Annotated in this window: 53 protein-coding genes and 1 riboswitch; of the genes, 25 read left to right on the top strand and 28 right to left on the bottom strand. The window is 72.0% G+C overall.

Going from position 1 to position 54,261, the window contains the following annotated elements; genetic code table 11:
• Positions 1-202 precede the first annotated feature (202 nt).
• The 3 genes from LHJ74_RS22995 (at position 203) to LHJ74_RS23005 (ending at position 2,716) form a co-directional block, all read left to right on the top strand.
• Complete coding sequence (locus LHJ74_RS22995) at positions 203-862, top strand: DUF2771 domain-containing protein (RefSeq protein ID WP_260220061.1); 660 nt, start codon at positions 203-205, stop codon at positions 860-862.
• A 92-nt stretch (positions 863-954) separates the two neighbouring features.
• Positions 955-1,761 (top strand): futalosine hydrolase, encoded by an 807-nt coding sequence (locus LHJ74_RS23000; protein ID WP_260220269.1) that lies wholly within the window; start codon positions 955-957, stop codon positions 1,759-1,761.
• 7 nt (positions 1,762-1,768) lie between these two features.
• Positions 1,769-2,716: a 1,4-dihydroxy-6-naphtoate synthase gene (locus LHJ74_RS23005; protein WP_260220062.1), complete on the top strand. Its 948-nt coding sequence runs from the start codon at positions 1,769-1,771 to the stop codon at positions 2,714-2,716.
• Between the two features lie 37 nt (positions 2,717-2,753).
• Here LHJ74_RS23005 and LHJ74_RS34250 read toward each other — a convergent pair whose 3' ends face one another.
• Entirely contained in the window at positions 2,754-3,137 is a 384-nt protein-coding gene (locus LHJ74_RS34250; protein ID WP_311203337.1) for a cold-shock protein, read from the bottom strand.
• 211 nt (positions 3,138-3,348) lie between these two features.
• Between LHJ74_RS34250 and LHJ74_RS23015 the strand changes: the two genes are divergently transcribed.
• Entirely contained in the window at positions 3,349-3,603 is a 255-nt protein-coding gene (locus LHJ74_RS23015) for a hypothetical protein (RefSeq protein ID WP_260220063.1), read from the top strand.
• A gap of 184 nt (positions 3,604-3,787) precedes the next feature.
• On the opposite strand, the gene LHJ74_RS23020 is transcribed toward LHJ74_RS23015, so the two are convergent.
• The 3 genes from LHJ74_RS23020 to LHJ74_RS23030 all read right to left on the bottom strand — a co-directional run bounded on the left by LHJ74_RS23020 (position 3,788) and on the right by LHJ74_RS23030 (position 6,159).
• Positions 3,788-4,432: an HAD family hydrolase gene (locus LHJ74_RS23020; protein WP_375546822.1), complete on the bottom strand. Its 645-nt coding sequence runs from the start codon at positions 4,430-4,432 to the stop codon at positions 3,788-3,790.
• A 209-nt stretch (positions 4,433-4,641) separates the two neighbouring features.
• On the bottom strand, positions 4,642-5,847 hold the full coding sequence (locus tag LHJ74_RS23025; protein ID WP_260220065.1) for a hypothetical protein: 1,206 nt from the start codon (positions 5,845-5,847) through the stop codon (positions 4,642-4,644).
• A 78-nt stretch (positions 5,848-5,925) separates the two neighbouring features.
• A complete protein-coding gene (locus LHJ74_RS23030) occupies positions 5,926-6,159 on the bottom strand; it encodes a YunG family protein (RefSeq protein WP_511262223.1) in 234 nt (77 codons plus the stop codon).
• 65 nt (positions 6,160-6,224) lie between these two features.
• Here LHJ74_RS23030 and LHJ74_RS23035 point away from each other — a divergent pair, with 65 nt between their 5' ends.
• Positions 6,225-8,912, top strand: coding sequence for a helicase-associated domain-containing protein (locus LHJ74_RS23035; protein ID WP_260220067.1), 2,688 nt, complete (start codon positions 6,225-6,227; stop codon positions 8,910-8,912).
• A gap of 34 nt (positions 8,913-8,946) precedes the next feature.
• Here the strand turns inward: LHJ74_RS23035 and LHJ74_RS23040 are convergent, their stop codons facing one another.
• From LHJ74_RS23040 to LHJ74_RS23050, 3 genes are read right to left on the bottom strand one after another with little or no spacing between them, the layout of a single operon-like run.
• Positions 8,947-11,337, bottom strand: coding sequence for an ABC transporter permease (locus tag LHJ74_RS23040; protein ID WP_260220068.1), 2,391 nt, complete (start codon positions 11,335-11,337; stop codon positions 8,947-8,949).
• Between the two features lie 4 nt (positions 11,338-11,341).
• The gene (locus LHJ74_RS23045) at positions 11,342-12,112 is read right to left on the bottom strand and encodes an ABC transporter ATP-binding protein (protein ID WP_260220069.1); all 771 of its coding nucleotides are present in this window, start codon (positions 12,110-12,112) and stop codon (positions 11,342-11,344) included.
• 59 nt (positions 12,113-12,171) lie between these two features.
• Positions 12,172-12,747 (bottom strand): TetR/AcrR family transcriptional regulator, encoded by a 576-nt coding sequence (locus tag LHJ74_RS23050; protein WP_260220070.1) that lies wholly within the window; start codon positions 12,745-12,747, stop codon positions 12,172-12,174.
• Positions 12,748-13,064: 317 nt separating this feature from the next.
• Here LHJ74_RS23050 and LHJ74_RS23055 point away from each other — a divergent pair, with 317 nt between their 5' ends.
• Positions 13,065-14,711: a DNA repair helicase XPB gene (locus LHJ74_RS23055; protein ID WP_260220071.1), complete on the top strand. Its 1,647-nt coding sequence runs from the start codon at positions 13,065-13,067 to the stop codon at positions 14,709-14,711.
• Between the two features lie 61 nt (positions 14,712-14,772).
• Here LHJ74_RS23055 and LHJ74_RS34255 read toward each other — a convergent pair whose 3' ends face one another.
• Positions 14,773-15,075 carry a hypothetical protein gene (locus tag LHJ74_RS34255; protein ID WP_311203338.1) on the bottom strand — a complete coding sequence of 101 codons (303 nt, stop codon included), beginning with the start codon at positions 15,073-15,075 and terminating at the stop codon, positions 14,773-14,775.
• Between the two features lie 410 nt (positions 15,076-15,485).
• Between LHJ74_RS34255 and LHJ74_RS23065 the strand changes: the two genes are divergently transcribed.
• From LHJ74_RS23065 to LHJ74_RS23080, 4 genes are all read left to right on the top strand, one after another.
• Positions 15,486-17,579: a HelD family protein gene (locus LHJ74_RS23065; RefSeq protein ID WP_260220072.1), complete on the top strand. Its 2,094-nt coding sequence runs from the start codon at positions 15,486-15,488 to the stop codon at positions 17,577-17,579.
• Between the two features lie 191 nt (positions 17,580-17,770).
• Positions 17,771-18,487 carry a DUF4097 family beta strand repeat-containing protein gene (locus tag LHJ74_RS23070; RefSeq protein WP_260220073.1) on the top strand — a complete coding sequence of 239 codons (717 nt, stop codon included), beginning with the start codon at positions 17,771-17,773 and terminating at the stop codon, positions 18,485-18,487.
• Positions 18,488-18,556: 69 nt separating this feature from the next.
• Positions 18,557-18,883 carry a hypothetical protein gene (locus LHJ74_RS23075; RefSeq protein ID WP_260220074.1) on the top strand — a complete coding sequence of 109 codons (327 nt, stop codon included), beginning with the start codon at positions 18,557-18,559 and terminating at the stop codon, positions 18,881-18,883.
• A 168-nt stretch (positions 18,884-19,051) separates the two neighbouring features.
• A complete protein-coding gene (locus tag LHJ74_RS23080) occupies positions 19,052-20,317 on the top strand; it encodes a WD40 repeat domain-containing protein (RefSeq protein ID WP_260220075.1) in 1,266 nt (421 codons plus the stop codon).
• 25 nt (positions 20,318-20,342) lie between these two features.
• Here LHJ74_RS23080 and LHJ74_RS23085 read toward each other — a convergent pair whose 3' ends face one another.
• Entirely contained in the window at positions 20,343-21,839 is a 1,497-nt protein-coding gene (locus LHJ74_RS23085; RefSeq protein WP_260220076.1) for an FGGY-family carbohydrate kinase, read from the bottom strand.
• A 291-nt stretch (positions 21,840-22,130) separates the two neighbouring features.
• Here LHJ74_RS23085 and LHJ74_RS23090 point away from each other — a divergent pair, with 291 nt between their 5' ends.
• Both LHJ74_RS23090 and LHJ74_RS23095 read left to right on the top strand, forming a co-directional pair.
• Positions 22,131-22,337, top strand: coding sequence for a type II toxin-antitoxin system VapB family antitoxin (locus LHJ74_RS23090; RefSeq protein WP_260220077.1), 207 nt, complete (start codon positions 22,131-22,133; stop codon positions 22,335-22,337).
• A complete protein-coding gene (locus LHJ74_RS23095) occupies positions 22,328-22,747 on the top strand; it encodes a PIN domain nuclease (RefSeq protein WP_260220270.1) in 420 nt (139 codons plus the stop codon). Before LHJ74_RS23090 ends, LHJ74_RS23095 begins: the two co-directional genes overlap by 10 nt.
• Before the next feature lie 104 nt (positions 22,748-22,851).
• Here the strand turns inward: LHJ74_RS23095 and LHJ74_RS23100 are convergent, their stop codons facing one another.
• Entirely contained in the window at positions 22,852-23,553 is a 702-nt protein-coding gene (locus tag LHJ74_RS23100) for a copper homeostasis protein CutC (protein WP_260220078.1), read from the bottom strand.
• Positions 23,554-23,612: 59 nt separating this feature from the next.
• On the opposite strand from LHJ74_RS23100, the gene LHJ74_RS23105 reads away from it, so the two are divergent.
• Positions 23,613-24,296, top strand: coding sequence for an HD domain-containing protein (locus LHJ74_RS23105; RefSeq protein WP_260220079.1), 684 nt, complete (start codon positions 23,613-23,615; stop codon positions 24,294-24,296).
• 75 nt (positions 24,297-24,371) lie between these two features.
• Here LHJ74_RS23105 and LHJ74_RS23110 read toward each other — a convergent pair whose 3' ends face one another.
• The gene (locus LHJ74_RS23110; RefSeq protein ID WP_260220080.1) at positions 24,372-25,217 is read right to left on the bottom strand and encodes a pentapeptide repeat-containing protein; all 846 of its coding nucleotides are present in this window, start codon (positions 25,215-25,217) and stop codon (positions 24,372-24,374) included.
• A 450-nt stretch (positions 25,218-25,667) separates the two neighbouring features.
• On the opposite strand from LHJ74_RS23110, the gene LHJ74_RS23115 reads away from it, so the two are divergent.
• The 3 genes from LHJ74_RS23115 (at position 25,668) to LHJ74_RS23125 (ending at position 29,221) form a co-directional block, all read left to right on the top strand.
• A complete protein-coding gene (locus LHJ74_RS23115; protein ID WP_260220271.1) occupies positions 25,668-26,906 on the top strand; it encodes a Cmx/CmrA family chloramphenicol efflux MFS transporter in 1,239 nt (412 codons plus the stop codon).
• 121 nt (positions 26,907-27,027) lie between these two features.
• Entirely contained in the window at positions 27,028-28,263 is a 1,236-nt protein-coding gene (locus tag LHJ74_RS23120) for an MFS transporter (protein ID WP_260220081.1), read from the top strand.
• 127 nt (positions 28,264-28,390) lie between these two features.
• Positions 28,391-29,221, top strand: coding sequence for a DUF2182 domain-containing protein (locus LHJ74_RS23125; RefSeq protein WP_260220082.1), 831 nt, complete (start codon positions 28,391-28,393; stop codon positions 29,219-29,221).
• Positions 29,222-29,239: 18 nt separating this feature from the next.
• On the opposite strand, the gene LHJ74_RS23130 is transcribed toward LHJ74_RS23125, so the two are convergent.
• The 3 genes from LHJ74_RS23130 to LHJ74_RS23140 all read right to left on the bottom strand — a co-directional run bounded on the left by LHJ74_RS23130 (position 29,240) and on the right by LHJ74_RS23140 (position 30,671).
• Entirely contained in the window at positions 29,240-29,896 is a 657-nt protein-coding gene (locus tag LHJ74_RS23130; protein WP_260220083.1) for a DUF1326 domain-containing protein, read from the bottom strand.
• Positions 29,897-30,015: 119 nt separating this feature from the next.
• The gene (locus LHJ74_RS23135; RefSeq protein ID WP_260220084.1) at positions 30,016-30,300 is read right to left on the bottom strand and encodes a DUF4031 domain-containing protein; all 285 of its coding nucleotides are present in this window, start codon (positions 30,298-30,300) and stop codon (positions 30,016-30,018) included.
• Entirely contained in the window at positions 30,297-30,671 is a 375-nt protein-coding gene (locus LHJ74_RS23140) for a DUF8819 family protein (RefSeq protein WP_260220085.1), read from the bottom strand. Before LHJ74_RS23140 ends, LHJ74_RS23135 begins: the two co-directional genes overlap by 4 nt.
• Positions 30,672-30,782: 111 nt before the next feature.
• Between LHJ74_RS23140 and LHJ74_RS23145 the strand changes: the two genes are divergently transcribed.
• Positions 30,783-31,739 (top strand): MurR/RpiR family transcriptional regulator, encoded by a 957-nt coding sequence (locus LHJ74_RS23145; protein WP_375546814.1) that lies wholly within the window; start codon positions 30,783-30,785, stop codon positions 31,737-31,739.
• Between the two features lie 111 nt (positions 31,740-31,850).
• Positions 31,851-32,792 (top strand): N-acetylmuramic acid 6-phosphate etherase, encoded by a 942-nt coding sequence (murQ, locus tag LHJ74_RS23150; protein WP_260220086.1) that lies wholly within the window; start codon positions 31,851-31,853, stop codon positions 32,790-32,792.
• A 137-nt stretch (positions 32,793-32,929) separates the two neighbouring features.
• On the opposite strand, the gene LHJ74_RS23155 is transcribed toward murQ, so the two are convergent.
• The 5 genes from LHJ74_RS23155 to thrC form a co-directional block, all read right to left on the bottom strand.
• Complete coding sequence (locus LHJ74_RS23155) at positions 32,930-33,373, bottom strand: hypothetical protein (RefSeq protein ID WP_260220087.1); 444 nt, start codon at positions 33,371-33,373, stop codon at positions 32,930-32,932.
• Between the two features lie 225 nt (positions 33,374-33,598).
• Positions 33,599-35,227 (bottom strand): chaperonin GroEL, encoded by a 1,629-nt coding sequence (groL, locus tag LHJ74_RS23160; RefSeq protein ID WP_260220088.1) that lies wholly within the window; start codon positions 35,225-35,227, stop codon positions 33,599-33,601.
• A 338-nt stretch (positions 35,228-35,565) separates the two neighbouring features.
• Positions 35,566-35,769 (bottom strand): cold-shock protein, encoded by a 204-nt coding sequence (locus LHJ74_RS23165; RefSeq protein ID WP_260220089.1) that lies wholly within the window; start codon positions 35,767-35,769, stop codon positions 35,566-35,568.
• Between the two features lie 403 nt (positions 35,770-36,172).
• A complete protein-coding gene (locus tag LHJ74_RS23170; protein WP_260220090.1) occupies positions 36,173-36,451 on the bottom strand; it encodes a MoaD/ThiS family protein in 279 nt (92 codons plus the stop codon).
• A 187-nt stretch (positions 36,452-36,638) separates the two neighbouring features.
• Positions 36,639-37,925, bottom strand: coding sequence for a threonine synthase (gene thrC / locus LHJ74_RS23175; protein WP_260220091.1), 1,287 nt, complete (start codon positions 37,923-37,925; stop codon positions 36,639-36,641).
• 17 nt (positions 37,926-37,942) lie between these two features.
• Positions 37,943-38,090: riboswitch (SAM riboswitch) on the bottom strand.
• A gap of 162 nt (positions 38,091-38,252) precedes the next feature.
• Here thrC and LHJ74_RS23180 point away from each other — a divergent pair.
• The gene (locus LHJ74_RS23180; RefSeq protein ID WP_260220092.1) at positions 38,253-39,230 is read left to right on the top strand and encodes a glucosyl-3-phosphoglycerate synthase; all 978 of its coding nucleotides are present in this window, start codon (positions 38,253-38,255) and stop codon (positions 39,228-39,230) included.
• A 24-nt stretch (positions 39,231-39,254) separates the two neighbouring features.
• On the opposite strand, the gene LHJ74_RS23185 is transcribed toward LHJ74_RS23180, so the two are convergent.
• Positions 39,255-39,662: a RidA family protein gene (locus LHJ74_RS23185; RefSeq protein ID WP_260220093.1), complete on the bottom strand. Its 408-nt coding sequence runs from the start codon at positions 39,660-39,662 to the stop codon at positions 39,255-39,257.
• A 136-nt stretch (positions 39,663-39,798) separates the two neighbouring features.
• On the opposite strand from LHJ74_RS23185, the gene LHJ74_RS23190 reads away from it, so the two are divergent.
• The gene (locus tag LHJ74_RS23190; protein WP_260220094.1) at positions 39,799-41,271 is read left to right on the top strand and encodes an alpha,alpha-trehalose-phosphate synthase (UDP-forming); all 1,473 of its coding nucleotides are present in this window, start codon (positions 39,799-39,801) and stop codon (positions 41,269-41,271) included.
• 231 nt (positions 41,272-41,502) lie between these two features.
• Here LHJ74_RS23190 and otsB read toward each other — a convergent pair whose 3' ends face one another.
• From otsB to LHJ74_RS23205, 3 genes are read right to left on the bottom strand one after another with little or no spacing between them, the layout of a single operon-like run.
• The gene (otsB, locus tag LHJ74_RS23195) at positions 41,503-42,375 is read right to left on the bottom strand and encodes a trehalose-phosphatase (protein WP_260220095.1); all 873 of its coding nucleotides are present in this window, start codon (positions 42,373-42,375) and stop codon (positions 41,503-41,505) included.
• 26 nt (positions 42,376-42,401) lie between these two features.
• The gene (locus LHJ74_RS23200) at positions 42,402-42,713 is read right to left on the bottom strand and encodes a DUF3263 domain-containing protein (RefSeq protein ID WP_375546815.1); all 312 of its coding nucleotides are present in this window, start codon (positions 42,711-42,713) and stop codon (positions 42,402-42,404) included.
• Between the two features lie 27 nt (positions 42,714-42,740).
• On the bottom strand, positions 42,741-43,982 hold the full coding sequence (locus LHJ74_RS23205; RefSeq protein WP_260220274.1) for an extracellular solute-binding protein: 1,242 nt from the start codon (positions 43,980-43,982) through the stop codon (positions 42,741-42,743).
• A 355-nt stretch (positions 43,983-44,337) separates the two neighbouring features.
• On the opposite strand from LHJ74_RS23205, the gene LHJ74_RS23210 reads away from it, so the two are divergent.
• From LHJ74_RS23210 to LHJ74_RS23220, 3 genes are all read left to right on the top strand, one after another.
• Positions 44,338-45,285: an ROK family protein gene (locus tag LHJ74_RS23210; protein WP_260220097.1), complete on the top strand. Its 948-nt coding sequence runs from the start codon at positions 44,338-44,340 to the stop codon at positions 45,283-45,285.
• Positions 45,282-46,463 (top strand): N-acetylglucosamine-6-phosphate deacetylase, encoded by a 1,182-nt coding sequence (gene nagA, locus LHJ74_RS23215; RefSeq protein WP_260220098.1) that lies wholly within the window; start codon positions 45,282-45,284, stop codon positions 46,461-46,463. Before LHJ74_RS23210 ends, nagA begins: the two co-directional genes overlap by 4 nt.
• Before the next feature lie 123 nt (positions 46,464-46,586).
• On the top strand, positions 46,587-47,546 hold the full coding sequence (locus tag LHJ74_RS23220; RefSeq protein ID WP_260220099.1) for a 1-phosphofructokinase family hexose kinase: 960 nt from the start codon (positions 46,587-46,589) through the stop codon (positions 47,544-47,546).
• 24 nt (positions 47,547-47,570) lie between these two features.
• On the opposite strand, the gene LHJ74_RS23225 is transcribed toward LHJ74_RS23220, so the two are convergent.
• Together LHJ74_RS23225 and cdgB are read right to left on the bottom strand one after the other, a co-directional pair.
• Positions 47,571-48,575, bottom strand: a complete 1,005-nt coding sequence (locus LHJ74_RS23225; protein WP_260220100.1) for a carbohydrate-binding protein — start codon at positions 48,573-48,575, stop codon at positions 47,571-47,573.
• Positions 48,576-48,762: 187 nt separating this feature from the next.
• Positions 48,763-50,445 (bottom strand): diguanylate cyclase CdgB, encoded by a 1,683-nt coding sequence (gene cdgB / locus LHJ74_RS23230; RefSeq protein ID WP_260220101.1) that lies wholly within the window; start codon positions 50,443-50,445, stop codon positions 48,763-48,765.
• Positions 50,446-50,759: 314 nt separating this feature from the next.
• On the opposite strand from cdgB, the gene LHJ74_RS23235 reads away from it, so the two are divergent.
• The gene (locus tag LHJ74_RS23235) at positions 50,760-51,323 is read left to right on the top strand and encodes a flavin reductase family protein (RefSeq protein WP_260220102.1); all 564 of its coding nucleotides are present in this window, start codon (positions 50,760-50,762) and stop codon (positions 51,321-51,323) included.
• Between the two features lie 6 nt (positions 51,324-51,329).
• On the opposite strand, the gene LHJ74_RS23240 is transcribed toward LHJ74_RS23235, so the two are convergent.
• Together LHJ74_RS23240 and LHJ74_RS23245 are read right to left on the bottom strand one after the other, a co-directional pair.
• Positions 51,330-51,629, bottom strand: a complete 300-nt coding sequence (locus tag LHJ74_RS23240; protein ID WP_260220103.1) for a YrhK family protein — start codon at positions 51,627-51,629, stop codon at positions 51,330-51,332.
• 105 nt (positions 51,630-51,734) lie between these two features.
• Positions 51,735-52,769, bottom strand: a complete 1,035-nt coding sequence (locus LHJ74_RS23245) for an alcohol dehydrogenase catalytic domain-containing protein (protein ID WP_260220104.1) — start codon at positions 52,767-52,769, stop codon at positions 51,735-51,737.
• Between the two features lie 111 nt (positions 52,770-52,880).
• Between LHJ74_RS23245 and LHJ74_RS23250 the strand changes: the two genes are divergently transcribed.
• On the top strand, positions 52,881-53,654 hold the full coding sequence (locus tag LHJ74_RS23250) for a pentapeptide repeat-containing protein (protein WP_260220105.1): 774 nt from the start codon (positions 52,881-52,883) through the stop codon (positions 53,652-53,654).
• A 77-nt stretch (positions 53,655-53,731) separates the two neighbouring features.
• Here LHJ74_RS23250 and LHJ74_RS23255 read toward each other — a convergent pair whose 3' ends face one another.
• Positions 53,732-54,229 (bottom strand): hypothetical protein, encoded by a 498-nt coding sequence (locus LHJ74_RS23255; protein ID WP_260220106.1) that lies wholly within the window; start codon positions 54,227-54,229, stop codon positions 53,732-53,734.
• Positions 54,230-54,261: the final 32 nt, after the last annotated feature.

Genomic DNA, 54,261 nt, shown 5'->3' on the forward strand with positions numbered 1-54,261 from the left:
CCGGATATGCCGCCTCATCGGCACAGCCACCCGATGCTCCGCCGGAAAGTGGTCCGCAGGACGGCTGCGGCCCGTACGCGCGGTGGAGATCCCCCGCATATCCGAGCGCGCCGGGGCGGTACGGGCTCCGTCGCCGGGCGGCGCGGCGGCGGCACGCTGAGCTGCGCGCGGCGGCAGAAAACCCGCAAGGTAGCCTGCCCGCATGACTAAGAAGCTGTTGCCTTACCCCGGTCGGGATCAGGGCGAAGGGTCTGGTGCCGTCGGGTCCGAAGCGGAGGAGGGAGTCGACGCGGCGCGTCGGCGACCGACGACAACGCGGGAGGCGGCGGTGCCCGGGCACTCGGCCCCCGACCGGAGCAAGGCAGCAGCTTCTCACGCGATCTCGCGGCGGGGCCTCCGCACCGCCACCGCCATCGGTGCCGTGACCCTGGGCCTCACCGCCCTCACCGCCTGCGAAAAGCCGACACCGCTGGCGACCGTGACGGTCGGCACCACCACGGTGACGACCGAGGCCGATTGCTACGAGGACGGCAAGGCACTCAAGGAGGCCGAAGCCAAGGAGTGCACGGACGAGGAGCCGGAAAAGTCGATCAATCTCGGCGAGGGCGACACGCTGCGCGTCGGCGTCGAGCCGGACATGGCCGAGACGGGCTGGATGGTCTTCAGCGACCGCGAGGCGCTCGTGCCGGAGTCGACGAAGAAGACCTACCACTCCTTCCCCGGTGACGCCCTCTTCCAGCAGCAGGACCCGAACACCGGCCAGCCGACGGCCCCGAAGAAGAGCGCCAAGATCAGCATCATCCTGACCGAGGACGGCGAGTTCAAGGGCGTCTGGTCCGTCACGGTCAAGCGCGACAGGTGAGCCCCACGGGCCCGAGCGCGGCCTCAGGGCCGACACCGGGCCCGCCGCAGCACCCACCGACGGACGCACCGGCGCACGCACCGGCGCGCGTACTGATCGTCACCGCCGTCGCGGCGGAACGCGACGCGGTGACGAGGGTCGCTCCGGCCGGGGCGCCCGGAGACGTGGTGCCCCTCCCGCTGCCCGGCAGCCAGGTGCTGCACCGCGTGCGCTACGCGAGCGCGCCTGGTGCTGCGAGTGCGACGGGTGCCGGAGACGTTCTCGCGGATGTGCTGGCCGCCGGGGTCGGTCCCGCCGCCGCGTCCTGCGGGGCCGCGACGGCGCTCACCGCCGCCGCGCTCGCGGGCGCCCCGTACGACCTGGTCGTCTCCGCCGGGATCGGCGGCGGCATCGTGCGGACCGAGGCCGCCGTCCCCAGCTCCGGCCCCGGCCCCGGCCCCGGCACGGTTGTCGTCGCGACGGCCGTCGTCGCCGCGGATCTCGGCGCGGAGGCCCCCGACGGCTTCCGACCGGTCACCGAACTGGGCTTCGGCACCGTGCGCCATCTGCCGCCGGAGGCGCTCGTACAGGCCGTGGCCATGGCCACCGGAGCCCTGACCGGCGAGGTGCTGACCGTCTCGACCGTTACCGGGACCGCCGAGCGCGCCGCCGAGCTGGCCGCGCGGCACCCCCGTGCGGCGGCCGAGGCGATGGAGGGCTTCGGTGTCGCGGAGGCCGCCGCCGCGCACGGCGTACCGGTGCTGGAGATCCGTGCGGTCTCCAACGCCGTGGGCCCGCGCGACCGGGCGGCATGGCGCATCCCCGAGGCGCTGCGCGCGCTCACCTCGGCGTTCGGGATGATGGTTCCCGCCCTCGGGAACCCTGCGAGCTGGAAGACGGTGCGAACAGAGGATGAGTGAGCAGAGCATGACCGAGCAGCCCCTGCGCCTCGCGTACTCTCCCTGCCCCAACGACACGTTCACCTTCCACGCCTGGGTGCACGGCCTGGTGCCGGACGCGCCGCCGGCCGAGGTCACCTTCGCGGACATCGACGTCACCAACGGGATCGCCGAACGAGCCGCGAACGGCACGTCGAGGCCCGGAGAGACGCTGGACGTCCTGAAGGTCTCGTACGCCGTGCTGCCCTGGGTCCTGGAGGAGTACGCGCTGCTGCCGTGCGGCGGGGCCCTCGGCCGGGGCTGCGGGCCTCTGGTGCTCACCCGTGAGGCACCGCCCGCCGGCGCGGGCACAGGCGCCGACACGGCCACGGCCACGGAGGCGGCCACGGAGGCGGGTGCCGCCGGTGCGAGCCTGCGGGGCAGGACCATCGCGGTGCCGAGCGAGCGCTCCACCGCCTATCTGCTGTTCCGCCTGTGGGCGGCCGCCGAAGTCCCCGGCGGGGTGGGCGAGATCGTCGTGCTGCCCTTCCACGAGATCATGCCCGCCGTGCGGGACGGCAAAGTGGACGCCGGGCTGGTCATCCACGAGGCGCGCTTCACCTACCAGGACTACGGACTGCACTGCCTGGCCGACATGGGCGAGCACTGGGAGGCCACGACGGGGCTGCCGATCCCGCTCGGAGCGATCATCGCCCGGCGCTCACTGGGCACTCCGGCGCTGCGCGCGATCGCCGCCGCCGCACGTACCTCGGTGCGGATGGCCTGGGACGACACGGAGGCGTCGCGTCCGTACGTGCTGGCGCACGCGCAGGAGATGGACCCGAAGGTGGCGGATCAGCACATCGGCCTGTACGTCAACGAGTTCACCGCCGACCTGGGCGAGAGCGGCTACGCGGCGGTGCGCGGACTGCTCACCAGGGCGGCGGCCGAGGGGCTCGTGCCGCCGCTGGGCCCGGACGCGCTGCGCTTCCCCTGAGAGGGCCGCGCGGCGCGCACCGCGCACCACCCCGTACCTACACGTCGAGCTGGTCGGCCACCGCCCGCAGCATGCCCGCGATCTTGTGGCCGTGCTGCTTGTCCGGATAGCGGCCGCGCTCCAGCGACTGGGACACGCCGTCCAGCAGGGTCGTCAGATCCTGGACGATCGATGCCAGCTCGTCAGGTTTGCGGCGCTGCGCCGCCGCCACGGACGGGGTCGGGTCGAGAAGGCTGACAGAAAGCGCCTGGTCCCCCCGCTGGCCCGCCACCACGCCGAACTCGACGCGCTGGCCCGGCTTCAACGCGTCGACGCCATCCGGAAGAACCGACGAGTGCACGAAAACGTCGCCGCCGTCGTCGCGGGAGAGAAAGCCGAAGCCCTTCTCGCTGTTGAACCATTTGACCTTGCCGGTAGGCACGTCTGTCCTCGTCCTTATACTCATCCGGGCAGCAAGCTGCACGCTGAAACTGACTGAAAGATGGCTGAAAACCGATAATGAAATGAGTGCTGAAAAGCAGTCGAGCAGGCCGTCGGTTCCACCCTCACCAAGGCTAATGGTCAGGGGCTCGGTGACAAGATGCCCCCGGGCGGTTCCTCCGTGTACTTGCCCACCGATCTACCCTGACGGGGTGAACACTGAAACTCAACGGGCCGGGGATCTGCTGGTGCGGACCGGCGGCATCATCTTCCTGCTCGGCGCCATCGCCACGCTCATCACGGTCGCACCGCTATTCCTCGGCACCGAACCCTTCCCCGCCCCCGCGTACTTCCTGTGCATGCTGATGGGCGTCGGCTTCGCACTCGCAGCGGGCGGACTGCTGCGTTCCGCTTCGGCGGAACGGCGCGCGGCGCGGGCCTCCGGCCACGGGGCCGCACAGCCCTGAGGGCTGTCCCGTAGTCCCTGGTGGATCAGCGCGCGGCGTCAGATGCGGTGCTCCGCAAGGCGGAGGGGCGTCCTCATACCGGGCGTATCCGGGCGTTCCGACAACGCAGCGAGGTGCCGTAGCTGTCACCGTGCGCCCGCCAGGGATTACGGGACAGCCCTCAGACGCCGGTGCGGGGCTGACGTCAGTGCGGGCTGCTGCCCGCCTCCGGGCAGGCCGCCAGCCAGGCCGGGAAGTCCGCCAGTCCGCCCATGAGCACCACGTCCGCCCCGGCCGCCCGCAACTCCTCCGCATCGCACGGCCCGGTCGGCACGGCGACCGACAGCACACCCGCCTTACGGGCACCCCGCACGTCGCCGGTGTGGTCTCCGACATACGCCGCCGCCCCGTGCGTACGCAGCGCCTCCGCCTTGGCCTCCGCCCACAGTCCGCCGACCAGGACGTCCGGCTCCAGGCCCAGGTGCTTCAGGTGCAGCTCGGCGCTCGGCGTGTACTTGGCGGTGACGACGACGGCCCGGCCGCCCCCGGCCCGTACGGCGCGGAACGCCTCGTGCGCGCCGGGCATCGCCGGCGAGGGAGCGATTGCCGTCGACGGATAGAGCTCGCGATAGCGAACGGCCAGTTCCGGTATCCGCTCCGCCGGGAACCACCTCGCCAGCTCGACCTCCAACGGCGGCCCCAGCCGCGTGACAGCCAGCTCGGCATCGACGAACACGCCGGTCTCCCGCGACAGCGCCTCGTACGTCGTCCGAATACCCGGCCGTGAGTCGACCAAGGTCATGTCGAGGTCGAATCCGACCGTCATCCCATCCGAAGCCATGCCGAGCATTCTGCCTTGTGCCACCCCGCACACTTAGGCCAGCCTTACCTGGACCGGATCGAGGAGGGCACCTCAGCCCCTTGTCAGCACCGAGACCCACGCGGCCGGGCTGCCCCGTACGAGGTGCCAACACTCCCCCGCGCTGCCGCTGAGCGCTCCGTATCGGCGCCCTGGCCCGGACCCCCTGCCCCGCATACGCCGCAGCGGCCTACGGCGCGTCAGCCCTTGCCCGGCCGTCGCCTCGCGCGCCACAGCAGAAACAGCGCGCTGGCGACGGCCGCGGCACGCAGCACCACCGGCCAGGTGTCGGTCATCGCCTGCCGCAGCGCCTCCCCGCCCTCCTCGATCGGCGCACCCCAGCGCCCGCCCTCACGCCCCCATAGCCAGGTCGCCCCGGCGCCCAGGGCCAGCGCGGGCATGCCGAAAGCGGCCCACTTCGCCTCGTTGCGGCTCAGCTTCGGCGACCAGTAGGCCGCCAGCCAGCCGAGCGCGAGCGGCACCAGCGAGCCCATGAACGCACCCGCGACCAGCAGCCCGCAGGCCAGCAGTTCGACGATCCCGCCCGCGGCCGGCCCGCTCTCGGCCGCTCCCCCCCGCCCGCCGAGCACCCGCCCGAGCAGCCCTTTCCCGCCGCCCCCGCCCTTCTTCCCGGTCGCTTCCCCGGACACCGCGTCGGCGCCTTCGCCCGCAGCCGCAGCCGCCGCTGCCTCCGCCCGTGCCTCCGCATCCGCTTCCGCTTGGCGCTGCTGCGGGGTCTTGAACAGCTCGTCCATCTCGATGCCGCCGACGAACCCGGGCATCAGATCTTCCCCGGGCCGCCGCCCGCCACGACGCTCGCCGCCGCCGCCGAACGAGCCGGGGTCTCCGCCGTACGGCCCCGGGTCGACGCGCCACCAGTCCGGATCGCTCTCCTGCGGGCCCAGCTCGTCCATCCCGGCCAGATGCGGCGGCGAGGCGCCGTAGGCGGCCGTAGGAGGTGGCGGCCCCTCGGGCGGCGGCTCCGGCTCCTTGCGCAACTGCTGGGGCAGGCGGGGCAGTTTCGGCAGCCGCGGCCTGGCCTTGGGCGGATCCGCACCGTACGCCGGCCTGCCCGCCGAGCCGCCCGCCGAGCCGCCCGCCGCGGCCTCCCCCACCGAGCCGCCCGCCGCCGCGCCGCTGTCGTCCTCCGTCGCACGGGGCCGGGGAAGCGGCGTCCCGCCGTTGGCCGCGGCGACCACCTCCTCCGGCTCGCCGAGCCGGGAGAGGATCTTCCGCACGGCGATCTTGGTCTGGGCCCCGCCCTCCGCGAGCCGCATCCGGTCGATCTCGCCACGCAGCCCGCTCACCAGCCGAGCCCGCTCCGCAGCGGTCATCGCCGTACCGTGCGCCAGGTCTCCGACCCGGCTCAGGTAGTCGAATACCAGCTGCTCGCTCTCGATCCCCACCAATTCCCCAACGCCTGTCCCCGCTTGACCCGTCCCCAGACGTTACCGCGCACAGGCCCGGCTTCGGCCTGTCGACGCCTATTTCGCCGCCGGGAGCGGACCGAGAAGTGCGGCGAGCCGGGCGCGCAGCGCCTCGTACTCCCTGCGGCGGTCGTGCACGAAAAGCGCCGTTATGTCGCAGTGCCCCCAGGACGGGCTGCCATGGTGCCAGCTCTCGCGGGCCGCGTCGTCGGGGGAGCAGGTGTCGGCGGACCAGCTCGCACGCAGAGCCAGGTCGATTTCGTGCAGGGTCCAGGGAGCCATGCTTCGCATGGTGGCACCGGGCACTGACAACGACCGCGGGACCGAGGGTGGCAGACGGCGCTAACGTTGTACGGATGAGGAACGAGCAGCAGCAGCCCGGCGGCGGACCCCGAACGCTCGCGGACGATCTCCGGGCCCGTGCCGACAGTGGCCTGGCCACGCTGCTGTCCACCCGCCCCGACCTGCTGTCGCCGGTGCCGAAGGACTTGACCCAGCTGGCCACCCGGGCGGGCACCCGTGCCTCGGTCGTGCGGGCGGTCGAACGCCTGGACCGGTTCGCTCTGCAGGTGGCGGAGGCACTGGCGGTCTCGGCCGACCCGTGTCCGTACGAGGCGCTGCGCGCCCTGCTGACCGGTGACGACCCCGGCCCCGAGGACGCCGCCGCCGTCGGCGCTCAACTGCCGGTGGCGCTCGGCACGCTCCGCGACCGAGCCCTGCTGTGGGGTGCTGACGACCGGCTGCACCTGGTGCGTACGGCCCGCGAGGTACTCGCCCCCGCCGGTACCGGCGTGTCCCCGACCGGCCTGGGGCCCTCCCTGACGGAGGCCGCGGCGGGCATCTCGCCGGGGCGGATGCAGGAGATCCTGGCCGCCGCGGGGCTGCCGCCGACACACGATCCGGTCAGCGCGCTGGCGTCGCTCGCCGCGCTCTTCGCCGACCCCGACCGCACGGCCGCGGTGCTCCGCACCGCGCCGCAGGAGAGCCTCGCGGTGCTCGGCAAGCTGGTGTGGGGCCCGCCGTACGGCACCGCCGACCACCGCACCCCCTCCGCAGCGCTGCGCTGGCTGCTGGAGCACGGGCTGCTGCTGCCCGCGGGCGAACGTACGGTCGTGCTGCCCCGCGAAGCCGCGCTCCGGCTGCGCGGCGGCCGGGCGCACCGCCTGCTGGAGCCGCTGCCCCCGGCGGTGCGGGCGGCGCGCGCCCATCCGGTGCGGACGGTGGACACCACCGCCGCCGGGCAGGCGTTCACCGCGCTGGGCACGGTGGAGGAGCTGCTCGCCGGATGGGAGACCGAGCCACCGTCGGTGCTGCGCGCGGGCGGTCTCGGCGTCCGTGATCTCAAGCGTGCCGCCGTCGCCCTCGACCTGCCCGAGTCCACAACGGCGTTCTGGGCCGACCTTGCCTACAGCGCGGGCCTGGTGGCCTCCGACGGTGAGGCGGACGAGACCTACGCGCCGACGCCCGCGTACGACGACTGGCTGCGCGATCCGCCGCAGGTCCGCTGGACCAGGCTGGTCACGGCCTGGCTGTCGGCGAGCCGGGTCGCCGGGCTGGCTGGCGGACGGGACGCCAAGGGCCGCAACCTTGCCGCGCTGGGGCCCGGCCTCGACCGCGGCCTCGCCCCGGACGTGCGCCACCGCGTGCTGGCCCTGCTTGCCGGACTCGCGCCGGGCGAGGCGGCGGAGCCGCAGGACGTACTGGACCGGCTCACCTGGGAACGGCCGCTACGGGGCGCGGCACCCGCCGACGGGGGTACGGACGGCGGCGGCGGGTACGGAGGGGCCTCCGGAGGTGCCCACGGAGGCGCGGCCGGCGAGCCGTTCCGGACCCGGCTGGCGCGGTGGACACTCACCGAGACGGAACTGCTCGGCGTGACGGGCCGCGGTGCGCTGGCGGGCTACGCCCGCGAGCTGATCCCCGCGCACGCCCCCGCACCGGCCGGTGCCGGCGCACCGGCGGGCCGGGCCGCCTGGGTGGAACCCAGGCCGTGGGGGCGGGCGTTCACTCAGCACGAGTTGGGCGCCGCCGCCCAGCGCGCGGCGCGCGCCCTCGCGCCGCTGCTGCCCGAGCCGCTGGACCATGTGCTGTTGCAGGCCGACCTGACGGCCGTCGCCCCCGGGCCGCTGGAGCGGCCGTTGGCGGCGGCGCTGGATCTGCTGGCGGACGTCGAGTCCAAGGGCGGTGCGACGGTCTACCGCTTCACCCCCGGCTCCGTCCGCCGTGCGCTCGACGCGGGCCGTACCGCCGCTGACGTGCACGCCTTCCTGGCGGCCCACTCCCGTACGCCCGTGCCGCAGCCGCTTTCCTATCTGATCGACGACGTGGCGCGGCGGCACGGCAGGCTCCGGGTCGGCGCCGCCTCCTCGTATGTGCGCTGCGATGACGACGCGTTGCTCGCGGAGATCCTCGCCGACCGCCGTTCCGCGCCGCTGCGGCCCCGGCTGCTCGCGCCCACCGTGCTGGCCTCGCCCGTGCCGCCGGACCAACTCCTGGCCCGGCTGCGGGAGATGGGTTACGCGCCCGCCGCCGAGTCCGCCGAGGGCGACGTGCTGATCAGCCGCGCGGGTACCTACCGTGCCCCGCACCGGCGGCCACCCGAGCCGCTGCCGGACGGGCCGCCGGTGCCGGACACGCCTCTGCTGACCGCCGCCGTACGGGCGATCCGAGCCGGTGATCATGCGGCGACCGCCGCGCACAAGCCCGGCACGGACCGTCCGTACGGGGAGGGCAGCGGCCCGGCCGGAGGCGGCAGGGGCAGCCGTGGTGGCGGCAGGCTCAAGGCTCCGGCCGCCCGTACGCCCGGCGGCGAACCGCCGCGGACCGATCTGCCGGACACGCTGGCCACCATGCAGTCGGCGGTGCTGAGCGGCTCCGAACTGTGGATCGGCTATGTCAACGCGGACGGCGCGGCCAGCCAGCGGGTGATCGCACCGGTGCGGGTGGAGGGCGGTTTCGTCACGGCCTACGACCACACCGCCGAGGAGGTGCGGACGTATCCGCTGCACCGCATCACGGGTGTGGCTGAACTCGCCGACGAATAGCGAAGGCTGGCAGGCCGGCAAACCCCATCGGGCCCTATCCCGCCCGCTCCCGCACCACACGGGCGACGTCCAGCCGCCGCACCATCCGTACGGCCGGGATCTGGGAGAGCAGCGAGGCCGCCAGCACCGCCAGGGTCGCGGCCGTGAGCACCGGCCAGCCGAGCGACAGGTCGAGGGTGAACATGTCGGTGTCGAACGCACGCAGCGACTCGTATGCGGTGAGGGCGCCCAGCGCCAGTCCGAGGGGCACCGCGAGGAGCGTCGCCGTGAGGTTCTCCATGGCCAGCATCCCGGCGATGCGCCGCAGCGGCACACCGGCAGCCCGCAGCGTGGCCAACTCGGCGCCGCGTTCGGCCACGTTGACGGTCATGGTCACGTAGATGACGGTCAGCGCGAGCGCCCCGCCGAGCACCAGCATCACCCCGGCGAAGACCCAGAACAGGCCGAGGAACGCGTCGAGCTGACCGCGCAGTGCCTGTTCGTCCGTGTAGGCGACGACGCCTTCGAGACCGGTCACCGCGGAGCGGACCGCTTCCCGGTCCTCGGTGTCCGCGGCACCTTCCAGGCGCAGTTGGTAGGTGTTGCCGTCGAGGCCGGTCATCTCCCGCACCGTGCCGCGCGAGCCGTAGAGCGCGGTGCCGAGCGGCTCGTCCACCAGCCCGGCCAGCCGCACCTCGCGCTTCTCGCCCCCGTGCGTGTGCACCGTGAGGGAGTCGCCGACGGCGACGTCCAGCCGGTCGGTGAGCGCCTGCCCCGCCAGGACGCCGTCGTCCGGCAGAGTCCTGCTCCCGCCGTCCTCCGTGCGGAAGCCGTGCATACGGGTGTCGGTGCGGAAGCCCGAGAGCGAGGTGGCGTACGAGGCGCCGGCTGCCGTCACCGTCGCCGGGACCTCGGTGACACGTTCGACCTCCGCCACTTCCGGCACGGCGCGCAACCGCTGCTCCAGGTCGCGGGCGTGCGGGTCGGCCGTGACGGTGGCGTCCTGCCGCTGGACCTGGCCGAACTGCGTGTCCACCAGCGCCGTCATGCTGGTGATCATCCCGACCGAGGCCAGCACCAGGACGAGCGCGAGCACCGTGCCCGTCATGGTGGCAAGCGTGCGCCGTCTGCTGCGGGTCAGCTCGCGCAGCGCCATCCGTACGGTGACCGGGAGCCGCCGGGCGCGGGCCAGCGCGCGGCTCCAGCGCCCGGGTGACGGCAGCGCGCCGACGTCCCCGCGCATCGCCTCGGCGGGTGCCGCCCTGGAGGCGGCCAGCGCGGGGGCGAGGCCGCCCGCCAGACCGACGAGGAGCCCGAAGAGCAGTCCGGTCAGGGCGACGGCGGGGCGGTGTCCGACGACGGTGTCCGGTATGTGGAGCTGGTCGGTGTAGACGCGGGTGACGGCGGAGGTGGCGACCGTGCCCAGCGCCACCCCCAGCACGGCCCCCGCCCCGCCTGCCAGCGCGCCGTGCCCCAGATAGTGGCGCACGACCGCGCCACGCGGCGCGCCCGCGGCCAGGAAGGTGGCGATCACCTTGCGTTCGGCGAGCACCAGCCGGGTGATCAGTACGTAGGCGGCTATCGCGGCGGCGGAGAGGAAGAGGACGGGGAAGCCGAGTGCGAGCTGCTCGAAACCCTTGAGATCCTCGATGAGCACGGAGTGGGAGGGCTGGTCCGCGCGCCGCACGACGTCCACCGCGCCCGCCTCCCGCAGCTTCGCGGTCACCTCGGCGGCCGTACCGTCGCCCGCGCCGTCGGCGAGCCGCACGAGGGTCTGGCCGCCGCCGTCCGGCCCGGCGAGCTGCCGGGCGGTCGCCCCGGTGGCGAACACGACAGCGAACGAGTGCGGATCGCCGAGCACCTCCTGCCTGCTGCGGGCGGGCCACAGGTATTCGGCCGAGGTGACCACGCCGCGTACGGTGACCGGCTGCCAGCCGGAGCCGTCGAAGACCTGCATCGTGTCGCCCGGCGACAGGCCGAAGGTGTCGGCCGCGTGGCGCTCGATCAGCACACCGGAACCGTCTGCTGGGTCGCGCGAGTCTCCCTCGGCGATGCCCGTGCCGTCGGTGAGGCCCGTGCCCTCGGTCACCTCGACCCGGTTGACCTCCGGTCGGCCCTCGCCGGGCAGCCCCACCACCCGCCCGACCAGCTTGTCGCCGCCGATCCGCATCGGCAGATCCGCCTGGGTGCGCGTGGTGACATCGGCCACTCCCGGTGCCTCCTCGACGGCCGCCGCGACCTTCGCGGGGTCGCCGCCGGTGGCCGACAGGTCGGCGAAGTGCAGGCGCGAGTAGGTGCGTTCGTAGGAGTCCGAGAGGTTGCGGTAGGCGTCGTAACTGGCGACGAAGAGGAGCACGCCGACCATCACGGTCATCGCGACCGCCGCGAACTGGGGCAAGCGGCGGCGCAGGTCCCGCCGGGTCTTGGTGAGCATCACGCGGTTCACGGCGTCACCAGCTCACGGTGTCGGCATCGGCCGGTGCCGCGTTCCGCCGTACGGTCTCGACGCGTCCGTCGCGCATCGTCACCACGAGGTGGGCGAGGGCGGCGACGGAGGCGTTGTGCGTGACCATCAGCACGCCGCGCCCCTGCCGGTTCGTCTCCTGGAGCAGGGCCAGCACAGAGGTGCCGGTGGCCACGTCCAGCGCGCCGGTCGGTTCGTCCGCCAGCAGCAGATCCGGATCGGTGGCCAACGCGCGGGCGAGCGAGACTCGTTGCTGCTGACCACCGGAGAGCTGTGCGGGGAAGTGGTCCATACGGTCGCTCAGGCCGACCGCGCCCAGCAGGCCGGGGGCACCGCTGCGGTCACCGCGCCCGGTCAGCTCCATCATCGCCTCGATGTTCTCGCGGGCGGTGAGGGTGGGCACCAGGTTGAAGAACTGGAAGACGAAGCCGACCCGTTCACGGCGGAAGGCCACCAGGTCCTTCGGCGGACGACCCGTCAGCTCCGTACCGGCCACGCTGATCTCACCGGTGTCGGCCGGCTCGATGCCGCCGATCACGTTGAGCAGTGTCGTCTTGCCCGAACCGCTGGGCCCGAGCACGACGACCAGTTCACCGGGCTCGATGTCCAGATCAACGCCGTCCAGGGCGCGCAGGGCGGTCTCGCCCGAGCCGTACGTCTTGGTGACCCCGCGCAGCCGTACGCCGCCGCGGGGCGGGGCGTGCGTCTGTGCGCCTGCCGCTGCCGCTGTCTTCGCCGCTGCTTCCGTGTCCGCCATGCCTGAACCTCCTGCTGGGGATTTCCGTCCGCGTGGCCTGCCTGGGCCCTGTCTGGAACTCAGCCTTCGCCCAGGCCCACCATCCGGCGCAGTGGCCCGAGCACGGACACCTGCCGCAGCCCGGGGTCGACCAGCCGGTGCAGCACCAGTCCGTCGAGCGCGGCGCCCAGCAGCAGGACGGTGCCCTCGGCATCGGCCGGGCCGCCGCTCTCCCGCAGCCAGGCCGTCATGGCGGCCCGCCATTCACCCATCAGCTCGGACAGCCCCTCGCGGAGCCGCTCGTGCCGGGTGGCGGCCAGCAGCATCTCGCTGAACAGGATGGTCGCCGCGTCCTCGGACGTGTAGGCCGCGAGCTGCTCCAGCACCTGCGCGATCCCGGCCGCAGGGTCCTCGGTCCGGGCGAGCGTGGCCGCCACCGCCTCGGCCTCGCGCCGGGCACCCTCCAGCGCGGCGTCGATCAGCAGATCGTCGACCGTACGGAAGTGGTAGTGCACGAGGCCGGGCGGGACGCCCGCCCGGTCGGCAGCCTTGCGGGTGGTCACCGAACCCCAGCCGCCTTCGACGATGAGCTGCGCCGCGGCGCCGAGCAGCCGCGCCCTGCTCTCCTGCCCGCGTTCCGCCGATGTCGGACTCATCGCACGCGCACTCCCGATCTCCACTGGGCGATCGCACTGAGCGTTCGCCTTGGTCGTTTGACCAAGCATAGCGGACAACCGCCCCCGCCGCACAGCGCAGGCCGGCGCGGGGCCGCTCCGGCTCGTGCCGGGAAGGCGCACATGAGCCGACGGCACTCGCCCGACACGCCGGACGCGTACGCTGGAAGGCTGATTCCGGTTTGCCCCGCCCTTCGCCGCCCCGCCCTCCCCGTCTTTCCGTCCCCCCTGCTCTCCCCGTCCCCCGCTGGTCTCCTGCTGGCCCGTGCCAGCCGCTCCGGCTGCGCTGTGAGGTGTGCGTGTCCTGTCTCATCGTCCAAAGCGACAAGACCCTGCTGCTCGAGGTCGATCACGAGCAGGCCGACGAATGCCGTCGTGCAATCGCCCCGTTCGCCGAGCTCGAGCGGGCCCCCGAGCACATCCACACCTACCGGCTCACCCCGCTCGGCCTGTGGAACGCCCGCGCCGCCGGGCACGACGCGGAGCAGGTCGTGGACGCGCTGGTCGCCTACTCCCGCTACCCCGTGCCGCACGCGCTGCTCGTCGACGTCGCCGAGACCATGTCGCGCTACGGCAGGCTGCGGCTGCTCAAACACCCCTCTCACGGCCTGGTGCTGGAGAGCACCGACCGGCCGGTGCTGGAGGAGATCCTCCGGTCGAAGAAGATCCAGCCGCTGGTGGGCGCGCGTCTCGACGGCGACTCCGTCGCCGTGCATCCCTCCGAGCGCGGCCAGATCAAGCAGGCGCTGCTCAAGCTCGGCTGGCCCGCCGAGGACCTGGCGGGCTATGTCGACGGCGAGGCCCACCCGATCGACCTGCACGAGGACGGCTGGGCGCTGCGCCCGTACCAGACCCAGGCAGTGGAGGGCTTCTGGCACGGCGGCTCAGGGGTCGTCGTGCTCCCCTGCGGCGCGGGCAAGACGCTGGTCGGCGCCGGGGCGATGGCGCGGGCCCGCGCCACCACGCTGATCCTGGTCACCAACACCGTCTCGGCCCGCCAGTGGAAGCACGAGCTGGTGCGCCGCACCTCGCTGACCGAGGAAGAGATCGGCGAGTACAGCGGCACCCGCAAGGAGATCCGCCCGGTCACCATCGCCACCTATCAGGTCCTGACGACCAAGCGGAAGGGCGTCTACCAGCACCTGGAGCTCTTCGACTCCCGCGACTGGGGCCTCATCCTCTACGACGAGGTGCACCTGCTGCCCGCACCGGTGTTCAAGTTCACCGCCGACCTCCAGGCCCGCCGCCGCCTCGGGCTCACGGCCACGCTCGTACGGGAGGACGGCCGCGAGTCGGACGTCTTCTCGCTCATCGGGCCCAAGCGCTTCGACGCGCCCTGGAAGGAGATCGAGGCCCAGGGCTACATCGCCCCCGCCGACTGCGTCGAAGTCCGGGTCAGCCTCACGGACGCCGAGCGGCTCACCTACGCCACGGCGGAGACCGACGAGAAGTACCGCTACTGCGCGACGACGGACTCGAAGCGGCGGGTGACCGAGGCGCTCGTCCGCAGGCACCAGGGGGAGCAGACGCTGGTCATCGGCCAGTACATCGACCAGCTGGACGAGCTCGGCGAACACCTCGGAGCGCCGGTCATCAAGGGTGAGACCTCCAACGCGCAGCGCGAGAAACTCTTCGACGCCTTCCGGCACGGTGAGCTGAGCGTGCTCGTCGTCTCGAAGGTCGCCAACTTCTCGGTGGACCTGCCGGAGGCCACCGTCGCCATCCAGGTCTCCGGCACCTTCGGGTCCCGCCAGGAAGAGGCGCAGCGCCTGGGCCGGGTGCTGCGGCCGAAGGCGGACGGGCACGAGGCACGCTTCTACTCGGTAGTCGCACGGGACACGATCGACCAGGACTTCGCGGCTCACCGGCAGCGCTTCCTGGCGGAGCAGGGCTACGCCTACCGGATCGTGGACTCGACGGAGCTGCTCGCGGGCGACGACGTCTGACGTACGGGGGCGCACGCTCACGGGCCGTAGGGGGCGTAAGCGTGGCGGCCCTACGGCCGGGTCAGCGGCCTGCGTCGCGCTCGTGCCGGTCGCCGTACGCCGGTTCCCGGGTTCTGTCGTCGGTCAGGCCGTGCGCGCGGTCGTGGGTGCGGTCGTAGGGGCCGTGGCGCGGCTGCCCGTCGTACTGGCCGAGGACGGCGACACTGAAGGCCGTCTCGGCGAAGACCTTCGCCGCGCGCAGGGCGCTGCCCAGCACATGCCGCTGGTGAGGGCGGGGCTGCACGGCCCCGCCGGCGGCCAGGGCGGTGGCTCCTCGGCCCGGCCCCTGCCCTGCCGCGGGCTGCCGGAAAATTGCGGTACTCATACCCCCAGCATCGGTTTCTCCGTCTTTCCCGACATCAGCCGAAAGACCGAAACCACAGGCCTCGCCCTCACCCTCCGGGACGGGGCGGCCCTCAGGGTCTTCCCGGTGGATATCCGGTGGCCTGCCGCCGGCATCTGGCCTACACTCGCCGGTCTTGCCTCCTCCCTCGAAGAGGACTGCCTCTTCGGGAAGGACCCCCGGCCGCTCGGAAACCGGCCGGCGCCCTGCTCACGTACCCGCTCTCCCGTACCCGCACGCGATGCGCCGCCGCGCCACGCGCCCGTACGGGCCCCGCCGTCGTGCCGCCGCCGCGCCAGCCGCGCGCGGCGCCCGTACGCGCGTGGCCCGTGGCCGTGCACCGGCCGCCGTCTCCTGCGGTGCGGAGCCGAGATCCCGCCGGAGGCAAACCCGTGCCCGCGCACGCCCCTGCTCCCACGCCCCCCGAAGACCCGTACGGCCCGGACCCGCAGGACCCGCTCGGCCGGGAGCGTGCGCACCTCGCGGCCTCCCGGGCCGCGCTCCGCGCGATGCGCGCCGACGCCGAGGCACTCGACATCGCCGACGTCGCCGCGAACTGGGTGAACGCGGCGGTGCTGCGGGCCGAGGTCGATCTGCGGATCAAGTCCCTGGCCGACCTCGCGCACGCCCCGCTCTTCTTCGGCCGCCTCGACTACCTGGAGCGGCTCGCCGACGACGCGGCCGGCAGCTTCTACATCGGCCGCCGCCATGTGCACGACGCGGACGGCGACCCCATGGTCATCGACTGGCGTGCCCCCGTCTCCCAGCCCTTCTACCGCGCCTCCAAGAAGGACCCGCAGCAGGTCGCGCTGCGCCGCCGCTTCGGCTACACCGGCGGCGAACTGACCGCCTACGAGGACGAGCACCTCACCGACCCGTCCGAGCAGCAGCAGAGGAGCGCGCTGCTCCAGTCCGAGATCGAGCGCCCCCGCGTCGGCCCCATGCGGGACATCGTCGCGACCATCCAGCCCGAGCAGGACGAGATCGTGCGCGCGGGCATCGACGGCACCGTGTGTGTGCAGGGCGCCCCCGGCACCGGCAAGACGGCGGTGGGCCTGCACCGGGTCGCGTACCTCCTCTACACACACCGCGACCGGCTGGCGCGCACCGGCACCCTGGTCATCGGCCCGAACCGGTCCTTCCTCCAGTACATCGAGCAGGTGCTGCCCGCGCTGGGCGAACTGGAGGTGAAACAGGCGACAGTGGAGGACTTGGTGACGGGGCCGGGCTCCGCGCAGGTCGCCGTGCGCGGCACCGACTCGGCGCGGGCGGCACGGCTCAAGGGCGACGCCCGGATGGCGCGGGTGCTGCGGCGCGCCGTCCGTTCGGGCATCACGCCGCCGACCGAGCCGTGCGTCGTCGTACGCGGCTCGCGCCGCTGGCGGGTGCCCGCGTACGAACTGGGCGAGATCGTCGAGGAGTTGAAGCAGCGGGACGTCCGGTACGGCGCCGCCCGCGACGCGCTGCCCCAGCGGATCGCACACACCGTGCTGGTCCGGATGGAGGCGGCGGGCGAGGCCCCCGACGACCGGGTGCAGGACGCCGTCGCCCGCAACGCGGCGGTCAAGGCGGTGGTCAAGGCCGTCTGGCCCGCCGTCGATCCGGCAAAGGTGGTGCTGCGGCTGCTCTCCGACCCGGAGTTCCTGGCCGCGCAGGCGGAGGGCATCCTCGACCCCGAGGAGCAGCGGGCGGTGCTGTGGCCCAAACCCGCCCGCGGGGTGAAATCCGCACCCTGGTCACCTGCCGACACCGTCCTCATCGACGAGGCCGCCGATCTGATCAGCCGCACCTCCTCGCTGGGCCATGTGGTGCTGGACGAGGCGCAGGACCTCTCCCCCATGCAGTACCGGGCGGTCGGGCGGCGCTGTTCGACGGGCTCGGCGACGGTGCTGGGCGATCTCGCGCAAGGCACCACCCCCTGGGCCACGGACAGTTGGCAGCAGGCGCTCGCCCACCTGGGTAAAACCGACGCCGTGGTGGAGGAGTTGACGCTGGGCTTCCGGGTGCCGCGCGATGTCATCGCGTACGCCTCCCGCCTGCTGCCGTCCATCGCGCCCGGCCTGGCGGAGGCCACCTCGGTCCGTGAGTCGCCGGGCGACTTCGCCGTACGGGAGACCACGGCGGACGCGCTGCCCGCGGCCGTGGTCGCGGCCTGCCGCGAAGCGCTGCAGCGCGAGGGATCGATCGGCCTCATCGCGGCGGAGGCCCGCATCCCGGAGCTGTCGGCCGCGCTGACCGGGGCGGGGCTGCCGTATCTGGGGCCGGGCGAGGAGACCTCGGCCGACTCCCGCCTCACGCTCGTCCCGGCGACGCTGGCCAAGGGCCTGGAGTACGACTACGTGGTGCTGGACGAGCCCACCGCGATCGTCGACGGCGAGCCGGACCGGCGCACCGGGCTGCGCCGCCTCTACGTCTCCCTCACCCGCGCGGTCTCCGGCCTGACGATCCTGCACGCGGCGCCGCTGCCCGTCGAGTTGGGGCCGTAACCCGGAGTCCTTGGCGGACCGCGGGAACCCCAGGGACGCTCCCAGGGGTCACCCGAATCCGCCTGGGGTGAAGCCCCTACGGGTACGCCGGGGCCGGGCTCGTCCCCGCCGACGACCCGCCCCGGGCGGCCCGCGCCAAGAATGGTGGAAGCCGGAACGACAACCCTTCGCTTCTCCCACGGAGACTCCCCATGACTGGAAACCGCCCCCGCCGGACCGCCGCCGCCTGCGCCCTCCTCGTCGCCGTGGCAACCCTGGCGACCAGCTGCTCACTGATTCCGGACGAGGGGAAGACCAGCAAGTCCGCGTACTCGCTCGACGTCGACGACACCAAAGCCCTGACGGTGGACACCAAGGGCGGGGACATCGAGGTCGTCGCCGCCGACAGCCGCAGCGACGCGATCCGGGTGATCGAGCGCTACGAGTGGGACGAGCAGAAGCCGCGCACCGAACACGGGCAGCAGAACGGCCGGTTGACGCTCCAGTCCGATGACTGCGGTGACGCCGAGCGCACCTGCGATGTGGACTACGAGGTGCGGGTGCCCGCCGGCACCAGCCTGCATCTGAAGTCCGGCGGCGGTGACATGAAAGTGAGCGGCATGTCCGGCACGGTGAAGGCCGCGACCCAGGGCGGCGACATCCACGTCGACGACTCCTCCTCCCGGCGCGTGACGGCGCACTCGGAGGGCGGCGACCTGCTGGGCGCCTTCACCGACTCCCCCAGCCGCGTGTCCTTCACCAGCGCGGGCGGCGACATCGACGTCCGGCTGCCCACCGGCTCCTACGCGGTCGACGCGACCACGGCGGGCGGCGACCGGAACGTCACCGTGCCCTCCAAGGACACCTCCGACCGGCACATCAAGGCCCACACCGACGGCGGCGACGTCGCGGTCCGCAACCCGGCCTGAAAGCGGGCGGTTTGACGCCCGGCTACACTTACCCGGGCAGACTGTGCCGGTGAGGACGTGGTGGCCGCCATGCGTGAACTGGGGATGCTCGGCATCAGCGTCGGTGCCCTGCTGATGGCCTTCTTCGACAACATCACCACGCGCCAAGTCGGCCTTGGCCTCTGGCTGTTCGGCGCCATGCTGATCATCGACGCCCTCTTCTTCCGCGACGGCTTCACGGCACAGTGCCTGTGGGGCCTCTGGGTCGGCGGCGCCGTCGCCCTCTTCCAATACACCGACGTGCCCCGCACCCTCACCGACGGCAACGGCGTATGGGTGATCTCGGCCGCGACCCTCGCAGTCGACGTGGTCCTCCCCCTCCGCACCCGAGCCACCCGGACCGCCTCTCCGGAGTGAGGGCCAGGAGTGAGGGCCAGGAGTGAGGGCCAGGAGCGGACCGCGGACTGAGGGCTGGCCGGTCTCCGCGCCACGCGTCACCGGCCACGCGCCACCTGCCACGCGCCCGGGTTCAGGCGCTTACGGTCGGCACTCGGGGTTGTCAGTGGGCGACGGTACGTTCGGGTTATGAGCCTGATCGAGACTGTGCTGAGCATGCCGGGCGGGGCGAAGCCGCGGTTCTATCGCGTCGCGCTGGACGGGCGGACGCTGGTGCGGGCCGCCTGGGCGCAGGGCGGCCGTCCCCGCGAGACGGTCAAGGAACTGGAGGTCAGCGACGACCGCGAGGCGCTGCTCGCCTTCGAGAAGGCCCGCGACAAGAAGCTGCGCGAGGGGTTCGCGCGCGTCGCCGACCCTTCCGGCGCCGCTCGCGGCGACGTCGTGCTGGAGATGATCGTGCCGAACCGCTCCTGGTGCCCCGGCGCGTTCGACCTCTCCCCCGACGGCCGCACCCTGGTCGTCGCCACGATGCTGAAGGACGGTTACGGCGCCGAGATCCATCTGGTGGACGTGGCAGGCGGCGGCCGCAGGCTTGTACACGCCGAGCCGCCGGAGGTGCGTCCCGCGCCCAGGGGGCGGGGGCAAACGTTCCCGCACACCGTCCTGTTCGACGCCGACGGGCGGCGGATCGTTTATGCGCTCAACGGCGAGACCAGGCTGCTGGACCTCGCCAGAGGTCAGGGCCGGACTCTGGCGGCCTACCGGGAGTCCGCCGACGCCGACTTCAACCCGCACCGGGTCCACCCGAAGTGGGACGGCAGCCGCCGCAGACTCCTCGCGTACGACTCGGGCAACCGCGTCCGGGTACTCGACCGGCAGGGGCACATCGTCTTCGAGGTGCACGCCGACGGGCCGTACGCCTGCTGGGACGGCGCGCTCTCGCCCTCGGGAAGGCTGCTCGCGCTGAGCCGGAGCAGGGGGCGGACGTACGGCGGGAGCGAGCCGATGACGACGGAGATAGAGGTCTGGGACACCGAGGCGGGCACGATCCGCCAGCGGATACCCGTGCCCGGCCGTCAGCCCGCGAAGGACATCGGCTTCGACCCGAGCGAGACTCTGGTGCTGGCCGCCCCCTGGGGCAGCGGCGGGCCCGGCGCCTACTCGGTCGACACGGCCGAGCTGGTCTGGCACTTCGCCGACCCGCACCGGCCAGAGCGCTGGGCGGCCTGTTACGGCTGGGCGTACTCGCCCGACGGGAAGACGCTGGCGCTGGGGAGGCGGGGGGAGCTGGAGGTCGTCGACACGGCCACGCGCACGGCCGATCCCGTCTTCGGGTCCGACCACCGGCCCGAGACGGGGACCACCGGCCGTACGTACGGCGTCCGGTTCTCCGCCGACGGCACACTGGTCGCCTCCGGCGGGGACTCGGGCCGGATCGTTGTGCGCAAGCTCTGACAGCCTGTCAGGTGGCTCGCGCCGGTCAGCCGTCCGCATCCGCGTGCTGGCGGGCCGCCAAGGCGTGGGACACCTCGCGGGTGGCCGGGTAGAGGGCGAGGTAGTGCGCGTACAGGCCGTCGTAGCGCGCCGTGCCCGCCGGTTCGGGGGTGACGGTGGACTCCACCGGATTCCAGACCGCGATGTCCGCCCGCCCGGCCAGCCCGGTGCCCACGGCGGCGAGGAACGCGTCGCCGTAGGCCGCGCCGATGGTGTGCCGGGGCACGTCCTGCGCCCGGCCCGTCACGTCCGAGACGATCCGGGTCCACAGCTCGCGCGCCCCGCCGCCGACGGCGACCAGCCGCCGCAGGTCGCCGCCCGCCTCCGCCATCGCGGCGAGATTGTGCCGTACGCCGAAGGCCGTGCCCTCCAGCACCGCCCGGTAGAGATGCGCGCGGCCGTGCCTCAGGGTGAGTCCGGCGATGACGCCGCGCGCGTCGGGGTCGAAGAGAGGGGTGCGTTCGCCCGCGAAGTACGGCAGCATCAGCAGGCCCTCGGCGCCCGGCGGCAGCGCGGCGGCCTCCTCGGTGAGCGTGCCGAAGTCCGCGCCGGTCAGCTCGCGCAGCCAGCCCGTGACGGCACCCGAGGTGGCCATGCCGCCCGCCAGGCAGTACGTGCCCTCGAAGGCACCGGCCGTGGACCAGAGGCGGGCGTCCGGTACGGGCTCGGCGACGACGTTGGACAGGAACATCGTCGTGCCGTACATCAGCATCAGGTCCCCGGTGCCGGTGGCGCCGACGCCGGTGGCCTCGGCCCAGGCGTCCACCGTCCCGGCCATGACCGGGGTCCCCGCGGGGATGCCGGTGGCCGCCGACGCCGCCCCGGTGACCTCGCCGACGGCCTCGGAGGGCCAGACCAGTTCGGGCCACTCCAGGCCCGGCGCGATCTCCTCCCGCCACTCCTCGATCCAGCGGCGCTCCCGCAGGTCGTACAGGGGCGTGCACTGGCTGGCGGAGTGGTGGTCGAGGACGTACGCGCCGGTGAGCCGGTGCGCGATCCACGAACTGGCCATGAACCAGCGCTCGGTGCGCGCGTACGTCTGCGGTTCCCGCTCCGCCAGCCAGGCAAGTTTCGGTCCGACGGCCTGGCTGGTGAGCGGCGAGCCGCAGCGCTCCAGCACCTGGGCGGCACCGTAGCGGGCGGTCTGCGCGGCGATCTGCTCGCCGGCGCGGGTGTCCACGCCGTAGAGAATGGCGGGCCGCAACGGCTCGCCGTCGCGGCGGGTGGGCAGCAGGCAGGGGCCGATGCCGCTGACACACACCCCGGCCAGCAGCTCCGGCCCTTCCAGCAGCTCCGCCGCCAGCGCCCGGAAGTCGCCCCACCACACCGCTTCCGCATCGTGCTCGGCCCAGCCGGGCCGAGGCGTGTCGGTGCGGTGTTCGCGCACCGCCGTACGGACGACCTCGCCGTCCTCGGCGCGCACCAGCACGCCCTTGGAGCTCGATGTGCCGATGTCGATGCCCATCACCAGCGGCGCGCGCATGGGATGACCTCCCGCTCGTGGGTTGTGACTCCTCGGCCGCCTCCGGCCGCCCGTACCCGACTTTCGTCGCCAACAACCAGATGACGGTCGGCGCTCTCCGGTCGCCGGGGTCTCTCCAACCGAGAGATACCCCAGGCCCTGTCCGGCTGCCTCGGACGAACGAACCACCGCACGAACCGCCGAACACCGCGCACCGCGGGTGTGAGGCGAGGGGGCAGCGGCGACAATCAACGCGCCCGCATTCGGGCATAATTGATATATCCCTCCACTATCCGGGACTCGGAGATGCACATGTCGCGCACAGTGATCGACCTTGATGACGATCTGGTGGCTCAGGCAGCCGAGATGCTCGGCACGACGGGCAAACGCGCCACAGTGAACTGCGTGTTGGAGGAGTTCGTCGCCGCCGCAAAGCGCAGGCGCTTCATGGAGCTGCTGGACGAGGGGGTTTTCGATGACCTCGCCGATCAGGAAGTGATGGCGTGGGCGTGGCGGTAGCGACACATCTCGTCGACAAGAGCGTCTGGGCGAGGGCCCGGCAGCCCGCCGTCCGCAGCGCCCTGCTCCCGCTGCTCGACCGGGGCCAGCTCGCCACCTGCGCGATGATCGACCTGGAGCTGCTCTACAGCTCCCGCAGCGCCACGGACCACGCGCGCGGGCGGGCGCTGCGCTCCGGCTTCGACTGGCTCCCGCTCACCGACGAGGTCGGCACGCGCGCCGTCAAGGTGCAGTCACTGCTGGCCCGCAAGGGGCACCACCGGGCGGCGTCCCTGGCCGACCTGCTCATCGCGGCGACTGCCGAACGGCACGGAGTAACGGTTCTCCACTACAACGTGGACTTCGACACGATCGCCGCCGTGACGCGGCAGCCGGTGCAGTGGGTGGTACCGCCCGGCACAGCGGACTGAGGATTCGCATCTGTTGCACTGGCGAATGCCCGACCCGGCTGCGCGGGCGCACGATCCCCGGCGCGCGGTTCAGGGCCTGTCCGGCATCACCCAAACGACACGCACTAGCCGTCCAGCACGGTGCGCCACTCACGGACCGCTTCCGGTGAGACGGGCGAGGCCCACCCCGCCTGTCGCGCAGCGCCACCGATATGGAAGGCCGTCACCCCGCCCGCGCACAGCGCCGGCAGATGTGTCAGCCCCAGCCCGCCGCCGACCATCATCCGTGCCTGGTAGCCCGGCTCGCCGTCAGCCCCCCGCTCGGCCTCCGCCAGCAGGGTCGCCATGCCGTCGTCGACACCGGAGGCCGAACCGGCGGTGAGATAGGTGTCCAGGCCCGGCAGCTCCCGCAGCCGCTTGCGGAGTCCGTCGCGATCCGCCGCCCGGTCGATCGCCCGGTGGAACGTCCACCGGCAGGTGCCGATGACCTCCACCAGCGCACCGATCGCCGCCAGGTCCGGCTGCCCGGATTCGTCGAGGAAGCCGAGCACGAACTCCTCGGCGCCTTCGGTGCGCAGCAGCTGCGCCCGCGCGCGCAGGTCGTCCAGCGCCTGCGGCCCGCCGGCCGAGAAGCCGTCGGACGTGCGCAGCATGACGCGCAGGGGGATGCCGACCGCGGCGCGGATCGCGGCGAAGGTCTCGCGGTCGGGGGTGAGGCCGTCGGCCGCGATGTCGGTGATCAGCTCGAGGCGGTCCGCTCCACCGGCCTCGGCGGCACGCGCGTCCTGCGCACTGAGCGCGATCACCTCTAGCATTGGTCTAGACATATAACACAGCCTGCCACACACCACGGCATCACCGGTAGCTGCCCCTCACAATTGTCCACATGGAAACCCGCAGTACACAGGACGTTCTGCTCCACCGCTGGATCGCGCTGCTCCACCGCGTCCGCGCGCTCCAGCCCGACGCACGGTCCGGAGCACGGCCCCATCCGCTGCCGGACCCGGCACCGTACGGCGAGAACCTGCTCGACCGCTGGTCCGAGCCGCAGCGCCACTATCACACAGCCGATCATCTCTTGGCGGTGCTCGACCGCGTCGACGAACTGGCCGCACATGCCGCCGACGCCGATTCCGTACGGCTCGCCGCCTGGTTCCACGACGCCGTCTACCGCCCCGACCGCAGCGAGAACGAGGAGCGCAGCGCGCATCTCGCCGAAATCGCCCTCGCCGAGGCCGGAGTCGCCGCAGGCCGTACGGCCGAGGTCGCACGCCTCGTCCGGCTCACTGTCAGTCACGATCCGGAGCCCGGGGACAGCGACGGCGAGGTGCTGTGCGACGCGGATCTGGCGGTGCTCGCCGGAGCGCCCGAGGCGTACGCGCACTACGCCGCCGCCGTCCGCCGTGAGTACGGATTCGTCCCGGAGGATGTCTTCCGGCAGGGTCGCGCCGCCCTGCTGGACAGACTCCTCGCGCTCCCCCGCCTCTACCGCACCCCGTACGCCCACGACCGCTGGGAGCGCACGGCCCGCCACAACCTGCGCGCGGAACTGGAGCTGCTCACCCTCTGAGAACGTCAAGCCGGGCAGTCCACGACGCGTCACGCGATCGGGTGACGGTGCGGGCGGCGGGTGGCGGGCACCGCCTCACCAGTGCGCGGGCCGGGTCAGCCCCTGAGGAATCCGGGTGGTGTCACTCCCCCGGGCCGCGGTCAGCTGCGGCTGGGTGAGGAAGAGGCAGCCGGTGAGGTCGGCGCCGTGCAGCCGGGCGTCTCTGAGGTCCGCCCCGATCAGATCGGCCGTACGCAGATCCGCCCCGCTCAGGTCCGCCGCGATGAGGTACGCCCCGCGCAGGCTTGCACCGCGCAGGTCCGCGCCGCCGAGGCGGGCGCCCATGAGATCGGCTCCCCGGTGGTTCTTCCGCCGCCCCGGCACCGCGGCGGCCCGCACCAGTTCGCTGGCGCGCAGCAGCAGCGCGTTGACGCCCTGCCGGTGCGCGGCCATGTCCAGCTCGGCGAGCGATTCGGCGGTACCGAGGGTGAGGCGGTGGGTGTCGTCCAGCGCACGGCGCAGCCCGCGGTGGACTGGGCGTGCGTCCGGGAGTTCGAGCGCCTCGGTGACGTACCGGAGCAGTTCGTGCAGCTGCCGCATGACCGGGAACACGTCGAACATCTGCCGGGCGGTCTTTGGCGACCGGCGCCAGTCCTGCCCGCCGAAGGTGTGCTGGGAGACCTGCTGTCCGGCGCCGAAGCAGTCGTAGACCGTGCAGCCGGAGTAGCCGTCCTCGCGGAGGCGGGCGTGGATGCCGCAGCTGTAGTCCGCCTGGAGGTTCGTACACGGCTGCCCGGCGTCCTTGTCGACCGGGAAGTCCGCCGAGGCCCGGAAGGGCAGCGCGACACAGCACAGTCCGAAACAGCTGGCGCAGTCGGCCCGCAGGTCGAGGCTCCGACGGCCCTCGGGGGGCACCGGGACTGCACTCTCCGGGTCACGCACGCGCACTTCTCCTCGCCGGGGGAAGGGCACCGCGTCCCCGTGGTGCCCGGTCGGCGTCCATTGTCCCCGACCGGGCACCGGTCACCGCGGTACGTCCCTCGCGTCCGCCTTCCGGGGGAGGGGTCCGTCTGCCGGCTGACGCGGCGGCCGCACGGCCGCGGCGAGCCTGAGGCCACTCGCCCCGGTGGGCGCCGCCCTCCTGGAGCCGCAGCGTCAGCCGCCGGGTGAGCTTCTGACACGCCGAGCGCACGGGCCGTTGGTGTGCCACGGGTGGTGATGGATCTCACACGGGCGGGGCCTCCGAGCCGGTGCCGGGGAGGAATACGGGGGCCGGGGGCGGGGTTGGGCAGTGGCGTGCCCTCCGACACCCCTGCCCAGCGCCTCCCGCCCGTCCCCGCCGCCACACCCGCTGCCACGCCCGGCGCCGCGCCGGCTGCGGCGCCTGCCCGGATGCCCGTCGCCGTCTATGTGCTGGGGCTGTCGGTCTTCGCGCTGGGCACATCCGAGTTCATGCTCGCCGGAATCCTCGAACCGCTCGCCCGCGACATGGACGTCTCCATACCCAAGGCGGGGCTGCTGGTCTCCGCCTTCGCCATCGGCATGGTGGTCGGCGCCCCGCTGCTCGCGGCGGCGACGCTCAAGCTGCCCCGCCGTACGACGCTGATCGCGCTGCTCGCGGTCTTCGGGCTCGGGCAGGTCGCGGGGGCGCTGGCGCCCACGTACTCGGTGCTGTTCGTCTCCCGGGTGGTGAGCGCCCTGGCGTGTGCGGGCTTCTGGGCGGTCGGGGCGGCTGTCGCGGTATCGCTGGTGCCGGTGACCGCGCGGGCCAAAGCCATGGCGATCATGGTCGGCGGGCTGAGCATCGCCAACATCGCGGGCGTCCCGGCGGGCGCGTTCCTGGGGCAGCACGCGGGGTGGCGGGCCGCGTTCTGGGCGGTGGCCGCGATGTCGGCGGTCGCGCTGGTCGGCGTGATCGCACTGGTGCCGCGCACCCGGCCGGGGACTGGTGCGGACGCGCCGAGCCTCCGTGCCGAGCTGCGCATCTACGCCGACCGGCAGGTGTGGCTGGCGCTCGCCCAGATCGCCCTGAACGCCGCCGCGGTCTTCGCCCTCTTCTCCTACCTCTCGCCGCTGCTCACCGACACCGCCGGGCTAGCGGAGAGCTGGGTGCCTTACGTGCTCGGGCTCTTCGGGCTGGGCGCGCTGATCGGTACGGCGCTCGGCGGCCGGATCGCCGACGCACACCTGTTCGGCACCATGTACACGGGCATCGCCGCGTCGACCGTCGTGCTGGCCGTCCTCGCGCTGGTGGCGCACAACGCGGTCGCGGCGATCGCGCTGGCCTTCCTGCTCGGCTTCACCGCCTTCCTCACCGCGCCCGCGCTGAACGCCCGGATGTTCAACGTCGCCAACGCCGCACCGACCCTCGCGGGTGCGACTACGACCGCGTCGTTCAACATCGGCAACACGCTGGGCCCGTGGCTCGGCGGCCTGGTCATCGGCGCGGGCTGGGGCTACCCGGCGGTGGCCTGGGTCGGCGCGCTGCTCGCGGCGGCGGCCGTCGCCGTGACGGCGGTGGCCGCCCGGCTGCACCGCACCACGGCCGGGTCCCGCGTCGTCACCGGCGCCGCACCGGCGGACACGGCGGGCACGGCTGCGAAGACGGCAGCGGACACGACTGCCCGCTGAAGCCTCCGCTAGCCGCGCCGCGGCCGGGGAACGTTGTGGTCGCGAATCCGCCGGGCCCGCCTCGTCATGGCTGCTGTACTCGGTCACCAAGCCCACCGGTGCCCGCGTCAGGAGTCCAGCCATGCCCACAGCGGCAATCCCCGCCGGAGAGGAAGCCGCCGGCGCCCGCTCGCCGCTGACGGGACGGCTTGGGCCTGCCCTGGCCGTCTTCGCCGTGATGGCGGGGATCTTCTCGATCGTCACCACCGAGATCATGCCGATCGGTCTGCTCACCCCGATGGGCCGCAGTTTCCAGATCTCGGAGGGCACCGCGGGCTGGATGATGACGATTCCGGGGATCGTCGCCGCGATCGCCGCTCCTCTGGTCACCGTCGCCACCGGGCGGATCGACCGCCGGGCGATGCTGTGCGCGCTGATGGCCCTGCTGGCAGTCGCGGACTTCCTGGCCGCGGCGGCACCGAACTACGCGGTGATGCTCTCCTCCCGGATCCTGGTCGGGCTCACCATCGGGGGCTTCTGGTCGATCGGCGCCGGTCTCGCCGTACGGCTGGTGCGGGAGGAGTCCGTGGCCAGGGCGACGGCCGTGATCTTCACCGGTGTGCCGCTGGGCTCCGTGCTCGGCGTGCCTGCGGGCACCTTCCTGGGCCATGTCGTGGGCTGGCGGGCCTCGTTCGCCGTGATGGGGGCACTGACCGTGGGTGTGCTGATCGCACTGCTGGTGCTGCTTCCCCCGCTGCCCCCGCTTCCGGCCGTGCACCGCACCACGCCGCGCGTGCTGCGCGACCTGTTCCGCATCAGTCAGATCCGCATCGGGCTGGCAGCGATATTCCTCGTAGTGATCGCCCACTTCGCCACCTACACCTATGTCGACCCATTCCTGCGGCAGGTGACCGGGGTCCCCTCAGCGGCGATCGGCGTCCTTCTGCTGGCATACGGGGCCGCCGGCCTCGCCGGGAACCTCCTGGCGGGATCGATGCTCACACGCAGCCTGCGCGGCACCTTCATCTGCAGCGCGTCCCTGCTGGCGGGCGCGGCCTGGCTGCTTCCGGCAGCCGGTCGCTGGCAGGTCGGGGCGGTGGGCCTGCTCCTCCTGTGGGGCCTCGCCTACGGCGCCGTCCCGGTGTGTGCGCAGACCTGGCTCGCCCGCTCGGCTCCGCATGCGCCGGAGGCGGCAACGGTGCTGTTCACCTCGTCGTTCCAGGCGGCGATCTCCCTCGGGGCACTGCTCGGCGGGGTGGTCGTGGATTCCGCGTCGCTCTCGGCCGTGATGCTCTGGGGCGGCACGCTCGCCGCTGCCGCCGTCCTGGTGCTGCGGCTCCTCGGCGGCCCGGGCGGGCTCGGTGGAAGGTCAGACTGACGCCGCGTGCGCGACCGAGGGGCGCCCCGGCCACAGCTTCGCGGTGTGCCGTTGTCTCCTCTGTGGTGTGCTGGAGGAGTCGTCGGGCCACTTCTCAGCGGGGCGGGGTTCTCCTGGGAGGAGCACCATGCCGCACATCCACATCGCCGTTCCCACGTCGGCACGGCCCGGAATCCTGCTGCCCCGGCGTGAACTCGCCGTCGCGTGGATCCTGCTGCTTCTGCTTGCCGTACTGGCATGGGTGCTCACCGTCGTCCAGTCCCGTGGCATGGCGATGGAGCCCGGGACGATGGGTCTGGCGCTGCCGCTCTTCCTGCTTCTCTGGGTGACCATGATGGTGGCGATGATGTTCCCGTCGGTGGCGCCGGTGGCCATCACCTGGGCGCGTGCCATCGGCCGGAAGTCCTCCGGTGCGGTCCGCGCCATGCGCATCACCCAGTTCGCCGGGGGCTACCTGCTCGCCTGGACGGCATTCGGTCTGCTCGCCTACGGCATCCTGTCGGCGGTCGGGCGGCTGGTGGACGGCTCTCCCGAGGCAGGCCGCTGGATCGGCTCGGCCGCGTTCCTGCTCGCGGGGCTGTACCAGTTGGGGCCGCTGAAGCGCGTCTGCCTTCTGCACTGCCGCAACCCGCTCTCGCACTTGATGCGGTACTCACGCTTCCGCCCGTGGGCCCGCGATCTCCGCGTGGGCGCGCACCACGGTCTCTACTGCGTGGGCTGCTGCTGGGCTCTGATGATCGTCCTCGTGCCGCTCGGCATGATGAACATGGCGGCGATGGCGGGCCTGGCCGCGGTGATCTTTCTGGAGAAGCTGTGGCGGCGCGGCCCCTTGCTCAGCTGGGCGGTCGGTCTGGCCTTCCTCGTCCTGGGCGCGCTGGCCCCGTTCCAGGACTGGATGCTGCCCGGGCTGCAGATGTCCGAACACATGATGAGCCCGGTGACCGACCGACCACGCTGAGATCCGGCCGACCGCTCGTCAGTCGGGGCCACTCCAATCGAAGGGGAAGTACTTGCTGGACTTGCCGCTGCGGCTCCACCGGAAGCCGAAGGCGTCGGCCTGGTCGGTGGTGGACCGGCCCCAGGTGGCGATCTGGCCCGGGCCGACCTCGGCACCGGGGGCGTTGTGGACCTGGACCCGCGCCCCGGCAGGCGTGGTGGGCCCTGTCAGGGCCTCCGCACGGGCGGTGACCCGGCCGGGGACCTCAGCGCGCCACGTCCCCAGGTCCTCGTCGACCTCGACGATGACCGGCGCGACATCCATGCCCCGTATCTCGGGGCCGAAGACCTCGGTGAACTCCTGCGGCCAGCCGCCTGCCTCACCGCCGAAGATCGCGCCGAGTGCGGCACGCTGGTGGTCGTCTGCGCGCTCGTCGACGAAGACGGCGGCATACGGGTCCGTGTGCTCACCGGTCCACACGTTCCCGGTGAAGGACCCGAGCATCAGGACGTTCAGATCGTCGAGCCGGACATCCCCGTACCGTCCCTCGCGTATGTGCCAGGCGAGCACGCCCTGGCAGTCACCCTCGGACGGGGGCTGGGCGAATGTGCACGGGCAAGGTATGGCGCACTTGCAGGTGTCGAACCAGTCGCCGGCCACGTGCCAGGACGGGTTGCTCTTTGTCTGCTCAGACATCTCGCTCCTCCTCTCCCATTCCCTCAAGCGGCGACACTTCCAGAGTGCGCCTCGCCAACGCGAAAGCGAAGTGCTCCCAGGACGAGAAAGGTGTACGAAGCCCTCCGGGCGGTCCGGCGTCAGTCTCCGGAGAGGCCGGACCGGCCCGTTGCCCGGGGGCGGCGCAGGCCGGCGGCCGTCAGGCGGCGCAGCAACTCCTTGGCGCCCACCTCCACCGCGCCGTGCCGCACCGCCGCACCGTAGCGCTCGGACGGTACGTCGTAGTGATCGTGGTCGAACGAGCGACGCGGGCAGCCGATCTCCTCGGCGAAGGCATGCAGTTCCTCGTACGAGGCGTCGCTGACCAGGTGGGACCACATCCGCCCGTGGCCCGGCCAGATCGGCGGATCGATGTACACCGTCACTGCAACCGCCCCAGTGCTCCGACGCGGGCCACGGCCGTCGCCGTCTTCACGCACACCCAGTGCGGGTTCTCACCCAGTTCCGGCTCGATCTCCAGTGCGTGCAGGTCCGTGCCGCCGCAGACCGGGCACAGGGGCCAGCGCCCGTACCGTTCCAGCAGGGCGTCCTGGACGTCCTGGGCGACGAGCCCGTCCACGAAGGAGGCGCCTTCCGGCCACTCGCCGACCCACCACCGCCGGTGTGTGAGCGCCTCCTCCACCAGTGAGACGACGTCCGCCTCGGCGACACCGCTCGCGCTCAGGTCGGCGAGGATGAGCGCCCGCGCCGCGTGGAGTGCCTGTTCGAGGCTGGGGGCCTTCGGTTGCTGGTCCATAGGTCCATTGGAACAAAGGTCGGCCGCATACGGGCAGCCGAGCCCGGCCGCAGGAGCAGCAGGGGCGCAGGGGGTCTTGACCCAAGGCGGGACTGAAAATATCTTCCTTCTGTGGCCAATACTCTGAAGGAAGATTTCACCAGACGCGCCGGTGCCCCTCCCCGCCCCACTGCCGCGGGTCCTCCAGGGCCGCCCGGCCCTGCCGCCCTGGCGGCGAAGGTGCGCACCATGGCGCCCTCCATGACGCGTTCGATGCAGCGCGTCGCCGAGACCGTGGCGCACGACCCGGCCGGCTGTGCGCGGCTGACGGTCACCGGCCTCGCGGAGCGTACGGGCACCAGTGAGGCCACCGTCGTGCGGACTTCGCGGCTGCTCGGCTACCCGGGCTACCGGGACCTGCGGCTCGCGCTCGCCGGGCTGGCCGCCCAGCAGGAGTCCGGCGCCGCGCCGTCCGTCACCGCCGACATCGCACTCGACGACCCGATATCCGAGGTGGTCGCCAAGCTCGCGCACGACGAGCGGCAGACCCTCGCCGACACCGCGACCGCGCTGGACACCGCTCAGGTCGAGGCCTCCGTCACGGCCCTGGCCGGCGCCCGCAGGGTCGACCTCTACGGCGTCGGCGCGTCCTCCCTCGTCGCCCAGGACCTCGCGCAGAAACTCCTCCGCATCGGTCTGATCGCACACGCACACGCCGACCCGCATCTCGCCGTCACCAACGCCGTCCAGCTGCGTGCCGGTGACGTGGCGCTCGCGATCACCCACTCCGGCCGTACGGTCGACGTGATAGAGCCCCTGCGCGTCGCGTTCGGGCACGGGGCGACCACGATCGCCGTCACCGGGCGGCCGGACGGAGAGATCGCGCAGTACGCCGACCACGTGCTGACCACCTCCACGGCCCGCGAGAGCGAGCTGCGGCCCGCGGCGATGTCGAGCCGCACCAGTCAGCTGCTCGTCGTCGACTGCCTCTTCATCGGCGTCGCCCAGCGGACGTACGAGACGGCCGCACCGGCGCTGTCCGCCTCCTACGAGGCGCTCGCGCACCGCCACTCGCCCCGGCCACGCTGACGGCGGCGGGCACGCACTCACCCGGTCCCGCTGCTGCGGCCACCGGCTGCACCCGTCTGCCCGCCGGCGCCTCCACCACACCCGCCCCATCAGAAAGAGCCGTACGTCGCTATGACCGACACCGCTGACTCCCCGTACAGCGAGCTGCGCGCCGAACTGGACACCCTCACCACCGAGGCGTTCCGCAGCGAGCTGTCCGAGATCGACCGGCTGCCGACGCTGGAGATCGCCAAGCTCATGAACGGCGAGGACGCCACCGTCCCCGCCGCCGTCGCCGCCCAACTGCCCCGGATCGCGGCCGCAATCGACGGCACCGCGGAGCGGATGGCCCGTGGCGGACGCCTCATCTACGCGGGCGCCGGGACCGCCGGGCGGATGGGTGTCCTGGACGCGAGCGAGTGCCCGCCGACCTTCAACACCGACCCGGTCGAGGTGATGGGCCTGATCGCGGGCGGCCCCTCCGCCATGATCAAGGCCGTGGAGGGCGCCGAGGACAGCAAGGAACTGGCCGCCGCCGATCTGGACGCGCTGAGCGTCGGGGCCGAGGACACCGTCGTCGGCATCTCCGCCTCCGGCCGCACCCCGTACGCGGTCGGCGCCGTCGAGCACGCCCGCTCGCGCGGGGCGCTCACCATCGGCCTGTCGTGCAACGCGCACTCCGTGCTGGCCGCCGCCGCCGAACACGGCATCGAGGTCGTCGTCGGCCCGGAGCTGCTGACCGGCTCCACCCGGCTCAAGGCGGGCACCGCGCAGAAGCTCGTCCTGAACATGCTCTCGACCCTGACCATGATCCGGCTGGGCAAGACCTACGGGAATCTGATGGTGGACGTCCGCGCCTCCAACGAGAAGCTGCGCGCCCGCTCCCGCCGCATCGTGGCGCTGGCGACGGGCGCCTCGGACGCGGAGATCGAGGCGGCGCTCGCGGCCACCGACGGCGAGGTCAAGAACGCGATCCTGACCCTCCTCGGTCAGGTGGACGGCCCGACCGCGGCCCGGCTGCTCGCCGAGAAGCACGGACACCTCCGCGAGGCGCTGCACTCCGCCAAGGGCTGAGACCAAGAACTGAGACCAAGGACTGACCGGCGTAGGCGCGGGGCACGCGAAGCGGACAAGGGCGCGTGCACGGGGGCGGCCTCACTCCTTCGGGTGAAGAGACGGGGCCGCCCCGATGCCACACGACTGGCGGTGCGTCAGCGCACGGTGATCTGGATCGTCTTCGAGATCGCGGTGCCCCGCTCACCCGTCACGATGCGCAGCTCGTTCTTTCCCTTCATCCCCAGCTTCACCCGCAGGCTGTACGAGCCGTCTCGGTTGACGGTCGTCTCGGCGGGCAGGAACTTCCACTCCCCGGACCGCTTCTGCTGAAGCAGCACGGTGTAGCCGGGCTTGACCCCCTGGGTCTTGCCTGTGATGCGGAACTGCTGCCATGCCCTGACGGTGGTGACGTCGGCGTGCGCGGTGAGCGACTCGACCGCGGGAGCGGCGGCCTCGGCGGGAGTGCCGACCGCCGCGTCCTCGCGGGGCGCGGGCTCACCGGCGACGGCTGTGCCAGCGACGGCCACGGCGCCCGCGCCCAGCAGGCTCAGGGCGAGCAGCGGGGCGACGAGGCGGCGGGAGATGAGGGTTCGGTTCATTGGTGCTTCCTGTTCTGGGGAACGAATATGTTGATCACAGAAAACAGGAAGACGGGGTTCCGTTTCTTCGGCCGAACGGTCATTCTTTCCTCGCATGGGCCAACCGCCGCACGGAGTCCCTGGCATGGACGACCGCCGCGCATACCCGCGCACGCCGAAGGGCGGCCCCCCGGCTGGGAGCCGCCCTCGGCGTGTGCGTACAGCGGAACCGCTGATCCCGGGGGATCAGAAGCCCATGTCGCCGCCCATGCCACCGGTCGGGTCCGCGGCGCCGGCCGCGGCCTTCTCCGGCTTGTCGGCGATGACTGCCTCGGTGGTGAGGAAGAGCGCCGCGATGGAGGCGGCGTTCTGCAGCGCGGAGCGCGTGACCTTGGCCGGGTCGTTGATGCCCTCGGCCAGCATGTCGACGTATTCACCCGTCGCGGCGTTGAGGCCGTGGCCCGGGGTCAGGTTGCGCACCTTCTCCGTCACCACGCCGCCCTCGAGACCGGCGTTGATCGCGATCTGCTTGAGCGGAGCCTCCAGCGCGAGCTTGACGGCCTGAGCGCCGGTGGCCTCGTCGCCCTCCAGCTCCAGCTTGTCGAAGACGGTGCCCGCCTGGATGAGGGCCACGCCACCACCGGCGACGATGCCCTCTTCGACGGCGGCCTTGGCGTTGCGCACCGCGTCCTCGATGCGGTGCTTGCGCTCCTTGAGCTCCACCTCGGTGGCGGCGCCGGCCTTGATGACGGCGACGCCGCCGGCCAGCTTCGCGAGACGCTCCTGGAGCTTCTCGCGGTCGTAGTCCGAGTCGGAGTTGTCGATCTCGGCACGGATCTGGCTGACCCGCCCCTGGACCTGCTCGGTGTCGCCCGAGCCGTCCACGATCGTCGTCTCGTCCTTGGTGATGACGACCTTGCGGGCGCGGCCGAGCAGCTCCAGCCCGGCGTTCTCCAGCTTGAGGCCGACCTCCTCGGAGATGACCTGGCCACCGGTGAGGATGGCGATGTCGCCGAGCATGGCCTTGCGACGGTCACCAAAGCCGGGGGCCTTGACGGCGACCGACTTGAAGGTGCCGCGGATCTTGTTGACGACGAGCGTGGAGAGCGCCTCGCCCTCGACGTCCTCCGAGATGATCAGCAGCGGCTTGCCGGACTGCATGACCTTCTCCAGCAGCGGAAGGAGGTCCTTCACGTTGCTGATCTTGGAGTTGACGATGAGGATGTACGGGTCCTCGAGCTCCGCCTCCATCCGCTCCATGTCGGTGGCGAAGTAGGCCGAGATGTAGCCCTTGTCGAAGCGCATGCCCTCGGTGAGCTCGAGTTCGAGCCCGAAGGTCTGCGACTCCTCGACCGTGATGACGCCTTCCTTGCCGACCTTGTCCATCGCCTCGGCGATGAGCTCGCCGATCTGGGGGTCGCCGGCGGAGATGGAGGCGGTGGAGGCGATCTGCTCCTTCGTCTCCACATCCTTCGCCTGCTCCAGCAGGGCGGCGGAGACGGCCTCGACGGCCTTCTCGATGCCGCGCTTCAGCGCCATCGGGTTGGCGCCGGCCGCGACGTTGCGCAGGCCTTCCTTGACGAGCGCCTGGGCCAGGACGGTCGCGGTCGTCGTGCCGTCACCGGCTACGTCGTCCGTCTTCTTGGCGACCTCCTTGACCAGCTCGGCGCCGATCTTCTCGTAGGAGTCCTCGAGCTCGATCTCCTTGGCGATGGAGACACCGTCGTTGGTGATCGTGGGCGCGCCCCACTTCTTCTCCAGCACGACGTTCCGGCCCTTGGGGCCGAGCGTGACCTTGACAGCGTCGGCGAGCTGGTTCATCCCGCGCTCAAGGCCGCGACGCGCCTCCTCGTTGAACGCGATGATCTTGGCCATGTGAAGTGGTCCTCCCGGACGTCGGGGATCCCCCCAGCACAGAGTGTCGGGGGGCGGATTTCTCCGGACCGCGCTGGCGCCCGCGACGGACGGCCTCCTCGCCGGGTGGTTCCTTGCTCCACCCAGTCCGCAGACCTCACCGAACCGGTCCTTCTGTCACTCTCACTGTCAGAGTGCTAACGCTAATGATTAGCACTCGACCCCCTCGAGTGCAAGCGGTCCCGGGCGGCGCCGGCGGCGGCAGTGCTGCACGCAGGAGTGTGCGCGGGCGCGCGCGAGGGCCCGCACCCTGATGGGTGCGGGCCCTCGGAGAGCTGTATGCAGTCCCGGTCGGCGCTTCAGCCGGTGACGCGGACCATGTCCGCCTGCGGCCCTTTCTGACCCTGCGAGACCTCGAACTCGACTCGCTGTCCTTCATCCAGGGTGCGGTAGCCGTCCATCTGGATCGCGCTGTAGTGGACGAAGACGTCCGCACCACCGTCGACCGCGATGAAGCCATACCCCTTCTCCGCGTTGAACCACTTGACGGTGCCCTGAGCCATTCCTAACTCCCCTATTACTGGCCCTTGCGCGAGCCCGCACTTCGCGAACCCGGGTCAGACCTCACCCCCAGTAGTCGGGGATGTGCGCCGGAACGCGTCGACCGCCGCTGAATGTATCTGCCCGAACGCCGTGTGCAACAGGTCAGTTGGACGAGAATTCCTGAAGCGACAGATCGGCGGTTAACCGGAATTCCGCAGGAAAGCGGGGCAACAGGGACCGGGCATAACGCAGTAACGCGACAAATGCGGCACCGCTTTCGGGCACAACTTGTCGCGTTCTCGTTGCGTGTGACACGCATGGGGAGGGAGCGGCACTCACTCTACTCCCTTTCACGACACCGAATTGCCCCCTCCCGGACCTGCCGGGAGGGGGCAATCAGCGTGAGCGAAGGCGCGCGGAGGCTCAGCAGCCGCCCGCGACAGCCGGGATGATCGAGACGCCCGCGCCGTCCGGCGTGGCCGTCTCCAGACCCTCGGCAAAGCGCACGTCATCGTCGTTCACATACACGTTGACGAAGCGGCGCAGCTTGCCCGCGTCGTCCAGCACGCGCGGGCCGATCCCGCCGTGGTTCCTCTCGAGGTCGGCCAGCACCTCGGCCAGGGTCGTGCCTTCGGCGGGCACCTCGGACTTGCCACCGGTGTAGGTACGCAGGATGGTCGGGATTCGGACATTGACGCTCATGCGGGTTCACCTTCCGTGAATGACCGTGAAAACGGACGGGCAGCGTGCGTGCGGAGCGGCCTGCGTGGCTCAGTCTGCGCGGGCCGGTCTGCGCGGACCAGTCTGCGAAAGGACCAGTCTGCGCGGATCCGCCTGCGTACGGCAGAGCGCCTGCCCCGGAGCCGTGCCGCAGACGGGCGATACGGTCTCAGCCGAGACCGGCGTCCCGGAACGCGTCCAGGCTCGGGCGGATCGTCGCGGTCGGCCCAGTCGTCGGCGCCACCGCGTCCAGTGTCTTCAGGCCGTCGCCCGTGTTGAGCACGACGGTGGTCAGCGACGGGTCCAGCAGGCCCTTCTCGATCAGCTTGCGGGTGACGCCCACCGTCACACCGCCGGCCGTCTCGGCGAAGATGCCCTCCGTACGGGCGAGGAGCTTGATCGCGTCCACGATCTGCGCGTCGTCCACGTCGTCGACCGCGCCCCCCGTACGCCGGGCGATGTCCAGGACGTACGGGCCGTCGGCCGGGTTCCCGATGGCCAGCGACTTCGCGATGGTGTCCGGCTTCACCGGCCGTACGACGTCGTGCCCTTCCTGGAAGGCGCGGGAGACCGGCGAGCAGCCCGCCGCCTGGGCTCCGAAAATCCGGTAGGGCTTGTCCTCGACGAGGCCGAGGGCGATCAGCTCCTTGAGCCCCTTGTCGATCTTCGTCAGCTGCGAACCGGAGGCGATCGGGATCACCAGCTGGTCCGGCAGTTCCCAGCCCAGCTGCTCGCAGATCTCGTAGGCAAGCGTCTTGGAGCCCTCGCCGTAGTACGGGCGCAGATTGACGTTGACGAAGCCCCAGCCCTCGCCCAGCGGGTCGCCGATGAGCTCGGAGCAGAAGCGGTTGACGTCGTCGTAGTTGCCCTCGATGCCGACGAGTTCACCACCGTAGACGGCGGCCATCACGACCTTGCCCTGCTCCAGGTCGTGCGGGATGAAGACGCAGGAGCGGAATCCGGCGCGGGCCGCCGCGGCGCCCACCGCGCCCGCCAGGTTGCCGGTCGAGGAGCACGAGAGGGTGGTGAAGCCGAAGGCGCGGGCGGCCTCGACGGCGATGGCGACGACGCGGTCCTTGAAGGAGTGCGTCGGGTTGCCGGAGTCGTCCTTGATGTGGAGGGAGCCGGTGACGCCCAGCTCGCGGGCGAGCCTGTCGGCCTTCACCAGCTGGGTGTAGCCGGGGTTGGTGCTCGGCTTGGACGCGACGTCGGCGGGGACGGGCAGCAGCGGCGCGTAACGCCAGATGTTCTTCGGGCCTGCCTCGATCTGCTTCCGCAGCCCCTCCGGGTCACCGGTCGGCAGGTTGTAGGCGATCTCCAGCGGGCCGAAACACGCCTCGCAGGCGAAGATCGGGCCGAGTGGGAAGCGTTCGCCGCACTCTCGGCAGGACAGGGCGGCGGCGGGACCGAGCGAAACTGAGGCGCCGGTGGACTTCTCGGGAGTCTGCACAGCCATGAAGGCGAGGCCCTTTCTCCTCATCTTCCCCGTGACGTATCTCGCCACGAGACGGACTTGGCACCTTCACTAGCCGGGAGCCTCGCGGGACAGCATGAGCGCAAGGTCGGCTGGAGGGTTGCCGGGGCTTCATCGGGCCGTTCCCTCTGCCCCTCTGGATGAGCGGTATGAAGTTGTTGCCGCGCTGCCGCTGAACCACCGCATGCAGCCGGACTGACGGGTCGACCCCGGCATGTGAAGGCCGACGTCGTTGTTCAAGACTGTAACCGAAGGCCACGGATGCTGAGATAGCGTCCGAACCGCGAGATGGATCACTAAGGAGCGCACGTGCTGGACGAGGTCGGCCACTGGCTGGAACGTCGCTCCTGGTCAGCGGCCGATCGGCCGATCGGCCAGCTGCTGGCCGCCAAGCGGGAGCAACGCGGCGGGGGCGTGAGCGTGGTACTGCCCGCGCTGAACGAACAGCACACCGTCGGCCGGATCGTCTCCGTCATCCGCCGGGAGCTGATGTCGGAGGCCGTCCCGCTGGTCGACGAGCTGGTGGTGATGGACTCCGGCTCCACCGACCGCACGGCCGAGGTCGCGCACGACGCGGGCGCGACGGTCGTCCACCGCGACGAGGTCCTCCCCCGGCTGCCCGCGCTGCCCGGCAAGGGCGAGGTGCTGTGGCGGTCGCTGCTGGCGACCAGCGGCGACATCGTCTGCTTCGTCGACGCCGATCTGGAGGACTTCTCGGCGGACTTCGTCTCCGGCATCGTCGGCCCCCTGCTGACCGACCCGTCGGTGCGGCTCGTCAAGGCGATGTACGAGCGGCCGCTCGGCACCGTCCCGGGCGAACCGGAAGCGCCTGCGACCGGCGGCGGCCGGGTCACCGAGCTGGTCGCCCGTCCGCTGCTCAACCTCCACTGGCCACGGCTGGCGGGGTTCGTCCAGCCGCTCGGCGGCGAGTACGCGGCCCGGCGCGAGCTGCTGGAGCGGCTGCCCTTCCCCGTCGGCTACGGCGTCGAGCTGGGGCTGCTGGTCGACGCCCTGCACACAGCCGGTCTGGACGCCCTCGCCCAGGTCGACGTGGGTGTCCGGCGCCACCGCCACCAGGACAGCCAGGCGCTGGGCCGGATGGCCGCCGCGATCTACCGCACGGCGCAGCAGCGGCTGCCCCGGCCCCAGCCCGCACGGGCGGAGCTGACGCAGTTCGCGAGGACGCGGGAGGGCCGCTTCATCCCGCGTACGCACACCGTCGACACGAAGGAGCGTCCGCCGATGCGCGACATCCCCGAGTACGCGGCGCACCGCCACGCGGCCTGACGCGGCTCCCCCGCACCGCACGCCTCACGCCGTGACGGCGACGGCTTCCACCTCCACCAGCTGGTCGTCATACCCCAGCACCACGACACCCAGCAGGGTGCTCGGCGCGTCGTGGTCCCCGAACCAGTCGCGGACCACCTCCCACGCCTCGACCAGATCCGCCTGGTTCGACGAGGCGACGTAGACGGTGGTCTTCGCGACATCCGTACGGGAGGCGCCCGCGCCCTCCAGCGCCGCACCCAGATTGGCCATCACCTGGCGGGCCTGGCCCGCGTAGTCCCCCACGGCGACGGTCCGGCCCTCGGCGTCCAGGGGGCAGGCCCCCGCGGTGAAGACCGTCCGGGACGGCGCCGTGACCGCCGACGCGTAGGCGTACTCGGCCACGTCCGACAGCTGTTCGTTCCGGATCAATCGCACACTGCTGCTGCTCACGCCCACCCTCTTCTCGTCCGTATCCTTGAGCTCCTGAGCCAACCGGAGCACACCCGTCGGCACGTCACCACCCGTTTTCGCCGCGCCACACGGGCCACCACGTTTACAAGGATCACCGGACGGCTAGGCTCCGGCCATGGCCGACCAGGGTTCCGCGCAGGTGCTTGTCGCGTCCAACCGAGGCCCCGTCGCCTACACCGCGGCTTCGGACGGCTCGCTCACCGCACGGCGCGGTGGCGGCGGGCTGGTCTCCGGGCTCAGCGCGATCGGGCCGGACGCGGGCGCGCTGTGGGTGTGCGCGGCCCTCGGGGACGCCGACCGGGAGGCGGCGCGGCGGGCGGGCCCCCGGCTCGACCCGGAGGAGACGGGCGGCCAGGCCGTCCGGATGCTGGACATCCCGCCGGGCATCTTCGCGGACGCCTACGGCGGCATCTCCAACTCCGTGCTGTGGTTCGTCCATCATCTGCTCTACCAGACGCCGATCGAGCCGGTGTTCGATGCCGACTTCATCCGCCAGTGGGGCGCGTACGAGACGTACAACGTGGCCTTCGCCGACGCGCTCGCACAGGAGGCGGACGACGGCGCGGCGGTGCTGGTGCAGGACTACCACCTCGACCTGGTCCCGGCGCTGCTCCGGGAGCGTCGCCCCGACCTGCGGATCGGCCACTTCTCGCACACCCCGTGGGCGCCGCCGGACTACTACCGGATGCTGCCGGACGCCACCGCCGCCGCCGTGCTGCGCGGTGTGCTGGGCTCCGACCGGGCGGCCTTCCTCACCCGGCGCTGGGCCGACGCGTTCACGGCCTGCTGCGCGGACGTACTGGGCGCCGAGGTACGGGACGGCTCCGGCGAGGCGGGGAGCGGCGAGCCGAGCATCGTCTACCAGGGCCGCACCACCCGGATCGGCGTGCACGGTCTCGGCGCCGACGCGGACTTCCTGCGCGAGCGCGCGCACCGCGCGGACGTCACCGAACGGATGGCGGAGCTGCGCGAGCAGGTCGGCGAAGACCGCCGGACGATCGTGCGGGTGGACCGCACCGAGCTTTCCAAGAACATCGTGCGCGGCCTGCACGCCTTCCGGCAGCTGCTGACCGATCGGCCCGAATGGCGCGAACGGGTGGTGCACATCGCACTCGCCTACCCGTCCCGGCAGGACCTCGCCGTCTACCGCGACTACACGGCCACCGTCGCGCGCGTCGCCGAGGAGATCAACGCAGACTTCGGGACGCCGGGGTGGACGCCCGTCATCCTGCACGTGAAGGACGACTTCGCCCGTTCGCTGGCCGCCTACCGGCTCGGGGACGTCGCCCTGGTCAACCCCGTCCGCGACGGCATGAACCTGGTCGCCAAGGAGGTACCGGTCGTCTCCGACGCGGGCTGCGCCCTCGTGCTGTCCCGCGAGGCGGGCGCCGCCGCCGAACTGTCCGGTGACGCGCTCACGATCAACCCGTACGACGTCTCCCAGACGGCCCGCGCCCTCCACGAGGCCCTGACCATGCCCCCGGCCGACCGCGCGGCCCGCACCACCCGCCTCGCAACAGCAGCCACGGCCCTCCCTCCCGCCGCCTGGTTCCTGGCCCAACTCAACGCCCTCCGCCCGGCCGCCTGAGCACACCAGCACTCCCTCGCGCCCCCGTAGCGGGGCCCGGGACGCCAGCCCCGAGACCGGGCGTCCGGAGGCGACAGGACCGGAGCCTGGGGGCTGCTGCCCCCAGGCGGGGGCCCGGGGGCAGCAGCCCCAAAACGGGGCCCGGGGGCGCCAGCCCCAAAACGGGGCCCGGGGGCGCCAGCCCCCAGTTTCGGGAAGGGGCGGGTCAGGGGAGAACCCCGCCCGCCACCGTCACGCGGGCGCCGCCGCCCCGAACGACGTCGCGAGCGCGTCGAACAGCGCGAGGACACCCGCCGGACCGTCAACGACCAGATCCGCGCGATCGGCCAGCTCCGTCACCTCGTCACTGCCGCTGCACACCAGCACCCCCGCCACCCCCTCTTCCCGCAACGCGGCGACAGCCGCAAACGCGGCGAGGTCGCCTAGGTCGTCGCCCGCGTACAGCACCGCCTCCGCGCCCGTCTCGCGTACGAACTCCCGCAGTGCCAGCCCCTTGTCCATGCCCGGCGGGCGCAGCTCCTGCACCAGCCGGCCCGGCTCGACCCGCAGGCCGTGCCGGGCGGCGAGCGCGGCGAGGGGCGCCCGCAGGCGCTCGTACGCGGCGGCGGGCTCCTCCGCACGGCGGGTGTGTACGGCCACGGCCCGGCCCTTGTCCTCGACGTGGACGCCGGGCTCCCCGGCGAGCAGGCCGGGCAGTTCCTCGCGTACGGAGGCGATGCCGGGGTGGGGTGCGGGGGTGTGGACCTCGCCGGAGGCCGCGTCCCAGCGTTCGGCGCCGTATGCGCCGAGAACGGTCAGGTTCCGCACCTCGGGGAGGTCGGCGAATCCGCTGTAGCGCACGGCGAGTTCGGCGGGGCGCCCGGTGAGGACGGAGAACGCCCGCAGATGCGGGGCGAGCCGTGCCACTACGCGGCTGGTGTCCGGGTGCGCTCGGGCGTCCTCGGGGTCGGGCACGATCGGCGCGAGTGTGCCGTCGAAGTCGGTGAGGACAACGGTGCGCGCGGGGTGCGCGAGGACGGCGTCGAGTCCGGCCCGGCCTGCCGGGGTGGCGGGGGCCGGAAGCGGTGAGGGGGGCGGAGGAGTCGGAGAGGAGTCACTGCCCATACCTGGGACCCTACCGGGTGGTGCTCTCAGCGGCGGGCGCGGCGGGATTCCCGGCGGCGGCGCAGACGGTTGACCGTGACCGGATCGTGGGCAAGCGCGTGCGGATCGTCGAGCAGCGCGTTGAGCAGCTGGTAGTAGCGGGTCGGGGAGATCCCGAGCCGCTCCCGTATTGCGCGTTCCTTCGCGCCCGGCCCGGACCAGCCGCGGCGTTCGACGGCGAGGACGTCCGCGTCCCGCTCCGACAGGCCGTCGGCGGCGGCCCGGCTGCCGCCAGCGACGCCGCCGGAATCACCGCCGGGGTCACCGCCGGTCTCGCCGTACCGCTTCTCGTGCGCCATTCCTACAAGCTACTCCTCAGCAGCTCCTCAGGAGCCGGACGAGGACTCGGCTGTCTCGGCCGCCCGCTGGATGCTGCCGAGCACCCGGGCCGGATCGCCGTCGGGGGCGACCACCTCGCCGATCCTCTGCTTGATGTCCGAACTGACCTCGCCCCAGGAGACCTTGCCCACCGGGTAGAACTCGGCAGTCGGCAGCTGCTCCAGGAATTTCCGCAGCTTGCGCTGCTCGCTGTCTCCCCGCATGCGCTCGGAGCCGGAGGTGGTCACGGGCAGCAGGTCGTAGCGGCTGACGAAGTCGTAGTGGTTCTTCTCGCTGAAGGCGAAGGCGAGGAACTCTCCGATCTCCTTCCGGTGGCCGTTCTTCTTGAAGGCCATGATCCAGTCGGCGACGCCCATGGTGGAGCTGGCGGCGCCGCCCCGGCCGGGCAGCTCGGTGGTGCCGTACTTCACGTCCTCGCGCGCCGCCTGCTGCATCAGGGTCGGGTGGCCGTTGAGCATGCCGACCTCGCCCCGGGTGAAGGCGTCGAAGACCTGCTGCCGGTCGGTCTTTTCGGGGTTCGGCCCGGTGAGGTCCGCGTTGATGAGGTTGTCCCGGAGCCAGTTGAATGCCTCTATGTTGTCGGCTGAGTCGATGATGTAGCTGCCGCCGGTGTCGGTGTAGCCGCCGCCGTCGCCGAGCATCCACATCATGGTCTCGGCGGGCGCCTCCTCGGGGCCGAGCGGCAGACCGTACGGGTGTTTGACGCCCGTCGCTTTCAGCGCCCGCGCCGCGTCCCGGAGTTCGTTCCAGCTCTCGGGCGGCTTGTCCGGGTCGAGTCCGGCTTCGGTGAAGAGGTCCTTGTTGTAGAAGAGCAGCCGGGTGCTGGCGGCGAACGGCAGGCCGTACTGCATGCGGTGCACTTCCCCGGCGGCGGCCAGGGTGGGCAGGAAGTCGGCCTGTACGGGGATGGGGAGCAGGTCGCCCGCGCTGTAGAGGAGGTCCTGGTCGGCGTAGCTGGCGTAGGAGCCGATCTGGGCGATGTCGGGCGGATCGCCTGCCTTGACCATTTCGGCGACCTTCGCGTCGACGTCGTTCCAGCTGAGCACGGTGACGTCGATGGTGATGCCGGAGTTGAGCTGTGTGAAGTCGCGGGCCAGCGCGTCCCAGTACTTCTGGGAGCCGTTCTCGCCGCCGGGGTCGCCGTAGTCGGCCGCCACGAGCTTGAGCGTCACGCTGCTTGCGGAATCGTCACTGCAGGCGGCAGCGGATACCCCCACCGCACTCACCATGCCGGTCGCCGCGAGCCCCAGGAATTGCCGCCGCCGCACATGACCTCCTTCTGTGGTCCGAAGCCGTGGCCCGGACCGAATTCCTTCGGTGTTCTTCTGCGGGGCCCGTCTCGGCCGTCCCGCGTTCGGCAGGGCGCGAGTCTCTCCCGTATCGCTCACAAGGTCTACACCACTGACAAGATCACCCGAAAAGCGCATCCCGCCGGGCGTGCTGACCAGGCATGTCGCCGAACGGACACCAGTGGTCCAGACCCTCCCCCCAGCAACCCCCTCTCGGAGAGAGCGCTCACATCACCCAGAAAGATCAGGTAAGTGGACTAGACCTGTACACGTTCCACGCGGGAGACTGTCGGACGTGAGTCCATACGTCATCGCCCTCGACGTGGGCGGCACCGGGATGAAGGCCGCCCTCATCGGCCCCGGACCGGAGCACCCGCCCCTGTACGAGACACGCCGCGTCACCCCCCGCGAGCAGGGGCCGGAGGCAGTCGTCGAATCCGTGCTCTCCTTCGCCGCCGAACTGCGCGCCCACGGCCTGGAGAAGTACGGCACCGAACCGGTCGCCACCGGAGTCGGCCTGCCCGGAATCGTCGACCAGGCGAACGGCGTGGCCGTGTACTCCGCCAACCTCGGCTGGCGCGACGTACCTCTGCGCGCGCTGCTCCGTGAGCGGCTGGGCAACGGACTCCCCGTAGCCGTAGGCCATGACGTCCGCACGGGCGGTCTGGCCGAGGGCCGGATCGGCGCGGGCAAGGGCGTCGACCGTTTCCTCTTCGTGCCTCTCGGCACCGGCATCGCCGGGGCGATCGGCATCGACGGCCGGGTGGAGCCGGGCGCACACGGGAGCGCCGGTGAGATCGGCCATGTCGTGGTCCGCCCGGACGGCCCGGAATGCCCCTGCGGGCAGCGCGGGTGCCTGGAGACCCTCTCCTCGGCCGCCGCCGTCGGCCGCGCCTGGGCCGCGGTCAGCGGTGACCCGGAGGCGACCGCGGCCGACGCCGCCAAGGCGGTCGAATCCGGTGACCCCCGGGCGACAGCCGTATGGGCGGACGCGGTCGACGCGCTCGCCGCCGGACTCGTCACCGGCCTCACCCTGCTGGACCCCCGCACCCTGATCATCGGCGGCGGTCTGGCCGAGGCGGGCGACACCCTGTTCACCCCACTGCGGGAAGCGGTGCGCGCGCGGGTGACCTTCCAGCAACTCCCCACGATCGTCCCGGCCGCCCTCGGGGACGCTGCCGGTTGCCTGGGCGCGGGCCTTCTCGCCTGGGATCAACACTCCGCGGAGGTTTCGAGCCGATGACGCCCAAGACGCCGATGACGCCCATGGCACCGCACGAACGCATGGTTCTGGCCGGGGCACGGGTGGTCCTTCCGGACGGAGTCGCCCAGAACGGGCGGCTGGCCGTCGAGGGCCGTACGCTCGCGGCGGCCGAGCCCGCCGAGCCCGCCACCTACGACCTGACCGGGCACTGGATCGTGCCCGGCTTCGTCGACGTGCACGTACACGGTGGCGGCGGTGGTTCCTTCTCGGCGGGCGACGCGGGCGAGTCCATGAAGGTGATCGACACCCACCGGCGGCACGGGACCACGACACTGCTCGCCTCGACCGTCACCGGCGATCTGGACGATCTGGCACACCAGGCGGGCGCGCTGAGCGAACTCGTCGAGCAGGGCGATCTGGCGGGAATCCACTTCGAGGGCCCCTTCATCGCCCGCAACCGCTGCGGCGCACACGAGCCGGAACTGCTGCGCGACCCCGACCCGGCCGACGTACGCAAGCTGGTCGACGCGGCGCGCGGCACCGCCCGGATGATGACCCTCGCCCCGGAGCTGCGCGGCGGTCTGGACTCCGTACGGCTGCTCGCGGAGCACGGCGTCATCGCGGCGGTCGGCCACACCGACGCCACCTACGAGGCGACCCAGGAGGCGATCGACGCGGGAGCGACCGTCGCCACCCATCTCTTCAACGCGATGCCCGCTCTGGGCCACCGCGTCCCCGGTCCGATCGCGGCGCTGCTCCGCGACGAGCGGATCACCATCGAGCTGATCAACGACGGGACGCATCTGCATCCCGGCGTGCTGGAACTCGCCTTCGACAGCGCGGGCCCCGGGCGGGTCGTCTTCATCACGGACGCCATGGGCGCGGCCGGAATGGGCGACGGTGTCTACCCGCTGGGCCCGATGAAGGTCGATGTGCGGGACGGCGTCGCCCGGCTGGCCGAGGGCGGGTCCATCGCCGGTTCGACGCTCACCCTGGACAGGGCCCTGCGCCGGGCGGTCACGGTGGACGGGCTGCCGATCGAGCACGCCGTGCGGGCGCTGTCCGCGAACCCGGCGCGGCTGCTGGGGATGGCGGACCAGATCGGCTCGCTCGAAGCGGGCAAGGACGCCGACCTGGTGGTGCTGGACGAGGACCTCGCCCTGACGGCGGTCATGCGCAAGGGGTCCTGGGTGGTGCCGCCGCCCTCCCGCGCGTGATCTCCCGGACGGACCAGGCGGTCTGTCCCTGCGGTTCCGGCGGTGACATGATCACCATGCATTCCGTACGTCCGCCCGGCACACCGCCGGGAAGGCGCGTGTCCGCAAGGGGTTGACTCTCGCATGATCCTCACGGTGACGCCGAACGCCGCGGTGGACCTCACCTACCGCGTCCCCCGCCTGGAGCGGCACGGCTCGCACCGGGTGACCGAGGTGACGGAGCGGCCCGGCGGCAAGGGGATCAACGTCGCACGGGTGCTCGCCGCACTCGGGCACGACACCGTGGTGACCGGCTTCGCGGGGGGCCGTACGGGTGAGCAACTCCGTGCGCTGCTCGCCGACGCCGCGCCGGAGAAGCTGTTGTCCTGGCCGGGCTCCGTGACAGACGCGCTGGTGCCCGTCGCCGCGGGCACCCGCCGTACCGTCGCCGTCGTCGACGAGGAGAGCGGGGACACGACCCAGTTCAACGAGCCCGGCCCGCTGATCACCCCCGAGGAATGGGACGGTTTCCTCGGCACCTACCGCGGACTCCTCACGGACACCGGCACCGACGCGGTCGCCCTGTGCGGCAGCCTGCCGCCCGGTGTGCCGGTGGGCGCGTACGGCACGCTCGTACGGGAGGCCCGCTCGGCTGGGGTGCCGGTGCTGCTGGACACCAGCGGTGAGCCGCTCCTCCGCGGGCTCGCCGCGCGCCCGGACCTCATCAAGCCCAACGCGCACGAGCTGGCGGAGATCACCGGCACCAGCGAACCGCTGCGCGCCGCGCACGAGGCCCGGCGCCGAGGCCCGCACACGGTGGCCGCCTCACTCGGGCCCGACGGCATGCTGCTGGTGACAGCGGACCAGGTCTGGCAGGCGGTGCCGCCCAGACTCGACGGCAATCCGACCGGGGCGGGCGACTCGGCCGTCGCCGGGCTGCTGTCCGGCCTGGTGGAGGGGCTCCCCTGGCCGGCACGGCTCGCCCGCGCGGTGGCGCTGTCGGCGGCGACCGTACGCTCGCGGGTCGCGGGCGAGTTCGATCAGGAGACCTATGCGGAGCTGCTGCCCCAGGTAGAGGTGGCCGAGCGGACGCCCACACCGTAGGGCCTGTCCGGTGGATCTTCCAGGTCAGCCGCCCGCGCGCTTGAGCCACACCTGGTCGAGGTTCACGTTGCAGGAGTCACCCTGTCCGCAGGAGATCGCGAAGGTGTTGGAGCCCTTCTTGATCTGCACCGTGGAATACGTGTACGTCCAGCCCTTCTCCCAGTCGCCCTTGGGAGCCTTCGCGTAGTTCTTCATGCTCAGGCCGGTGGCATGCGGCTTGCCGTTCACCGCGAGCGAGAGGTTCATGTCCTCACCGGGCACGCTGTAGCGCACGTACAGGTTGTAGGTGCCGCCCTCGTCGAGCTGGGCGTCCCACCTGGCGGCCGAGCCGGGCTTGTTCATTCCGGCGACGTAGTTGCCGCCCTTGCCCTTTGCTCCCGGGACGGTGTCCTCCAGATGGGCGTCGCCCTCCAGGCGCAGCGTGGCCGCGTCCTCCTTCGGAGGTGTGCCCGGCTTGCTGTCGGCGTTCTTGTCCTCGCCCGTGTCCTTCTTGCCCTTCTTCTCGCCCTTGTCGCCGCCGGCGTCGTCCGCCGGAGGTGCGCTGGCCGACTCGCCCGCCTCGGCGCCCTCGGCCGCGTCACCGCCGTCGTTGAAGATCATCGCGGCACCGATGCCCATCACCACCGCGGCGACCACGGCGACGGCGCCTATCAACAGTCCGTTCCGGTTGCCGCCGCCCCGGCCACGGCCACCGCCGGGCGCCCCGCCCCGGCCACCGCCCGGCTGGCGCATCGCGGCCCGCCCGCCCGGCATCGTCTCGGGCGCCGCGTAGTGGGCGTTGGGGTGCTGGGCACCGGGCTGCTGCTGGTACTGCTGCTGGTGTGGCTGCCCCTGGTACTGCTGCTGGGCACCGCCGTACTGCCGCTCCCCCACAGCCTGGACCTGGTTGTACGAACGCCGGGGGACTCCGGGCTGATGGGTCGGCTGCTGAGCCGCCGCGCCGTCCGAGCCACCGCCCTCCTGGCGGTACAGATAGGCGAACGGGTCATCGCCCTCGGGCGTGCCCGTGCCGTTGTTCTCGGCGGTCATCCCCTGTCACTCCCTACTGCGTCAGGTATCCGGCCGAGCCTACCTCCCACGGGCGACCCGTACGCCAGCGATGAAATGATCTCAGAGCGGACGCGTGGTGAATCTTTCGGGCGGACCGGGAGCACACACACCCCGCGACCGCCGCCCGGTGCCGCGCGGTGAAGCACTGGTACCCCTGTGCGCCTCTTCAACCCGCCCGGCGCTGACCTTTGGCACGCGACCGCTTTTCCACGTACATCCGCTGGTCGGCGGATTGGAGCACCTCTTCGGCGGTCATCCCGCACCCCGCCCAACCGATCCCGAAGCTGGCGCCGACACGAACCGACCGGCCGTCGACCCGGATCGGTGGAATGATGGCGTTCCGCAACCGGACCGCGAGATCCTGGGCCTCAGCAGGACCCACGCCGTCCGCCAGGACCACGAACTCGTCACCGCCGAGGCGCGCCACGGTGTCGTTGTCCCGCACGAGACTCGACAGCCGCTGCGCGACGGCTATCAGTACCGCGTCACCGCAGTGGTGGCCGTAGCGGTCGTTGATGGACTTGAAGCCGTCGAGGTCGCAGAAGAGGACGGCGAGACCTTTCTCACCGGGCCCGTCCGGCGGGACGGCGTGCACATGATGCGGATCGGACGCCTGCGGCCGGTACGACCGGCCGTCGTACGGAGAGGCGCCGCACACGCCCCGCCCGCCGCCCAGCTCCTCGGCGGCGAAGTCGTCGAACTCCTCACCCTTGGCGTCCACGTCGGTCAGCGCGGACGACACAGCTTGGGGGACTCCCAAGGTGGCCCGGCCCGGGTGCGCGCACAGCCTGCTGGTCAGCCGGGCGCGCAGCTCGGCGCTGTTGGGCAGCCCGGTCAGGGAGTCGTGGCTGGCGCGGTGGGCGAGCTGAAGCTCGTGGCGCTTGCGGTCCTCGATGTCCTCGACGTGGGTGAGCAGGAAGCGCGGTCCGTCCGCCGCGTCCGCCACCACGGAGTTGCGCAGCGAGACCCATACGTGTGATCCGTCCCGGCGGCGCAGCCGCAGCTCGGCTCGGCCGCCCTCGGCGGAGGTGCGCAGCAGGGTGCCGATGTCCTCGGGGTGCACCAGGTCGGAGAAGGAGTAGCGGCGCATCGCGGAGGCCGGGCGCCCGAGCAGCCTGCACAGCGCGTCGTTCGTACGCACCAGTCGGCCGTGCTCGTCGCCGCCCATCTCGGCGACCGCCATGCCGCTGGGCGCGTACTCGAAGGCCTGCCGGAAACTCTCCTCGCTGGAGCGCAGCGCCTGCTGCTCCCGCTCCAGCCGCACCAGGGCACGCTGCATGTTGGCGCGCAGCCGGGCATTGCTGAGGGCGATGGCGGCCTGCGAGGCGTAGAGCTGGAGGGCCTCGCGCCGCCAGGCGTTGGGGCGGCGGCCGTTGTCGGGGCGGTCGACGGAGATCACGCCGAGGAGTTCGCTGCCGGAGGCGTAGAGCGGGGCGAGGAGCCGGTCGACGGGGTGCCAGGCGTCGGGGGCGTCGGATACGGCGCCCGTGGCATGCCACGTGGGGACGTCGTCCTCCTCCAGAACCCAGCCTTCGGTGTACGGGATGAAGCGCAGTTCTCCCCAGCGCTCCCCCATGGTCAGGCGGCGCTCCCAGGATTCGCGGGAGCCGACGCGGCCCGACATCGTCGCCTCGGCCTTTCCGCTGCCGGCGACGGCGGCGACGACGAGATCGCCGTCCCCCCGTACGAGGTTGACGATGCTCAGCTGGAAACCCAGCCCGTCGACGACTCCGTCGGCGATTGCCTGGAGGGTGTCCGCGAGACTGCGGGCGGTGTTCAGATGTGCCACGACCTGATGCAGTTTCCGCAGGCTGGCGAGGCGGACATACGGTTCCGACTCGGTCTCCATCGCCTCCCCCAAAGCGTCGTACGGCAGTCCTCGGACCCACGGTCGACGGTCCGTCCTCCGCGTGCACATGCACGTGCAGGCACGCATAGGCCCACTGAATCACAGTCAGCTGTTCCCCCGGTACACAGGGTCAACGCTAAATGCCCGCTGTGACTCAAGTCACAACCATACGCTTATGACCGACTCCGCTGCGTGGGAGCGCTCCCTGAAACGGCCTCCCACCCGCCGGTGGCGGGTCCTAGGCGGGGTACTAGGACCTGTCTGGTTCCGCAGCCCGATGCAGGGTGCCACGCGGGAGCTATACGGTTCCCGACGTGTCCCATGCAGCATACGAGCAGACGGCGTCCCGGATCCCCCATTCTGAGGGAGTGAGCGAGGACGAGTTCAAGGCTGCCATGGCCAGACTGACCGCCGGAGTGGTGCTGGTGACCGCCCACGACCCGGAGGAGGGGTCGCGCGGGGAGGACGTGGGCATGACCGCGACAGCCTTCATGTCGGTGTCCCTGGAGCCCCCGCTGGTGCTCGTCAGCCTGCGGGACGGCTCCCGGATGGACGAGCTGCTCGAACGCCAGCCGCTGTGGGCCGCCGCCCTGCTCACCGAACACCAGCGCCAGATGGCCGCCCGCTTCTCGATGAAGGGGCGGCTGAGCGACCGGCTGCTCTTCCGGGACGTCCCGCACAGCCGGGGCGCCGTCTCCGGCGCACCGCTGCCGGAGGATTCACTCGCACTCGTGGAGTGCCGTACACAGGAGCGGGTCCGGGCCGGGGATCACAACCTCGTCATCGCGCGGGTGCTCCGCGCCTCGCTGCCGCACACCGCCGACGCCGGACCGCTCACCTACTACCGGGGCGGCTACCGCGCACTCCCGCGCGGCTAGGGCGCCCTAGTAGTCCTGCGAGGACTCCCGTGCCTGGCCAGGACTCAACGCACTGATGCGGCGCAGATGGAGCTGCCGGGACAGCCGGATCACCGGACGGATCATCAGTTCGACGCTGCCGAGCAGAAAGCACCAGGTGCCCGTCCTGGCCCAGTCCTCGGAGAAGAACATCACGCTGCCCACGATGAACCAGGCGGCGATGAGGATGTCGTTCAGGATGCTGACGGCCTCATAGCGCTGCCGGACCACCAGTTCCTCGTGGCCGATGTGGAACGTCAGCAGGCCGCGGCCGGGGAGCTCACTCATGGCATCAGTCTGGCGTCACCGCCGGTCCCCGGCCTCTCGGAAGCCCGCATCTGGCGGGACCTGGCGGAGCGCGGGGCGCGTCGTACGCCCCGCTCCCCCACAGGGTCACGGCAGGAGGACGACCTTGCCGATGGTGCCGCGCTCCGAGAGTGCCCGCTGCGCACGCGCCGCCTCAGCCAGCGCGAAGGGCTGGACCAGCGGCACCAGCGTGCCCGCCGCCGCGTGGGCCATGGACTCCTCCTCCAGCGCGCGCTTCTGAGCGAGCATCCGCGCCCCGTCGAGCGACCGGACGCTGATGCCGCGCTCCGCCAGCTCCTCCTCGGCCGGCGCGACCGCGCCGTCGGCGGCGAAACCGGTGGCGGCGCTGCCGTACGCGTGGTGCGTGCCGCCGACGGCGACCAGGCCCAGCGCGATACGCCCCGGCTCGCCGCCGACGCTGTCGAAGACGTGGGTGAAGGGCCGGTCGCCATCCGGGCCGCCCCGGCTGCCCGGACCGCCCTGGCCTGTCGCCTCGCTCAGCCCCGCGAGGATGTGTCCGGACCAGTCGGGAAGGTTGTAGTCGACGGCGAGGTCGGCGCCGAGTTTCGCCACCGTCTCGGTCTTCCCTGGCCCGCCCGCCGCACCGACGACCCGTGCACCCCGGTCCTTCGCGTACTGCAACAGCAGTGAGCCCATGCCGCCCGCCGCGGCCAGCACCAGCACCGTGTCCTGGGGGCCCAGCTCGACGCCGCGCAGGACGCCCATCACGGTGCGGCCGGTGCCGATCATGGCGACCGCCTGTGGCGCGTCCAGCCCGTCGGGCAGCACGTGCAGGGCCTCGGTGCCCACCACGGCCAGCTCGGCATAACCGCCCGGGGCCTGCCCGAGATGGGCGACGACGCGTCGTCCCAGCCAGTCGGAATCCACGCCCTCGCCCACCGCGTCGACGGTGCCCGCGATCTCGCGGCCGGGGATCGTCGGCAGCTCGGGCAGCGGCAGCGGTCCGAGCTGGAGCCCCTCGCGCAGTGCCGTGTCGATGAGGTGCACCCCCGCGGCGGCGACCACGACACGGACTTGGCCACTGCCCGGTTCAGGGTCCTCCACCTCCTCGTGGACCAGGTTCTCGGCGGGCCCGAAGGCATGCAGGCGGATGGCGCGCATCGTGGACTCCTGTCGTCGGTGACTCTCGGGCCGAGCATCCAACTTAAAGGGCACTTCATGTCAATCTCCCGCCGTCCCGCCACTGTCAGTGGCGCCGTGCAGGATGGGGGCATGGCGACGGGCGAGGCACGAGGCACGGCACGAGACGGTGCGGCACGAGGCGGCACAGCGCGGGGCGCCCGGGGGCGTGGCGGGAAGCGGGGCCGCGGAGCGGGCGGCGTGGCCCCGCCGCAGCGCCCCGGCATCTCACTGCCCGCACTCCGCCCCTTCGAGGAGAGAGCCCTGCGGGCGGACGGGGATTACGACGGGCTGGCCTTCACCGACCTCGACCTCGGCGGGGCGGAGGGCGCGGGCGCGACCTTCCTGGAGTGCGGCGTCTACCGCTGCGCACTCGGCGAGGCCGTGCTCCGCAAGGTGCGGCTGATCGACTCCGTGTTCGAGGGAGTCACGGGTGTGGGCACGAACCTGGCGAGCGCGGAGTTCCGCGATGTGGAGCTGACGGACGCCCGGCTGGGCGGGGTTCAGCTGCACGGCTCCCGGCTGATGCGCACCGTCGTGCGCGGCGGCAAGATCGATTTCCTCAATCTGCGCCAGTCCGTGCTGACCGACGTGGTCTTCGAGGACTGCGTCCTGATCGAGCCGGATTTCGCAGACGCGCGACTGGAGCGGGTGAGCTTCGCCGGGTGCGTGCTGCGCCAGGCGGACTTCCACGGCGCGACGATGAAGGACGTCGACTTGCGGGACGCGGCGGAGCTGGGCATCGCGGCCGGCCTGGACCGGCTGGCCGGAGCCGTCATCAGCTCGGCACAGCTGCTGGACTTGGCCCCGGCGCTCGCACTTCAGCTGGGCATCCGGGTCGAGGACGGCCACGAGGGCGGGGCGTAACGACCTGGTGCACGACCAGCCGGTGGATCAGGTCGTAAGGAGTCGTCAGGAGAGGAGCGGGCCCCAGGGGCTGTCCGTCAGAGCCGGGGGAAGCGTGCCTGGAGCTCCCAGATGACGGGGTTGCTGTCGAGCCCGTCATGCATGTCCGTCAGATCCGCGAGGAGGTCGTGCAGGAAGTCGCGCGCCTCACGGCGCAGCGTCGCGTGCCGGACGGTCAGCGGCGGATCATCGGTGTACTGCCAGTCCGCGGTGATGTCCACCCAGCCGAACCGGCGCTCGAACACCATGCGGTCGGTGCTCTCGGTGAAGTCGATTTCGGCGTGCTGCGGTGTGGCCGACCGGCTGCCGAGCGGGTCCTTGTCGATCCGCTCGACGATGTCGCACAGCGCCCACCCGAAATCCAGCACCGACAACCAGCCCCACTTGGTGGCCAGTTCGCGGCCCGTATCGGTGTCCGCGAGATAGACGTCCCCACAGAACAGATCGTGCCGGAGCATCCGTACGTCCGCCGAGTGGTAGTTGGTCTGCGGCGGGTCGGGGAAGCGCCCGGAGAGGGAATAGCCGATATCGAGCACACCCTGATGGTGCCACGCCGGATACCCTCCCC

It is taken from the genome of Streptomyces gossypii (assembly GCF_025165795.1).
GTDB classification, from domain to species: Bacteria; Actinomycetota; Actinomycetes; order Streptomycetales; family Streptomycetaceae; genus Streptomyces; species Streptomyces gossypii.

Coding starts and splice junctions, on each gene's coding strand:
- LHJ74_RS22995 (WP_260220061.1), top strand. CDS start 203: ATGACTAAGAAGCTGTTGCCTTACCCCGGTCGGGATCAGGGCGAAGGG.
- LHJ74_RS23005 (WP_260220062.1), top strand. CDS start 1,769: ATGACCGAGCAGCCCCTGCGCCTCGCGTACTCTCCCTGCCCCAACGAC.
- LHJ74_RS23020 (WP_375546822.1), bottom strand. CDS start 4,432: ATGCTCGGCATGGCTTCGGATGGGATGACGGTCGGATTCGACCTCGAC.
- LHJ74_RS23030 (WP_511262223.1), bottom strand. CDS start 6,159: ATGCGAAGCATGGCTCCCTGGACCCTGCACGAAATCGACCTGGCTCTG.
- LHJ74_RS23035 (WP_260220067.1), top strand. CDS start 6,225: ATGAGGAACGAGCAGCAGCAGCCCGGCGGCGGACCCCGAACGCTCGCG.
- LHJ74_RS23045 (WP_260220069.1), bottom strand. CDS start 12,112: ATGGCGGACACGGAAGCAGCGGCGAAGACAGCGGCAGCGGCAGGCGCA.
- LHJ74_RS23050 (WP_260220070.1), bottom strand. CDS start 12,747: ATGAGTCCGACATCGGCGGAACGCGGGCAGGAGAGCAGGGCGCGGCTG.
- LHJ74_RS34255 (WP_311203338.1), bottom strand. CDS start 15,075: ATGAGTACCGCAATTTTCCGGCAGCCCGCGGCAGGGCAGGGGCCGGGC.
- LHJ74_RS23070 (WP_260220073.1), top strand. CDS start 17,771: ATGACTGGAAACCGCCCCCGCCGGACCGCCGCCGCCTGCGCCCTCCTC.
- LHJ74_RS23075 (WP_260220074.1), top strand. CDS start 18,557: ATGCGTGAACTGGGGATGCTCGGCATCAGCGTCGGTGCCCTGCTGATG.
- LHJ74_RS23080 (WP_260220075.1), top strand. CDS start 19,052: ATGAGCCTGATCGAGACTGTGCTGAGCATGCCGGGCGGGGCGAAGCCG.
- LHJ74_RS23085 (WP_260220076.1), bottom strand. CDS start 21,839: ATGCGCGCGCCGCTGGTGATGGGCATCGACATCGGCACATCGAGCTCC.
- LHJ74_RS23090 (WP_260220077.1), top strand. CDS start 22,131: ATGTCGCGCACAGTGATCGACCTTGATGACGATCTGGTGGCTCAGGCA.
- LHJ74_RS23100 (WP_260220078.1), bottom strand. CDS start 23,553: ATGTCTAGACCAATGCTAGAGGTGATCGCGCTCAGTGCGCAGGACGCG.
- LHJ74_RS23105 (WP_260220079.1), top strand. CDS start 23,613: ATGGAAACCCGCAGTACACAGGACGTTCTGCTCCACCGCTGGATCGCG.
- LHJ74_RS23115 (WP_260220271.1), top strand. CDS start 25,668: ATGCCCGTCGCCGTCTATGTGCTGGGGCTGTCGGTCTTCGCGCTGGGC.
- LHJ74_RS23120 (WP_260220081.1), top strand. CDS start 27,028: ATGCCCACAGCGGCAATCCCCGCCGGAGAGGAAGCCGCCGGCGCCCGC.
- LHJ74_RS23125 (WP_260220082.1), top strand. CDS start 28,391: ATGCCGCACATCCACATCGCCGTTCCCACGTCGGCACGGCCCGGAATC.
- LHJ74_RS23130 (WP_260220083.1), bottom strand. CDS start 29,896: ATGTCTGAGCAGACAAAGAGCAACCCGTCCTGGCACGTGGCCGGCGAC.
- LHJ74_RS23140 (WP_260220085.1), bottom strand. CDS start 30,671: ATGGACCAGCAACCGAAGGCCCCCAGCCTCGAACAGGCACTCCACGCG.
- murQ (WP_260220086.1), top strand. CDS start 31,851: ATGACCGACACCGCTGACTCCCCGTACAGCGAGCTGCGCGCCGAACTG.
- LHJ74_RS23155 (WP_260220087.1), bottom strand. CDS start 33,373: ATGAACCGAACCCTCATCTCCCGCCGCCTCGTCGCCCCGCTGCTCGCC.
- groL (WP_260220088.1), bottom strand. CDS start 35,227: ATGGCCAAGATCATCGCGTTCAACGAGGAGGCGCGTCGCGGCCTTGAG.
- LHJ74_RS23165 (WP_260220089.1), bottom strand. CDS start 35,769: ATGGCTCAGGGCACCGTCAAGTGGTTCAACGCGGAGAAGGGGTATGGC.
- LHJ74_RS23170 (WP_260220090.1), bottom strand. CDS start 36,451: ATGAGCGTCAATGTCCGAATCCCGACCATCCTGCGTACCTACACCGGT.
- thrC (WP_260220091.1), bottom strand. CDS start 37,925: ATGGCTGTGCAGACTCCCGAGAAGTCCACCGGCGCCTCAGTTTCGCTC.
- LHJ74_RS23190 (WP_260220094.1), top strand. CDS start 39,799: ATGGCCGACCAGGGTTCCGCGCAGGTGCTTGTCGCGTCCAACCGAGGC.
- otsB (WP_260220095.1), bottom strand. CDS start 42,375: ATGGGCAGTGACTCCTCTCCGACTCCTCCGCCCCCCTCACCGCTTCCG.
- LHJ74_RS23200 (WP_375546815.1), bottom strand. CDS start 42,713: ATGGCGCACGAGAAGCGGTACGGCGAGACCGGCGGTGACCCCGGCGGT.
- LHJ74_RS23205 (WP_260220274.1), bottom strand. CDS start 43,982: ATGGTGAGTGCGGTGGGGGTATCCGCTGCCGCCTGCAGTGACGATTCC.
- nagA (WP_260220098.1), top strand. CDS start 45,282: ATGACGCCCAAGACGCCGATGACGCCCATGGCACCGCACGAACGCATG.
- LHJ74_RS23220 (WP_260220099.1), top strand. CDS start 46,587: ATGATCCTCACGGTGACGCCGAACGCCGCGGTGGACCTCACCTACCGC.
- LHJ74_RS23225 (WP_260220100.1), bottom strand. CDS start 48,575: ATGACCGCCGAGAACAACGGCACGGGCACGCCCGAGGGCGATGACCCG.
- cdgB (WP_260220101.1), bottom strand. CDS start 50,445: ATGGAGACCGAGTCGGAACCGTATGTCCGCCTCGCCAGCCTGCGGAAA.
- LHJ74_RS23240 (WP_260220103.1), bottom strand. CDS start 51,629: ATGAGTGAGCTCCCCGGCCGCGGCCTGCTGACGTTCCACATCGGCCAC.
- LHJ74_RS23245 (WP_260220104.1), bottom strand. CDS start 52,769: ATGCGCGCCATCCGCCTGCATGCCTTCGGGCCCGCCGAGAACCTGGTC.
- LHJ74_RS23250 (WP_260220105.1), top strand. CDS start 52,881: ATGGCGACGGGCGAGGCACGAGGCACGGCACGAGACGGTGCGGCACGA.